55 protein-coding genes (1 of these 55 running past the window's edge) are annotated in these 57,671 nt (G+C 36.5%); 43 read left to right on the forward strand and 12 right to left on the reverse strand.

The window, feature by feature from the left end; genetic code table 11:
* Nucleotides 1-310: 310 nt before the first annotated feature.
* The 5 genes from Q0594_RS05400 to Q0594_RS05420 all read left to right on the forward strand — a co-directional run bounded on the left by Q0594_RS05400 (nt 311) and on the right by Q0594_RS05420 (nt 6,097).
* Nucleotides 311-2,089 carry a phosphotransferase gene (locus Q0594_RS05400; protein WP_298730292.1) on the forward strand — a complete coding sequence of 593 codons (1,779 nt, stop codon included), beginning with the start codon at nt 311-313 and terminating at the stop codon, nt 2,087-2,089.
* Nucleotides 2,090-2,275, forward strand: a complete 186-nt coding sequence (locus Q0594_RS05405) for a hypothetical protein (protein ID WP_298730294.1) — start codon at nt 2,090-2,092, stop codon at nt 2,273-2,275.
* Nucleotides 2,275-3,702 (forward strand): cytosine permease, encoded by a 1,428-nt coding sequence (locus Q0594_RS05410; RefSeq protein ID WP_298730296.1) that lies wholly within the window; start codon nt 2,275-2,277, stop codon nt 3,700-3,702. The genes Q0594_RS05405 and Q0594_RS05410 overlap by 1 nt, the downstream gene beginning before the upstream one ends.
* 129 nt (nt 3,703-3,831) lie before the next feature.
* Nucleotides 3,832-4,770 carry a glycosyltransferase family 2 protein gene (locus Q0594_RS05415; RefSeq protein WP_298730414.1) on the forward strand — a complete coding sequence of 313 codons (939 nt, stop codon included), beginning with the start codon at nt 3,832-3,834 and terminating at the stop codon, nt 4,768-4,770.
* Entirely contained in the window at nt 4,751-6,097 is a 1,347-nt protein-coding gene (locus Q0594_RS05420) for a DUF6056 family protein (RefSeq protein ID WP_298730297.1), read from the forward strand. Before Q0594_RS05415 ends, Q0594_RS05420 begins: the two co-directional genes overlap by 20 nt.
* Nucleotides 6,098-6,145: 48 nt before the next feature.
* Here the strand turns inward: Q0594_RS05420 and Q0594_RS05425 are convergent, their stop codons facing one another.
* Nucleotides 6,146-6,274 carry a DUF4044 domain-containing protein gene (locus tag Q0594_RS05425; protein ID WP_298730299.1) on the reverse strand — a complete coding sequence of 43 codons (129 nt, stop codon included), beginning with the start codon at nt 6,272-6,274 and terminating at the stop codon, nt 6,146-6,148.
* A gap of 209 nt (nt 6,275-6,483) precedes the next feature.
* Between Q0594_RS05425 and gndA the strand changes: the two genes are divergently transcribed.
* The 5 genes from gndA (at nt 6,484) to Q0594_RS05450 (ending at nt 12,878) form a co-directional block, all read left to right on the forward strand.
* Nucleotides 6,484-7,917 (forward strand): NADP-dependent phosphogluconate dehydrogenase, encoded by a 1,434-nt coding sequence (gene gndA / locus Q0594_RS05430; RefSeq protein WP_298730301.1) that lies wholly within the window; start codon nt 6,484-6,486, stop codon nt 7,915-7,917.
* Between the two features lie 189 nt (nt 7,918-8,106).
* A complete protein-coding gene (locus Q0594_RS05435; RefSeq protein WP_298730303.1) occupies nt 8,107-8,802 on the forward strand; it encodes a response regulator transcription factor in 696 nt (231 codons plus the stop codon).
* Nucleotides 8,803-8,812: 10 nt separating this feature from the next.
* On the forward strand, nt 8,813-10,261 hold the full coding sequence (locus Q0594_RS05440; RefSeq protein WP_298730305.1) for an ATP-binding protein: 1,449 nt from the start codon (nt 8,813-8,815) through the stop codon (nt 10,259-10,261).
* A 137-nt stretch (nt 10,262-10,398) separates the two neighbouring features.
* Nucleotides 10,399-11,856 (forward strand): glucose-6-phosphate dehydrogenase, encoded by a 1,458-nt coding sequence (gene zwf / locus Q0594_RS05445; protein WP_298730307.1) that lies wholly within the window; start codon nt 10,399-10,401, stop codon nt 11,854-11,856.
* A 227-nt stretch (nt 11,857-12,083) separates the two neighbouring features.
* On the forward strand, nt 12,084-12,878 hold the full coding sequence (locus tag Q0594_RS05450; protein WP_298730309.1) for a DUF1189 family protein: 795 nt from the start codon (nt 12,084-12,086) through the stop codon (nt 12,876-12,878).
* A gap of 303 nt (nt 12,879-13,181) precedes the next feature.
* Here the strand turns inward: Q0594_RS05450 and Q0594_RS05455 are convergent, their stop codons facing one another.
* On the reverse strand, nt 13,182-14,486 hold the full coding sequence (locus tag Q0594_RS05455) for a DEAD/DEAH box helicase (protein WP_298730311.1): 1,305 nt from the start codon (nt 14,484-14,486) through the stop codon (nt 13,182-13,184).
* 176 nt (nt 14,487-14,662) lie between these two features.
* On the opposite strand from Q0594_RS05455, the gene Q0594_RS05460 reads away from it, so the two are divergent.
* Nucleotides 14,663-15,271 (forward strand): superoxide dismutase, encoded by a 609-nt coding sequence (locus Q0594_RS05460; protein ID WP_298730313.1) that lies wholly within the window; start codon nt 14,663-14,665, stop codon nt 15,269-15,271.
* 27 nt (nt 15,272-15,298) lie between these two features.
* Here Q0594_RS05460 and Q0594_RS05465 read toward each other — a convergent pair whose 3' ends face one another.
* The gene (locus tag Q0594_RS05465) at nt 15,299-17,893 is read right to left on the reverse strand and encodes a YfhO family protein (protein WP_298730314.1); all 2,595 of its coding nucleotides are present in this window, start codon (nt 17,891-17,893) and stop codon (nt 15,299-15,301) included.
* A 175-nt stretch (nt 17,894-18,068) separates the two neighbouring features.
* Here Q0594_RS05465 and Q0594_RS05470 point away from each other — a divergent pair, with 175 nt between their 5' ends.
* From Q0594_RS05470 to pheT, 5 genes are all read left to right on the forward strand, one after another.
* Entirely contained in the window at nt 18,069-20,192 is a 2,124-nt protein-coding gene (locus tag Q0594_RS05470; RefSeq protein WP_298730315.1) for a penicillin-binding protein 2, read from the forward strand.
* Between the two features lie 112 nt (nt 20,193-20,304).
* Nucleotides 20,305-20,847 carry an NUDIX hydrolase gene (locus Q0594_RS05475; protein ID WP_298730317.1) on the forward strand — a complete coding sequence of 181 codons (543 nt, stop codon included), beginning with the start codon at nt 20,305-20,307 and terminating at the stop codon, nt 20,845-20,847.
* A gap of 3 nt (nt 20,848-20,850) precedes the next feature.
* Nucleotides 20,851-21,132, forward strand: a complete 282-nt coding sequence (locus tag Q0594_RS05480) for a hypothetical protein (RefSeq protein WP_298730319.1) — start codon at nt 20,851-20,853, stop codon at nt 21,130-21,132.
* Nucleotides 21,133-21,458: 326 nt separating this feature from the next.
* Nucleotides 21,459-22,514 (forward strand): phenylalanine--tRNA ligase subunit alpha, encoded by a 1,056-nt coding sequence (gene pheS / locus Q0594_RS05485; protein WP_259949085.1) that lies wholly within the window; start codon nt 21,459-21,461, stop codon nt 22,512-22,514.
* A gap of 13 nt (nt 22,515-22,527) precedes the next feature.
* Nucleotides 22,528-24,948, forward strand: a complete 2,421-nt coding sequence (gene pheT / locus Q0594_RS05490; RefSeq protein ID WP_298730325.1) for a phenylalanine--tRNA ligase subunit beta — start codon at nt 22,528-22,530, stop codon at nt 24,946-24,948.
* 649 nt (nt 24,949-25,597) lie between these two features.
* Here pheT and Q0594_RS05495 read toward each other — a convergent pair.
* The 4 genes from Q0594_RS05495 to Q0594_RS05510 all read right to left on the reverse strand — a co-directional run bounded on the left by Q0594_RS05495 (nt 25,598) and on the right by Q0594_RS05510 (nt 27,912).
* Nucleotides 25,598-26,143, reverse strand: a complete 546-nt coding sequence (locus Q0594_RS05495) for a DUF1307 domain-containing protein (RefSeq protein ID WP_298730327.1) — start codon at nt 26,141-26,143, stop codon at nt 25,598-25,600.
* A 36-nt stretch (nt 26,144-26,179) separates the two neighbouring features.
* A complete protein-coding gene (locus tag Q0594_RS05500) occupies nt 26,180-26,794 on the reverse strand; it encodes a DUF1307 domain-containing protein (protein WP_298730329.1) in 615 nt (204 codons plus the stop codon).
* A gap of 43 nt (nt 26,795-26,837) precedes the next feature.
* The gene (locus Q0594_RS05505) at nt 26,838-27,386 is read right to left on the reverse strand and encodes a DUF1307 domain-containing protein (protein ID WP_298730331.1); all 549 of its coding nucleotides are present in this window, start codon (nt 27,384-27,386) and stop codon (nt 26,838-26,840) included.
* Nucleotides 27,387-27,468: 82 nt separating this feature from the next.
* Nucleotides 27,469-27,912: a DUF1307 domain-containing protein gene (locus Q0594_RS05510; RefSeq protein WP_298730333.1), complete on the reverse strand. Its 444-nt coding sequence runs from the start codon at nt 27,910-27,912 to the stop codon at nt 27,469-27,471.
* 167 nt (nt 27,913-28,079) lie between these two features.
* Between Q0594_RS05510 and Q0594_RS05515 the strand changes: the two genes are divergently transcribed.
* From Q0594_RS05515 to Q0594_RS05525, 3 genes are all read left to right on the forward strand, one after another.
* Nucleotides 28,080-29,120, forward strand: a complete 1,041-nt coding sequence (locus Q0594_RS05515) for a M42 family metallopeptidase (protein ID WP_298730335.1) — start codon at nt 28,080-28,082, stop codon at nt 29,118-29,120.
* Between the two features lie 132 nt (nt 29,121-29,252).
* Nucleotides 29,253-31,379 (forward strand): pneumococcal-type histidine triad protein, encoded by a 2,127-nt coding sequence (locus tag Q0594_RS05520; protein WP_298730337.1) that lies wholly within the window; start codon nt 29,253-29,255, stop codon nt 31,377-31,379.
* A 169-nt stretch (nt 31,380-31,548) separates the two neighbouring features.
* Nucleotides 31,549-32,448 (forward strand): magnesium transporter CorA family protein, encoded by a 900-nt coding sequence (locus tag Q0594_RS05525; protein ID WP_005606761.1) that lies wholly within the window; start codon nt 31,549-31,551, stop codon nt 32,446-32,448.
* A 39-nt stretch (nt 32,449-32,487) separates the two neighbouring features.
* Here the strand turns inward: Q0594_RS05525 and rnhC are convergent, their stop codons facing one another.
* Nucleotides 32,488-33,402, reverse strand: coding sequence for a ribonuclease HIII (gene rnhC / locus Q0594_RS05530; protein WP_298730338.1), 915 nt, complete (start codon nt 33,400-33,402; stop codon nt 32,488-32,490).
* A 138-nt stretch (nt 33,403-33,540) separates the two neighbouring features.
* Here rnhC and Q0594_RS05535 point away from each other — a divergent pair, with 138 nt between their 5' ends.
* The 10 genes from Q0594_RS05535 to cbpB all read left to right on the forward strand — a co-directional run bounded on the left by Q0594_RS05535 (nt 33,541) and on the right by cbpB (nt 42,270).
* Nucleotides 33,541-33,897 (forward strand): cell division protein ZapA, encoded by a 357-nt coding sequence (locus tag Q0594_RS05535; RefSeq protein WP_298730340.1) that lies wholly within the window; start codon nt 33,541-33,543, stop codon nt 33,895-33,897.
* A gap of 5 nt (nt 33,898-33,902) precedes the next feature.
* Nucleotides 33,903-34,439, forward strand: coding sequence for a CvpA family protein (locus Q0594_RS05540; protein ID WP_298730342.1), 537 nt, complete (start codon nt 33,903-33,905; stop codon nt 34,437-34,439).
* Between the two features lie 54 nt (nt 34,440-34,493).
* On the forward strand, nt 34,494-36,851 hold the full coding sequence (locus Q0594_RS05545; protein WP_298730344.1) for an endonuclease MutS2: 2,358 nt from the start codon (nt 34,494-34,496) through the stop codon (nt 36,849-36,851).
* A 76-nt stretch (nt 36,852-36,927) separates the two neighbouring features.
* A complete protein-coding gene (trxA, locus tag Q0594_RS05550; RefSeq protein WP_039849092.1) occupies nt 36,928-37,239 on the forward strand; it encodes a thioredoxin in 312 nt (103 codons plus the stop codon).
* 167 nt (nt 37,240-37,406) lie between these two features.
* Nucleotides 37,407-37,772, forward strand: coding sequence for a GntR family transcriptional regulator (locus Q0594_RS05555; protein ID WP_298730346.1), 366 nt, complete (start codon nt 37,407-37,409; stop codon nt 37,770-37,772).
* The gene (locus Q0594_RS05560) at nt 37,772-38,623 is read left to right on the forward strand and encodes an ABC transporter ATP-binding protein (protein WP_298730348.1); all 852 of its coding nucleotides are present in this window, start codon (nt 37,772-37,774) and stop codon (nt 38,621-38,623) included. Before Q0594_RS05555 ends, Q0594_RS05560 begins: the two co-directional genes overlap by 1 nt.
* Nucleotide 38,624: 1 nt before the next feature.
* Nucleotides 38,625-39,350 (forward strand): hypothetical protein, encoded by a 726-nt coding sequence (locus tag Q0594_RS05565; protein ID WP_298730350.1) that lies wholly within the window; start codon nt 38,625-38,627, stop codon nt 39,348-39,350.
* Nucleotides 39,351-39,822: 472 nt separating this feature from the next.
* Nucleotides 39,823-41,271, forward strand: coding sequence for a glutamate racemase (racE, locus tag Q0594_RS05570; RefSeq protein WP_298730351.1), 1,449 nt, complete (start codon nt 39,823-39,825; stop codon nt 41,269-41,271).
* Nucleotides 41,268-41,816 (forward strand): metallophosphoesterase, encoded by a 549-nt coding sequence (locus Q0594_RS05575; RefSeq protein ID WP_298730353.1) that lies wholly within the window; start codon nt 41,268-41,270, stop codon nt 41,814-41,816. Before racE ends, Q0594_RS05575 begins: the two co-directional genes overlap by 4 nt.
* A complete protein-coding gene (cbpB, locus tag Q0594_RS05580; protein ID WP_049555246.1) occupies nt 41,806-42,270 on the forward strand; it encodes a cyclic-di-AMP-binding protein CbpB in 465 nt (154 codons plus the stop codon). Before Q0594_RS05575 ends, cbpB begins: the two co-directional genes overlap by 11 nt.
* A 29-nt stretch (nt 42,271-42,299) precedes the next feature.
* On the opposite strand, the gene Q0594_RS05585 is transcribed toward cbpB, so the two are convergent.
* Nucleotides 42,300-43,169: a mechanosensitive ion channel domain-containing protein gene (locus Q0594_RS05585; protein WP_298730355.1), complete on the reverse strand. Its 870-nt coding sequence runs from the start codon at nt 43,167-43,169 to the stop codon at nt 42,300-42,302.
* 147 nt (nt 43,170-43,316) lie between these two features.
* On the opposite strand from Q0594_RS05585, the gene Q0594_RS05590 reads away from it, so the two are divergent.
* Both Q0594_RS05590 and Q0594_RS05595 read left to right on the forward strand, forming a co-directional pair.
* Nucleotides 43,317-43,718, forward strand: a complete 402-nt coding sequence (locus Q0594_RS05590) for a DUF948 domain-containing protein (RefSeq protein WP_005606742.1) — start codon at nt 43,317-43,319, stop codon at nt 43,716-43,718.
* A gap of 22 nt (nt 43,719-43,740) precedes the next feature.
* A complete protein-coding gene (locus Q0594_RS05595; RefSeq protein ID WP_204703694.1) occupies nt 43,741-44,175 on the forward strand; it encodes a YtxH domain-containing protein in 435 nt (144 codons plus the stop codon).
* 45 nt (nt 44,176-44,220) lie between these two features.
* Here Q0594_RS05595 and Q0594_RS05600 read toward each other — a convergent pair whose 3' ends face one another.
* Nucleotides 44,221-45,324: an aminopeptidase P family protein gene (locus tag Q0594_RS05600; RefSeq protein ID WP_298730357.1), complete on the reverse strand. Its 1,104-nt coding sequence runs from the start codon at nt 45,322-45,324 to the stop codon at nt 44,221-44,223.
* Between the two features lie 157 nt (nt 45,325-45,481).
* Here Q0594_RS05600 and ccpA point away from each other — a divergent pair, with 157 nt between their 5' ends.
* Nucleotides 45,482-46,483, forward strand: coding sequence for a catabolite control protein A (gene ccpA / locus Q0594_RS05605; RefSeq protein ID WP_298730358.1), 1,002 nt, complete (start codon nt 45,482-45,484; stop codon nt 46,481-46,483).
* 59 nt (nt 46,484-46,542) lie between these two features.
* On the opposite strand, the gene Q0594_RS05610 is transcribed toward ccpA, so the two are convergent.
* Nucleotides 46,543-49,044: a transglycosylase domain-containing protein gene (locus Q0594_RS05610; RefSeq protein ID WP_298730360.1), complete on the reverse strand. Its 2,502-nt coding sequence runs from the start codon at nt 49,042-49,044 to the stop codon at nt 46,543-46,545.
* Between the two features lie 200 nt (nt 49,045-49,244).
* On the opposite strand from Q0594_RS05610, the gene rpsP reads away from it, so the two are divergent.
* The 9 genes from rpsP to Q0594_RS05655 all read left to right on the forward strand — a co-directional run bounded on the left by rpsP (nt 49,245) and on the right by Q0594_RS05655 (nt 56,253).
* Complete coding sequence (rpsP, locus tag Q0594_RS05615; protein ID WP_005606737.1) at nt 49,245-49,517, forward strand: 30S ribosomal protein S16; 273 nt, start codon at nt 49,245-49,247, stop codon at nt 49,515-49,517.
* A 39-nt stretch (nt 49,518-49,556) separates the two neighbouring features.
* Nucleotides 49,557-49,796, forward strand: a complete 240-nt coding sequence (locus tag Q0594_RS05620; protein ID WP_298650094.1) for a KH domain-containing protein — start codon at nt 49,557-49,559, stop codon at nt 49,794-49,796.
* 539 nt (nt 49,797-50,335) lie between these two features.
* The gene (locus Q0594_RS05625; RefSeq protein ID WP_298730362.1) at nt 50,336-51,628 is read left to right on the forward strand and encodes a DUF1576 domain-containing protein; all 1,293 of its coding nucleotides are present in this window, start codon (nt 50,336-50,338) and stop codon (nt 51,626-51,628) included.
* A complete protein-coding gene (locus Q0594_RS05630) occupies nt 51,628-51,969 on the forward strand; it encodes a hypothetical protein (protein ID WP_298730364.1) in 342 nt (113 codons plus the stop codon). The genes Q0594_RS05625 and Q0594_RS05630 overlap by 1 nt, the downstream gene beginning before the upstream one ends.
* 12 nt (nt 51,970-51,981) lie before the next feature.
* The gene (gene rimM / locus Q0594_RS05635; protein WP_298730366.1) at nt 51,982-52,497 is read left to right on the forward strand and encodes a ribosome maturation factor RimM; all 516 of its coding nucleotides are present in this window, start codon (nt 51,982-51,984) and stop codon (nt 52,495-52,497) included.
* 1 nt (nt 52,498) lies between these two features.
* Nucleotides 52,499-53,239, forward strand: coding sequence for a tRNA (guanosine(37)-N1)-methyltransferase TrmD (gene trmD, locus Q0594_RS05640; RefSeq protein ID WP_298730368.1), 741 nt, complete (start codon nt 52,499-52,501; stop codon nt 53,237-53,239).
* A complete protein-coding gene (locus tag Q0594_RS05645; RefSeq protein ID WP_298730371.1) occupies nt 53,240-53,584 on the forward strand; it encodes a metalloregulator ArsR/SmtB family transcription factor in 345 nt (114 codons plus the stop codon). It abuts the gene before it with no gap.
* Nucleotides 53,585-53,743: 159 nt separating this feature from the next.
* Nucleotides 53,744-54,091 (forward strand): 50S ribosomal protein L19, encoded by a 348-nt coding sequence (rplS, locus tag Q0594_RS05650; protein WP_005606730.1) that lies wholly within the window; start codon nt 53,744-53,746, stop codon nt 54,089-54,091.
* Between the two features lie 140 nt (nt 54,092-54,231).
* On the forward strand, nt 54,232-56,253 hold the full coding sequence (locus Q0594_RS05655) for a heavy metal translocating P-type ATPase (protein ID WP_298730373.1): 2,022 nt from the start codon (nt 54,232-54,234) through the stop codon (nt 56,251-56,253).
* A 66-nt stretch (nt 56,254-56,319) separates the two neighbouring features.
* On the opposite strand, the gene Q0594_RS05660 is transcribed toward Q0594_RS05655, so the two are convergent.
* Nucleotides 56,320-56,595 carry a hypothetical protein gene (locus Q0594_RS05660; protein ID WP_298730377.1) on the reverse strand — a complete coding sequence of 92 codons (276 nt, stop codon included), beginning with the start codon at nt 56,593-56,595 and terminating at the stop codon, nt 56,320-56,322.
* Between the two features lie 194 nt (nt 56,596-56,789).
* Here Q0594_RS05660 and Q0594_RS05665 point away from each other — a divergent pair, with 194 nt between their 5' ends.
* On the forward strand, nt 56,790-57,191 hold the full coding sequence (locus tag Q0594_RS05665) for a DUF2187 domain-containing protein (RefSeq protein ID WP_366518788.1): 402 nt from the start codon (nt 56,790-56,792) through the stop codon (nt 57,189-57,191).
* Between the two features lie 110 nt (nt 57,192-57,301).
* Nucleotides 57,302-57,671: the start of a hypothetical protein gene (locus Q0594_RS05670; protein WP_298730379.1), read on the forward strand. The gene runs 536 nt beyond the window's last position; the window shows 370 of its 906 coding nt (coding positions 1-370); the start codon lies at nt 57,302-57,304; its stop codon lies beyond the right edge, outside the window.

A 57,671-nucleotide genomic window follows, 5' to 3' on the forward strand; every position in this document is an offset into this window, starting at 1 on the left:
GACCTCTCGTATGGATACCAACCATGTTCGAAAGTGGTGAGTAGCAAAACCCTTATTTTCCTAGTTCGTAAAATTAAACTATATCCTCATAAATTAAATTAATAATAAAAGTATCAGCTGCACTATTTTTTGTTTAATTTTTGTATACCTTTTAATTATATTTAGGTGTTTTTAAAATATGGAATGCTGGCCTTTTTAATACATAAAATAGGGTTGATGATAAATTTTCATTAACTATAAAAATATAGAGAATTTTGTTCATTTTTTGTAAAAAAGGTGTATAATATTGAACATAGGGAGGCGAATTAGAATGATTTCAAATCATCAATTTAACTTATTAGTATTTTTAAAAAATAAAGAAGAAAAAGTAACACAGCGAGAAATCGCAAAAGGACTTGACCTGTCTCTTGGGAAAGTGAATCATTTAGTAACAGAAGCTGAAGGACTTGGTTGGATAACTTCGGATTATTCTCTAACAGACAAAGGACTCGCTGAATTAGAACCTTATCGTGTTCAAAATGCCATTATTATGGCTGCAGGAATGAGTACACGATTTGCTCCACTTTCATATGAATCACCTAAAGGCCTATTGAATGTTAAAGGTGAGCGTTTGATTGAACGACAAATAGGTCAATTGAGAGAAGCTGGAATTGATAAAATTACAGTTATTGTTGGCTATATGAAAGAAATGATGTTTTATCTTGCAGATAAATTTGGTGTAGATATCGTTGTTAACGAGGATTATTATCGTTATAATAATTGCTCATCATTAATGCTAGTTCGTGAGCAATTAGGAAATACTTATATTTGTTCCTCAGATAATTATTTTACGGAAAATCCTTTTGAGGAATATGTATATAGAGGCTATTATGCTACAGTTTTTGCTAATGGAGAAACTGATGAATATTGTGTAGAAAAAGAGACAAATGGTTTCATTTCAGAGGTAACTGTTGGAGGCAAAAATACATGGTGTATGCTTGGCCATGTATATTTTGATCGTGAATTCAGTGAAAAATTTGTTCGTATTTTAGAGAATGAATTCCAACATGCCGCATTTAAAGAACAGTTATGGGAAGAGTATTATTATCGACATTTAGATGTATTAAAGTTAGAAGCGCGTCATTATTCAGAAGACGTAATTAAAGAATTTGATTCTTTAGCGGATCTTCGTGCATTTGATGAACAATATTTGATGCATACAAATTCAAAAATATTGCTCAATATTTGTAAGATACTGTCAGTATCACCAGCAGAGATTACTAATATTAAACCGATAAAAGACGGATTGACTAATACTTCTTTCCGTTTCGAGTGTAAGGATGAATCTTATGTTTATCGTCACCCTGGAAAAGGAACAGAAGAATATATTAACCGACTTAGCGAAGCAGCTTCGATGAAGATTGCGGCTGAATTAGGGATAGATCAAACTTTTGTTGCAATGGACGAAAATGAGGGGTGGAAAATCTCAAAATTTATAGAAAATGCAAGATTATTAGATTATGAAAATGATGAAGATGTTGAAAAAGCGATTGACTTCATTAGTCGCCTCCATTGTTCTGGTAAGACAACACCTTACGAACTAAGCTTCGAAAAAGATTTAGAAAAATTTAAGGAAAAATTGCAAAAGTGCAATCGTTTTGAGTTTGAAGATAAGGAAATATTAGAAGAGCTTGTACATCAAGTCATTCAATATTTACACAAGGATCCTGTGGAATTTGTTCTTTGTCATGGTGACTGTTATAGTCCGAATTTCCTAGTTGATAAAAACGGGAATATGAGCTTGATTGACTGGGAGTATTCTGGGATGGGGGATGCTGCTAGCGACATTGGCTGTTTCCTATGCTGTACAGATTACAGTTTAGACGAAGCTAAAGGATTTATTAATAAGTACTTTGAAAAGAATCCTGGCGTAGGTAGTCAACAGCATTTCTTAGGTATGGTTGGATTAGTTTCATACTATTGGTTCTTATGGGCACTTTTCCAAGAAAGTAATGGGAAACGTGTTGGTGAATATCTTTATAAGTGGTATCGTCATACGAAAATGTATTGTACTGAAGCTATAAGAATGTATCAGGGGGAAGAGAACTAGATGAAAAATGAAGTTTCAATCGAAAAGCTAATTTCCGAAGAAACAAAACGCCGGCTCAAATTGATGGAAGAAAAAGATTATGTATTTCCAGAACGCTTTTCAAAAATGGATTACCTCTGGGTGGGAATCTGTGTAGGAGTTAACCTAATCCTTATTATTTTGGCAATGAGTGGGGTGATTCAATAATGGCTTCTATGAATGATTATATTCAACAAGAAACGATTACAGGTGTTGTTCCAATGACAAATGGTGATCGTCAGTATTCGTTCTGGGATTTATTCTTATCTACTAGTGGATTTGCGATTGCAACTTGGTGTTATACACAGGGGGCCTATGTAGCACAATATTTATCGTTCAATCAAATGCTTATTAATATTTTTAGCTTTAATATCATTTGGGTATTTATTGAATGTTTACCAGTACTATTTGCCGTTCGTTACGGAATTGACTTGTGGATTTGGCTTCGATCGGTTCTTGGGCAAAAAGGAGTAGCACTTTTGTCAACAGTAATAAGTTTAGCAAACTTTGGTTGGTATGCAGTTACTGCGAATCTTTTTGCGAATTCCATGATACATTTAGCAAGTAACTTTGGACTTATGTTGGATAAGGCGATATGGGCACCAATACTCGGTACCATGTGCGTCTTTTTAGGGACTTTAATTGCTCTTAGTGGACCTGAAACTATAAAAGGAATTAATAGATACATGGTTGTTGCTTTGTTATTTGTTGGTTTGATTATAGCTGGAATTTGTTTTTTTGCAGTTCCTATAACAGAAATTATGAATGTACAACCCGCCGTTCAAAGTGAATTAACACCACTTGAACGATTCATGATTTCAGGTGAAGGTAATGTTGCTGTAGCATTTTCCTGGTCAACTCAGGCCTTCATTTTACCGCGCTTAGCAAAATCAGAACGTAGTGGATTTTGGGCTACTTCCTTATCATATGGTGTTGTAGCACCATTTTTTGCGGTCACAGGTGGCGTCATGGCACTTGCTATGTTCGTAAAAACTGGTGTATATGAAAGCGATCCGACAACGATGTTAGCTACTTTAAGTACGCCTACCTTTTCACTTTTAAGCCTATTGTTAGTTGCTTTTGCTAATATTGGGACTCAAGGGACTGGTTCATACGTTAACTGTATGATCGTGAAGAGCGGAATGCCAAAAATTAGTTATAAGCTAATGGTATGGATAGCCTTTGTGTATGTGAGTGCTTTGACTATTTGGGGAGGAGTAGATGAATACTTTGGTTCATTTATTTCGCTGGCTGCATATCTTCAAGGACCGATTATTGGAATGATTGTCGTTGACTTCTTTCTACTCAGAAAGCAAAAATTATCTCTGCGCTCGGCATATTTTATAGAGGGACATAAGGCATATGAGTATACAAAAGGATTTAATATTGTAGGAATGAGTTGTGTGTTTATCTCATTGCTCGTGGCAGTATTGTTTATTTATAATCCTGTGAATAAACAAATCCAAAGTCCGTTGTTTCTCATCACAACCGGTAGCGGATTTACAGCATTACTTGGTGGAGGATTATACTGGCTTGCTAGCCTGACTCCGTTAAAAGCTTATATGGTTCGTGATCGAGAAGAAGTTACAATTTAAGCAATTTAAAAAAATTAGAGTTGGTAGAGTTTTCTATCAACTCTAATTTTTTAAATTGCTGTGGAGTATTAGGTTTTATGGTATGATAAAGTCAGTTAAATGAGAATAAATAAATTATTAGGAGAAGATATGATTATTTCGATTATTATCCCTTGCTTTAATGAAGAAGACACAATTCACTTGTACTATACTGCGATGGAATCTGTACGAACTCAGATGCAAGAAGATTTTGAGTATATTTTTATAAATGATGGTTCTTCGGACAATACATTAGAAGTTTTAAGAGAGCTAAGTACAGCTACTGAAAATGTGAGCTATTTATCCTTTACGAGAAATTTTGGAAAAGAAGCAGCTTTATATGCTGGTCTAAAAGAATCAACTGGAGAATATGTTACAGTCATGGATTGTGACTTGCAGGATCCTCCAGAAATGCTTATTCAGATGAAACAAATGCTAGACAATGATGCAGAGTTAGATTGTGTTGGAACTAGACGAGTATCTCGAGAAGGAGAACCTCCTATTCGTTCTTTTTTTGCAAGTATGTTTTATAAAATTGTAAATCGTATTAGCCAAGTGGAAATGGTAGATGGGGCGAGGGATTATCGGTTGATGAGACGTAAAATGGTAAATGCTGTTTTAGAAGTCTCAGAATATAACCGTTTTTCAAAAGGAATCTTTGCATGGGTAGGATTTCATACAGAGTATTTAGAGTATAAAAATGTTGAGCGAGTAGCAGGGAAAACATCTTGGGATTTTTGGTCTTTATTTAAATACTCTATAGAGGGTATTGTGAACTTTTCGGAGACACCATTGAATATAGCTCTAGTGGGTGGGATTTTCTCGTGCGTGTTAGCTTTTATAATGATGCTCTTTATTTTTGTAAGAACATTGCTATTTGGAAATCCGACGTCAGGATGGACCTCAATTATGACTGTTATTTTATTTTTAGGTGGATTTCAATTAATGACTATAGGGATTCTAGGAAAATATATTGGGAAAATTTTTATGGAAACTAAAAAACGTCCTATATATATTATAAAGGAGAAACATGTTAAACAAATTAAATAGAAAAAAGACGATATACATTGCTAGTTGTCTCAGTATATTTTTATTAATTTATGTATTAAATCACTTTACTCTGTATACCTCAGATGATTATGTATATCATTTTATTTATCAAGATTCTATGCCAACAGGAAATGAGCAACCTATTAAAAATCTCATGGATTTAATAACTTCTCAAGTGACTCATTGGCAGGTTTGGAATGGTCGCTTCACGGCTCATTCTATAGTACAAACATTTATGCAAGTTCATAAAGAATATTTTAATATTTTGAATTCTATCATATTTTTAATGCTGATAATTCTATCTGATAAACTGAGTTCACGAATGATGAAACAAGAGAGAAAACCATTTAACAGTATTTATATTGTATTTCTATTCTTGATGTTTTGGTGGTTTCTTCCGGAAATTGGCAAGACGGTTTTATGGGTATCAGGATCTGGAAATTATTTGTGGACAGGGGTTATTGATTTATTGTGGTTATACCTGTTTATTAACTTTAGTATTTCTAAAAAATGGTCCATTTTAACAGTTCCGTTAGCTTTCTTCATGGGAGCGGGCAATGAAAACACCTCCCCAGCCATGATATTACTTGGTGGACTTTTCTTGTTTTATTTTTTCGTTAAAGAAAAGAAAATACCTATCAATAAAGTATTAGAACTTATTAGTGCAGTATTTGGATTTGTTTTAATGTTATCTTCTCCGGGATCTCAAAAAAGAGGGGGAGGTTACCCAATTCTTCCAAATTTAAAAAATAATATCCTTAGTTTGATTCAACGTTCATGGGAAAGATATTCATTTCTTTATGTATTATTAATTGTACTATTCGTTATTGCGATATTAGCTAGATATCTAAAGAAAGAACCCTTCATTTCTTTAATATTCCTGATAACAGCACATTTTGCCTGTATCTTTAGTTTGGTTGCTTCAAGAGAATGGCCACCACGTATATTTTTTGGATCAAGTGTACTTCTTTGTATTGCTGTAATTGTGATTGCAAAAGTTGTCTTTGAAAATAATGAATGGATCAAGCAAATAGCAATACTTGCAATACTGGTGTTGAGTGTTAAATTTGGATTTTCATATAAAAATGTAGTGAAGGATAACTATGAGACGTATACCTATGTTGAGAAACAATATAGTGATATATATAAAGCAATTGAGGAGAATCAAACTAGTGTGACCTTGAAGAGATTCCCTACACCACAGCATCTTTATAATGCGTACCTTGGTACTGCTAATTTAAAGGATAAGAGTGATGCGTGGTTTAATCAGTGGATGGCGGTCTATTTTGGTATCGATAGAATAGAGAGTGTTTCATCTGAAGAATAGCTTAAAGAATTCAAAAAAGACCGATTGGTTTTCCAATCGGTCTTTCGATTATTTATAATTCAAGATAGTTAACGCTACTTGTAGAACAATAGCTCCAAGGGTTCCGATTAACATTAATACAGCAACCACACGTGTAATTTTTTCAACGGTTGAAAGATTACGTTTTTTATTTGCCAACACAATCGCTCCTTTTTTCTAGTTTCTGTAATAGTTTACCGTAAACTAGAGCGAATTACTAGTCTTAAATACTTAAACTACCTTTATAAAATTGAAAATGATTGAAATGAAAACAGAAGAGATGAAAGAAAAACGGCCAAAAACCTTTCAAATATTAACGATTTTTGTTAACATAGGAATGGAAAATAAAACAAATTGGAGGAAGTTTTATGTCAAAACAACAAATTGGTGTCGTGGGTATGGCTGTTATGGGACGTAACTTAGCTTTAAACATTGAAAGCCGTGGCTATAGCGTTTCGATTTACAACCGTACAACTTCAAAAACAGACGAAGTGGTTGCTCTACATCCAGATAAAAAATTAGTACCAACATACACAGTAGAAGAATTTGTACAATCTTTAGAAAAACCAAGAAGAATCTTATTAATGGTAAAAGCTGGGGAGGCTACTGATAAGACCATTCAAAGTTTACTTCCACATCTAGATAAAGGTGATATTTTAATCGATGGAGGAAATACATTCTTCAGAGATACAATGCGCCGTAATGAAGAACTTGCAAACTCAGGGATCAACTTCATCGGTACGGGTGTATCTGGTGGAGAAGAAGGAGCCTTAAAAGGACCTTCCATCATGCCTGGTGGACAAAAAGATGCATACGATTTAGTAGCTCCAATTTTAGAAGAAATCTCTGCTAAAGCAGACGATGGAGCTCCATGTGTGACTTACATTGGACCAAACGGAGCAGGTCACTACGTAAAAATGGTTCATAACGGAATCGAATATGGGGACATGCAATTAATCGCTGAAAGTTACGATATCTTACGTCGTGTTGGTGGATTATCTGTAGAAGAATGCGCTGAAGTGTTCAAAGAATGGAACCAAGGCGAATTAGACAGCTACTTAATCGAAATCACAGCAGACATTTTAACGAAGAAAGATCCTGAAACAGGTCGTCCAATGGTTGACGTGATTATGGATACTGCTGGAAACAAAGGTACTGGTAAATGGGCTTCACAAAGCGCATTAGACTTAGGGGTGCCACTTCCTTTAATTACGGAATCAGTATTTGCACGTTTCGTTTCAACATTGAAAGAAGAACGTGTTGCAGCAAGCAAAGAATTAGCAGTAACAAAAATTCCAGAATTAACAAATTCAGAACGTCAAGCCTTGATCGAACAAGTTCGTAAAGGATTATACTTCTCTAAAATTATGAGTTACGCACAAGGGGTTGCTCAAATGCGTGTAGCAAGTGAAGAGTTCAATTGGGACTTAAACTACGGCGAAATCGCGAAAATCTTCCGTGCAGGATGTATCATCCGTGCGCAATTCTTACAAAAGATTACAGATGCGTTCGAACGGGATCCTCAATTGAAAAACTTATTATTAGATAAGTACTTCTTATATGTAACAGAATCTTATCAAGATGCAGTTCGTGATGTTGTTGTAACGGCTGTTCGTGCTGGTATCCCAGTACCAACATTCTCAAGTGCATTAGCATACTATGATTCATATCGTTCAGAAACATTACCTGCAAACTTAATTCAAGCACAACGTGACTACTTCGGTGCACATACTTACAACCGTGTAGATAAACCAGGAACATTCCACTTCGAATGGGCTCAAGAAAAAGAGATTGAACAATAATTATAAATGACGAAGTCCTAGCCAACGTGGCTAGGGCTTTTTTGTTTGTTCAATCAAAATGAACCAATCAGTTCATTTTGAAAATTGGATTGAGTAAAATTGACAGAAAATTTCATTAAATTCTATTAAGAAACACATGAATATGGTATTATAAAACTGTTAGGGATAAAATATGAAGGGAGCTTAAATATGCAAAAAAATCAACGTATATTAATTATCGAAGACGAAAAAAATTTAAGCCGATTTGTAGAATTAGAGTTGCAACATGAAGGTTATGAAACAAAAGTATGCTCAGATGGAAGAACTGGTTTGCAAGCAGCTATTGATGAATCTTGGGATGCTATTTTATTAGATTTAATGTTACCAGAAATGAATGGATTAGAAGTTGTTCGCAGACTACGACAAGTCAAACAAACGCCGGTTATCATTATGACTGCGAGGGATTCTGTTATGGATCGAGTGGTTGGACTGGACCAAGGAGCAGATGACTATGTGGTGAAACCATTTGAAATCGAAGAAATATTAGCAAGATTACGTGCTTTATTTAGACGCTTGCAAATGGAAGAACAATCTCGTAATATAAAACAAACAAAAGTAGAATATCGTGACTTAGTGATTGAAGTTGAAAATCGTGTAGTACGAAGAGCTGGCGAAGTCATTGACTTAACTAAAAAAGAGTATGAACTCCTTCTTTTATTGATGGAAAATATTGATATTGTTTTATCTCGGGAAATCTTATTGAAAAAAGTCTGGGGATATAAAAATGAAGTTGAGACGAATGTTATTGACGTTTATGTGCGATATATTCGCAATAAAATTGATGTTCCTGGAAAGGAAAGTTATATTCAAACGGTTCGTGGTACAGGATATGTAATGAGAAGTTGAGGAAAAGATGATGAACTCAAATAGTCAACATAAATCAGTAGCAAAAAAATGGTGGTGGGTTATTTCAGCCACCATTTTTGCCTTGCTGGGGATATTAACTACGATTCTTATCCAAGGTCAAATTATGACTTTAAGAGAAAATGAAAAAAATCAAACAATCGTTTATGCTCAAGTAGTTTCCGACTTACTTTCAAGGAAGTCAGAAAATTTAACGGCTGCGGATATTGTTTCTATCTTAAATGAAGCGGAGCAGTATGAGCAAAGGCAAAACGGTATCTATAAAAAGAACAGTAGCTTTTATCCAATGAATGAGGAATTAAACATTCGCGTATTTGACACAAGTAGGGAACTAATCTTCCAAACGCAACAATGGCAAGATCCACTACAAGTATCTAGTACGCTAGAAACCAAATTCGTTCCTTTATCGACAGGAGAAGAAAGCATTCAAGTAACAATGCCGATTTTATCGAGAACGAATCGCTTGCTAATTGGTCATTTACAAATTATTAACCGGATGGCAAAATTAACAGAATTGAAAAAACAGTTGCAGAAATTATATATCCAATTGTTAATTATGGAAGCCGTGGTAGCTATTGGGTTGGCTTATTTCATCTCTAGACTTATTTCCAAACCTATTGAACAAATTCATGATATTATAGCGTCCATTAATGAAGATAATATTGATAGTAAGCGGCTAATTATTCCTAAGAAAAATGATGAATTCGCAGTAGTTTCACAACAATTTAATGAATTACTTGATAAAATTAGTTTTTATATTTCTCAGCAAAAACATTTCGTGGAGGATGTTTCTCATGAGTTACGAACGCCAGTAGCGATTGTCGAAGGGCATCTCAAACTGTTGAATCGATGGGGAAAGGATGATCCAGAGGTACTTGAAGAGTCCTTAGAAGCTTCATTAGCAGAAATTAAACGTATGAAAACTCTTGTCCAAGAAATGCTTGATTTGTCTAGAGCCCCTCAAGTAAGAGAGCAGTATAAAGATGCGACTACAGAAGTGGTGGATACTTTAACACAAATAGTGGCTAATTTTAAAGTATTGTATCCAGACTTTACGTTTGTTTTGGATATTGATTCAAAAGCTGACTTATTGTCGCCTATCTATAGAAATCATTTTGAACAAGTTATTATCATTTTGTTGGATAATGCGGTCAAATATTCAACGAATCGTAAAGAGATTATTGTTAGCTTATCAACGGTAGCGGATCAAGTGGAAATTGGAATCCAAGATTTTGGCATGGGGTTAAGTGAGGAAGATAAAAAGAAAGTGTTCTCTAGATTCTATCGAGTTGATAAAGCCCGTTCAAGAGAACGTGGGGGAAATGGATTAGGTCTCTCAATTGCAAAAGAACTGATAGAAGGATACAACGGAAGTATCAGCCTAACCTCCCATTTAGACCAGGGAACAGTTTTTAAAGTGAAGTTGCCGATTCTAAAATAACTAATGAATCGCTCTCTTTGTCATAAGGAAGGGCGTTTTATAGTTTACTTTTCTATTCTTATAACTTACACTAGAAAAGTAGTATTTTATCAATTGCAGGCTACTTGCTTGCGTATTCTATTCAAGGAGGACAACTCATGAGCGAACAACATGTACTTATTACATTGTTTGGAGCAACAGGTGATTTAGCTCATCGTAAACTTTATCCTGCAATTTTCCGTTTATTCCAAAAAGGATTCATTAAAAATCATTTTGCTGTCATTGGGACAGCACGTAGAGAGTGGACTGATGACTATTTTAGAGATGTCGTAAAACAGTCTGTACAATCTTTAGTAAAGAGTGAGGAAGAATTAAATCAATTCTTATCGCATTTTTACTATCAACCACATAATGTGAACGATACTCATCATTATGTCGTTTTAAAAGAGCTTTCTGAAAGATTAGACGAAACCTATCAAATCAATGGGAATCGTGTCTTTTATCTTGCGATGGCTCCAAATTTCTTTGGAACCATTACAGAGCATTTAAAAGCAGAGCAATTATTAACACCAAATGGTTATAATCGTTTGATTATTGAAAAACCATTCGGAAAAGATTTTGCATCGGCTCAGGAGTTAAATCATCAACTTCGTCAATCATTTGATGAAAATCAAATTTATCGAATTGATCATTATTTAGGAAAAGAAATGATTCAAAATATTTCAGCGGTTCGATTTGCAAATCGTGTTTTTGAGGCATTATGGAATAAAGAAAATATTGACCATGTCCAAATTTCATTGTTGGAGCAAGTCAGTGTAGAAGAGCGTGGTGGGTATTATGATACTAGTGGCGCACTTCGTGATATGGTCCAAAACCATATTTTACAAATTCTTGCTTTAGTGGCGATGGAACCACCTGTTTCATTTGGAGACATTCGTAAAAATAAAATAAAAGTGTTAGAGCAACTTCGCCCATATACTGCCGAAGAAGTGAAGGAAAACTTTGTCCGCGGACAATATGGACCTTCCGAAGATGGATTGAAACCGGGGTACCGAGAAGATGCAAATGTAGCAGATGATTCGAATATGGAAACCTATGTTGCTGGTAAAGTATTTATCGATAATGAACGTTGGGAAGGAGTTCCTTTCTATGTTCGAACAGGTAAGAGTCTGCATTCAAAAGAAACGATCATTGATGTTGTCTTTAAAGAAGCAGGCTCACCATTATTCTGTGGCATCGATGGTTGTCCATCCAACCGTATTTCTATTCATATTACACCTCGTGAAGGATTCTGCTTCGTGATTAATTCGAAAGCCGTTGGAAATACCATCGCGCTTCAAACAAGTCACTTGGAAAAAATCTTCGATGAGAACTTTGCGATGAGCAGTCCAGAAGCGTATGAACGTTTAATTCTTGACTGTATCGAAGGCGATATGACGAACTTCACGCATTGGGAAGAAGTAGCCGCTTCTTGGAAATATGTAGATATCATTCGACAAACTTGGGACAGCGAAATTGCTGAAGAGTTCCCAAATTATGCTGCTGGAAGCAAAGGACCACAATCAGGTTTCGATTTAATCGAACGTGATGGTCGCAAGTGGGTTGACCGCGACTAATGAAATAGTGCAAAGACTAGGTGAAAACCTAGTCTTTTTATTTTCTAAACAGTAAAGAGAGCAGCCCTTCTTCTTTAAAAGCGAAAAAAATGTTTAAAAGAAATCCGTAAGGATCTTTTAGGAATCATTATTTTACTGTTTTATATGAATCATTTCCTTCGCGCAACCTCGTTTTCTTGAAAAGGTCGCTCTTTTTCTGTAAACTGTTTTCTATATAGGAGGCGCGCATGACGATTAAAGAATTTATTCGACTTAGTTTATTAAAACCTAATAAAATTTGGACTATTTTACAAAATCCCTTGAAAAAGATAAAAGGAATTTTTTTCTTGTTGGTCCTTATCATTTCCATTCCGAATTTTCTTCGAGCCAATGAGTTTATTGGAAAAATTGCGGAGAATATAAAAGTAGTAGAACAAAAATTCCCTGAACTTTCAGTAAAGGATGGGAAATTAGTTGCTGATCAACAATCTGGTTTCTTGTATCGTTCGGACGCCTTTAATGTGTTGTTTGATCCAACTGGAAAATCTACAGATAATGATGTTAGTGCGGAATCTAACCAAGGCATTCCAACTATTGCATTCCTGCAAGATCATATGGCCTTAGATACAGTCTTAAATTCAGCAAAAATTTCTTATAGCGATATTGGTGAGTTAAACAAAAAAATGATTCATCAGTATATCGAAGAGTTTAATGCGAATCTATGGATGGTATTACTGGGTGTCATGTTATTCATGTTTGTATACAATAGCTTATTATTATACGTAATATTGATTATTGTAGGCTTTATTGTTCGATTGTTTGCAGCTCTATTTATGGGAGCATGGATTCAAATGCCAACTTCAGTTTCGAAACAATTAACAATGGCAGCAGCCTTTCTTCCAGCTGTTTTGTATAGTTTAATTGCCATTTTAGGAGTTGGAGGAGGAATCAGTATTTTCTATTATTTATTAGTAACAACGACCTTTAACTGGCTTCTCGGGATGAAAGAATTTATTGATATAGAAAGTAAAAAGAAACAGTAACTTAAAAACCACCTAGAAACTAATTTTAGTTTCTAGGTGGTTTTCTTTTGAGAAAATCTACAAAAATAAATAGCAGAGACTGAATTTCTAAAATGAGATTACGAAGAAATATACGGATTCTATAGTAATAGTGACGGGAAGTCGCATTAAAACGAATTAGGAGACGTAGGAATATAATTCCGTACGTCCCCTTTGAGGCTTTAAAGGCGAGAGACCTTAGGCTCGAGCCGATGCCTCGCCACTATTACTATGAAGATATCCGTAAGGCTTCTTCGTAATCGTCTAAATTAAAAAGATTCTCTACTATTTATTTTTTGTACGCTTCTGTTTGCGTTGTTTTTGACGGATTTCTTGCCCAAGTTTTTTCTTGTAGCCAGGTTTTACTTTTTTCTTCGCCTTCTTAATCATACCTTTGAGGCGTGGATCTAAGTCTTTGGATTGTGTGTTTTTACGTTTCTCGCGACGAGAGCGGTCATAACTTTCTACAAGCTCTCCATTTTTCAATTCAACCGTTTCAAAAGAAATGCCTTTTCCTTCTAATGTTTGAATGGCTTGTTCTTGGTCTGGTGTGTAGAAAGTGATGGCTGTTCCTTCTAAACCATTACGTCCCGTACGTCCAACGCGGTGAATGAAGAATTCTAATTCTCCAGGAATTTCTAAGTTAATCACATGAGAAACGCCTTCGATATCAATTCCACGTGCAGCAAGGTCAGTTGCGACAACGAATTGATAATCCATTTGTTGGATTTGTTTCATGACACGGCGACGTTCTCTTGAAGGGATATCTCCGTGAATCGTTGCTACTTTGAAGTTATGGCTGCGTAGGTCTTGAGTGACTTCGTCGGCTTTTTGTTTCGTATTTACGAAAATAAGCACGAGGTAAGGATGACCCATCACCAGTAACTGACGAAGAACGTCCATTGGATTTTGAGCCTTTGTGACAAGCAATTGATTTTTAATCGTTGGTGAAACGAGTTGCGTATTCTCGATTTGAATAACTTTTGGATTACCCAAGTATTTTTTCAAGAAAGGTTTAATCTTATCTGGAATCGTTGCAGAGAAAACAGACATTTGTAAGTTTTCTGGCATGCGAGATGCAATTTCATCCACTGTTTCTAAGAAACCTAAGTCAAACGTCATATCGGCTTCGTCAACAACCATCATTTGTACGGTTTGAACGAAGAGGGCATTTTCTTGCATTAAATCAAAAATACGACCCGGTGTTCCAATTACGATATGTGGTTGTGTTTGTGTGAGTTTAGCCACTTGACGTTTTTTATCGGTACCACCGATACATTTTTCTAATAGAATTTCTGTATCACTTAAGGTAATCAACTGGGCTGCTACAGCAGTTAATTGTTCTGCGAGTTCACGGCTTGGGACTGTAATCACTAATTGCAACTCTTGGCGACTAGGGTCAATTTTGTTGATGAGTGGTAATAGGAAACTATGGCTCTTTCCGCTTCCTGTTTGCGATTGACCAATCACAGATTCTCCTTTTAATAAAAGAGGAATGATGCGTTCTTGAATAGGAGTTGGTTGTGTAAATTTTAAGTCAGCTAAGGCTTTTTGCAAATAAGGCTGTAATGCGTATTCTGTAAATTTCATGTTTTCATCTCTTTTCTTTCTCTATGTAGCGGGATTATTATACCATAAATTGAAGATTAAAGGTGGAATTGGGAAAGTGGGCATAATTTTTGCCTATGGTGTTTAGTGGATGGTATGATAATTAAAGAAAGAAACAGTTTTCAAAACTGTATTTAAAATTTAGGAGGAATTTAGTAATGACTTATGAATTACCAAAATTAGAATACGCATTTGACGTATTAGAACCACATTTTGATGCACGTACAATGGAAATCCACCATGATAAACATCACAATGCATATGTTACAAACTTAAACGCAGCGGTAGAAAAACACCCTGAATTATTCGAAAAAACAGTTGAAGAATTAATTAGCGATTTAAACGCTGTTCCAGAAGATATCCGTGTAGCTGTTCGCAACAATGGTGGTGGACATGCAAACCATAGCTTATTCTGGACTCAATTATCTCTAGAAGGTGCAAAAGCTCCAGAAGGTGCTTTATTAGCAGCCATCAACGAAGCATTCGGAAGCTTCGACGAATTTAAAGCAGCATTCGCACAAGCAGCAGCAACACGCTTTGGTTCTGGTTGGGCTTGGTTAGTTCTTTCTAACGGAAAATTAGAAGTCGTTTCTACTCCAAACCAAGATAACCCTCTATCAGAAGGCAAAACTCCATTATTAGGATTAGATGTATGGGAACATGCATACTACTTAAACTACCAAAATCGTCGTCCAGATTACATTTCAGCATTCTGGAATGTTGTAAACTGGGATGAAGTAGCTCGTCGTTTTGAAGCTGCTAAATAATCTATAAAAAACGAAGACCGATGTCTCCTATGAGGCATCGGTCTTTTTTCGTTTATATAGAATGAGGCTAAGAAACAGAAGAGAAGCAATACTTACTAGACTTCCTTCCAGTAAGAATGGGGTTATATAACGATACTCGATTTGGTGAGCTCCTTTGGAAATTGTAAACCCAAGGAGGCTATCAAGAATCTTGAAAGTTTCCACTTCTTGCCCATCTACCCAAATTTTCCATCCAATGGAATATGGAATCGTCGTTAGAATCGTACTTTCTTCTTCTACCGTCATTTTTCCAGAAAAATGGGTAGAGGAGAAGGTGTCTAATTTTAATTCTTGAGCTTTCGTCTGTTGAATTCTATCCTGTAATACTTTTTCGTTTAAGGAATACAGACCTAACCTAGAAAAAGAAAATTGATCTTTTTGAATCGTGAACTCTATCGTTTGAGGGATTCCTTTTTGCTTGGCAGCAATACTTAAAAGAACTGGTTTATATTCAACAGGATAAAAGAAATACTCTTTTCCATTCAGTGTCATCGAAAAACTATCCTCATCCATATCTCCCGCAATTTCTAAATAGATAGGATCATCAGTTTCCGGAGTGAAGGTTAATATAATACTTCCTTTTTCTTCTTTATTTTCCAACTGAATATTTTGGTGTGCGGAAGGGCGCCCTTTAATATTATGGTAGTCTATTTGAGAAGAAACTCTTGTAAATATATCCTTTGGTGAATGAGTTCCAGCGAGTGCATTTGATAGTTGGTTTTGCATGATAACTGGATGATTAACGGGAACCTTCATAGCTTTTAATATGGGTTTCATTGGATAAGCAATAGAAAGAACATTGTCATTTTGAACAACAGTACCTTCTTCAAATTGCTGTATAACGTCCATCGTTTCTAAATCTTTTCTTTCCCAGCGATGATTATAAGAAGCCTGATTATTTGCGATAAAACTTGTTTTAATTCCAAGAAGGGCATCCGTTAGTAACGTTCCATTACTATAACTTACGTAGGCCACTCCTTGTCGAACACCGATAGCTTCAAAGAAACGTTCACTTTCTTTTTCAAAGGTAGATGAAAAATGAGAGATACCGTAAGAAGGAACTTGTAGACTATCGTTTTTTGAACGCGCAATCGTTTTTTCGCTTCTAGAGAACGTGTTTTCAGGTGCTGATAGAGATTTGCTCCAAAGTTCCAAAGAAGCTTGATAGTTTGTAAAATCTGAATTCATCACATATCCCAGTCTAGCTAAGTTAATTCCACTATTCAACACAAGTTCAATGAGGACTAAACTAATCCATAACCTACGAGAACGCTTCTGGAATCTGGTTTGAGCAATTAATCCATAGAGGATGCCCATTGAAATTCCAAACCCTAGAACGATTTGCCAGGATTGAAGGTAGGATTGAGGATAAAGGATGAAACCGATACTGATGGCAAGCATAAAAAAGAATAATGTAAAAGCTTCAAACATCGAAATCTTTGAGGATTTCAATGTTTGTTGATATCCGATGTAAACAATCCAGAAACTAAATAAGAATGAGAAACGGTAAGGATACCAATTCGGAAGTTGACCAGCATGCCAAATCCGATCTAAAAAATCGATATTAAAACTCACTAAAAAGAAGAGAGTAATGACAAAGGCAATGATTTTTTCAGCTAGTCTAATTTTTTTATGAGTAAAATAGGTAAAAAAGGAAAAGAGTGCCAAGCTTCCAACAAAAATATTTGGGTATCCTTTAGGCATCTGTTGAAAATCAAAACTACCGATAAATAATTTCGATAGTATCAATAAAGGATTGTATTCAGACTTCAGAGACCAGAGACTTTGCTTTGCTGCTCCTTTACTTCCAAGTAAACTATAAGCACTTGGAAGTAGAACAATCATAATGAGCCCAATCGCTAATATACTGTATAGAGCAAAACGAGCTCCCGTTTTAAGAAAATCCTTCCATTGAAAGCTTCCTTTTTCAAGCAAGTAGGCATAAGGAAAATAAAACACTAAAAAGAGGCAAATCATATATCCTGTGTAATAATTAGCTAGAACGGTGATTGCCAATGGAAGAATATACCGAATCGGATTTTCATTGTTAATGAGCGAGTCGGCCCCTAATAAAATGACTGGAAAACCAATCAAGGCATCTAGCCACATGATATTTAGTTGATTAACCGATAGATAACTTATAAACCCATAAGAAAGTGCAAATAGAAGTGCATTCAAATCTCTTTTTCCAAATTTCTTATCCAAAAAATAGGCAAAGCTGACCGTACAAAAAATGAGTTTTAATAGAATCAGAAGTGAGATTCCTATTGTAATGTGTGATTTTGGAATTATAAGAAAAATCAAGTTAAAGGGACTTAATAAATAATAAGACCATAAGCTTACCATCTCTCCACTGATGGATTTGGAAAAGCTATAAAAGAACTGTTCAGGATGATGCAATAGAGTATCCTGATAATAAGCAAAGAAATCGACGTATTGTTGCCCCAAATCGACGGTTAGCCAAGTGCGATTTCCAAATGGGGTTATTGAAAAAAGAATAAATATAAAAAGAAGGAGGAATAGTGGGATTAAAACACTAAGGCTGTAGTATTTTCTTTTATTCCAATTGCTTTTAGATTTCATAGGGACCTCCTTAGTTGTATTCAATGATAGCATAGCACGTTATTGGATTTGCTGCACGAAAATTTTGGTAGTGAAGTCCTAAAATCTTAGTATTTTATTAACCCCTTTTTATATAGTTCAAATAGGAATTTATGGTATACTGTTATGAGTTACTAGAATATGCATGGAGTTTATTATGTTGAATAAAAGAAAATCAAAAAATAAAAAGAAAAAATCACATATTCCATTTCGTTTAAATTTATTATTTTTAATTGTATTCTTTTCGTTTATTGCATTGATTAGCCGCTTGGCGTATGTCCAATTGGTTAAAGGAAATGAATTTGTTGCTCTCGTTCAACGAACTGAAACAACTACTTCCAAAAAAGCTGTTCCTAGAGGATCTATCTATGATAGCCAAGGTCGAGTGTTAGTAGGAAACAAGCCTAAATTATCGATTAATTATACAAGACCTGCAGATGCGAAGGCCTCAAAAATGTTAGAAATCGCCAAAAAATTAACCTCTTTGATTTCAGTCGATACTTCTGAATTAAAAGAGCGTGATTTGAAAGATTATTGGGTGGCGTTAAATCCAGATAAGTTAGATGGATTACTTACTGCAGAAGAAAAAAAACAAATTTCAAAAGAAAATCTCTCTGCAAGCCAAACGTATGAGATGCAATTAGCTCATATTTCTTCAGATGAGTTAAACTATAGTGAAGCTGAAAAACAAGTGATTGCTATTTTTACAAAGATGAATAGTGCTTATTCTCTTTCAACAGTTACGCTAAAAAATGAAGGAGTAACCGAGCAGGAAGTCGCAAAAATCAGTGAACGATTAGGCGAGCTTCGTGGAGTGGACATTGATTCCGATTGGGACCGGGAATATCCAATGGGAGATATGTTAAAAACTATCCTTGGAACAGTATCTTCTGAAAAAACAGGATTACCTTCTTCAAAAGTAAAATCATTACTAGCTCAAGGATATTCACTGAACGATCGTGTCGGAACGAGTTATTTAGAAGAACAATATGAGAATGTTCTAAGTGGCTCTAAGACTGTCGTTCAATCTCAAACGAATACAAAAGGACAAGTCATCAAAAATAACGAAACTTATCCAGGGAAAGCAGGGTCCAATTTAGTATTAACCATTGATACTGAATTCCAGAAAAAAATAGAAGAAATTGCCAAAACTTCTGTTGAAGAAATGACGGATCCCGCTGCTGATCGAGTGTACATCGTGGTAATGAATCCTAAGAATGGAGACGTTCTAGGAATTACGGGTAAGAAAAAGAAATTTGATGAGAATTTCCAATCCAATGGAGTGGAAGACGATGCCTTAGGAGCGATTAACAACTCATTTGGAATGGGGTCGGTAGTTAAACCAGCGACTGTTCTATCTGGTTATATGGATGGAGCATTGACTCTTGAAGACAATAAAATAGTCGATGAACCAATTGAATTTGAAGCTTCTAAACCGAAAAGCTCATGGTTTAATCGCAATGGGAAAATTGAATTAACAGACCTAGATGCATTGGAACGTTCTTCAAACGTATATATGATTAAATTAGCGATGAAAATGGGTGGACAAGCAGAATATGTCAAGGGCGGAAAATTGAATATCAATTTAAGCCTATTTGATAAATTACGTGAGTATTATGCTCAATTTGGTTTGGGTGTAAGAACCGGCATTGATCTTCCAAATGAAGGAAAAGGATATAATGGTGGAACAGCCGATGCCTTTTCTGCACTTGACTTTGCGTTCGGTCAGTTTGACTTATATACACCGCTTCAATTGGCTCAATATATGTCTACGATTGCAAATGGAGGAACACGTATTGCTCCTCGCTTAGTGAAAGAAATTCATGAAACGAGCCCTAAAGGTGGAATTGGAAATCTAGAAGATGTCATTCCAACCAAAATTATGAATACCCTTCAAGTCGATAAGAAAATCCTAGATCATATTAAAGAAGGGCTATACCGTGTTACTCATGGGGAGAACGGAACCTCTGCTTCTACTTTCAAAAATTACTCACCTGAAGTAGCTGGTAAAACAGGAACTGCAGAAGCGTTCTATTCTGGGCCTAATCCTTCTTATAAAAATGAGGCAGTTGAAAACTCAACATTCATATCATATGCACCATATGATAATCCTGAAATTGTTGTATCTGTAGTAGCACCATACTTTAAAGATGGATCACCATCAGATTATGCTGCTAAAATTGCTAAAAAAGTGTATGAAGCCTATTTTGGTAAAAAAAGTGATTCAGAAACCAATGCTTCAACAGTGAATACGCAAGTACAACAAAATAACAGACAATAATTGGAAAATGAGTGATAGTGTTATCACTCATTTTTTTGTCTTTAAAGTTTAGTAAAATCGATTGTTGAAATGCTTAAAACCAATTATAATAAAGCAAAATGGAGGCGAAATTATGGATTTTACAGAAAAAACAATTCAAAGAGATATTAAATATTCAGGACGTATTTTTACGGTGACACAAGATATTGTAGAACTACCGAATGGGAAAACTTCAACGAGGGACCTCGTATTCCATACAGGAGCAGTAGCAGTACTTGTCATTCGTGATGGGAAGATGTTACTCGTTAGACAATATCGAAAACCATTAGAAATGCATTTCTTAGAAATTCCAGCGGGTAAATTAGACTCGAAGGAAGAAGTGCCTTTAGAAGCCGCAAAACGTGAATTAGAAGAGGAAACAAATCTTGTTGCCGAAGAATGGGTGAAGATGATGGAAATGATCTCAACACCTGGATTCTGCGATGAGAAAATCACATTATTCCAAGCCAAAAATGTTAGTGTCAAAGAAGATGCAAAACCTGCAGACGAAGATGAATTTGTCGAAATTTTATGGATGCCGCTAGAAGAAGTGATGCAAAAAATCCAAGCAGGTGAAATTGCTGACGCGAAGACAATTATTGCAGCACAATATGCTTGGATGCATAAAGGAGAATAATCAATGCCAAATGAACCTTTATTAACGAGAAAATCGTATAAAGAGCAATTAGAAAAGCAGAATAGAGAATTAGAAGAATTAGAGGCTCGACAAAGTCGTAGAGACAGCCGATTATCGTCTTTTGAACGAGAAGAAGAGTTACATTCAGAGTATGCGGAAGAAGCTTCCCAAGTACACCGCACGCCAAAATCAGGACTAAGAAGATACAATCATTTTCTGAATGTATGGCTTGTTTCCGTCATTGTGATATTAATCATTGTGATTGCGATTCAAATGTTCTTTTAATCCAATTAAGATTAGTTTTTCTTTTCATTTTGAAGCCATTATGATAGGATAAAGCATATATAGAAAACACATTGATGGAAAAGGGTTTTTAACAAAGCTTTTCAGGGAGGAAGATCCTGACTGCAAGTCTTCCAAGTCACGTTTCAAACTTTTCATTTCCGGAGTGACCATTGGGATTCGCTGATGAATAATGGTTCGGGTCGCCCCCGTTAACAGCGTCCAAGTGTCTTGAGCGAGTCTCAAGGAACAAGGGTGGTACCGCGAAATTTCGTCCCTTATAGTCTATTGGCTATAAGGGATTTTTTATTTTTATAAGGAGGAATACAATGAATTTAGAAGAAATGAAAGTACAGTTTGATGCGATTCGTAAAGATGTGCTTGCTTCGCTAGAAGAAGTTACAAACTTAAAAGAGCTCGATCAAATTCGTGTACAACAATTAGGGAAAAAAGGACCAATCACTGAAGTTCTTAAAAACATTAAAAACTTAGCCAACGAAGAGAAACCAAAAGTGGGGGCTCTTGCTAATGAATTACGTTCTGTATTAGAAGAAAAAATCGCTTCTGTGAAAGAAGTGCTTGAAGCAAAAGCATTAGAAGAAGCGTTACAATCTGAAACCATCGACGTCACAATGCCAGGACGTCCAGTAGAACGTGGAACTGCGCACGTATTAGCGCATGTGCAAGACCAAGTGGAAGATTTCTTCATCGGCCTTGGTTACCAAGTGGTAGAAGGACCAGAAGTGGAATCAGACCACTATAACTTCGAGATGATGAACTTGCCAAAAGATCACCCAGCGCGTGATATGCAAGATACATTCTATATCACTCCTGAGTACTTACTTCGTACTCAAACTTCTCCAGTACAAGCCCGTACAATGGAAAAACATGACTTTACAAAAGGCCCATTGAAGATGTTAAGCCCAGGTCGTGTATTCCGTCGTGATAACGATGATGCGACACACTCACATCAGTTTTATCAAATCGAAGGTCTTGTGATCGATAAACACATTACAATGTCAGACTTAAAAGGAACGCTTGCGGCATTTGCCAAAGAAATGTTCGGGGAAGAGCGTGAAGTCCGTCTTCGTCCAAGTTACTTCCCATTCACTGAACCATCTCTAGAAGTGGATATTAGCTGCTTCAAATGTGGTGGTGAAGGCTGTTCTGTATGTAAAGGAACAGGTTGGATTGAAGTATTAGGTAGTGGGATGGTGCATCCAAACGTACTTGAAGCTGCAGGTGTGGATTCAAGCGTTTATGGTGGATTTGCCTTCGGGTTAGGTCAAGACCGTATTGCAATGTTGAAATATGGAATTGAGGATATTCGTTCATTATATACAAACGATGTACGTTTCTTAAGCCAATTTACGAAAGAATCATAAGAGGAGGAAGAACATGGAATTATCATACGAATGGTTAAATGAATATATTGATTTATCACAAATCACTCCTCAAGAATTAGGAGAAAAAATGTCTCGTACAGGGATCGAAGTGGATAGCGTAACGGTTCCAGGCGAAGGCTTAAAAGGACTAGTGGTTGGTTTAGCAACCAAAGTCGTTGACCATCCAGATTCAGACCACTTACACGTTGTCACTGTTGAAGTAGGGCAAGAAGAGCCTCTTCAAATTGTGTGCGGTGCTCCAAATATCCAAGCAGGCCAAAAGGTGATTGTGGCGACTCACGGTGCACGCATTGCTGGTGGTCATAAAATTAAACGTGGAAAATTACGTGGTGTAGAATCTCAAGGGATGATTTGTTCCTTACAAGAAATTGGGGTACCAAGTAACTTAGTACCAAAAGAATACGAAGATGGGATTTACGTCTTCACAGATGACAGCATTGAAGTAGGAAGCGACGCAGTTTCTGCATTAGCGCTTGATTCAGCGATTGTGGAACTCGATATCACTGCGAACCGTTCTGACGCTTTAAGCATGCGCGGTTCTGTTCACGAAATCGGTGCGATTTACAACTTGAAGAATCATTTAGAACCAGACGTTTTTGAAAAAGGAACGTCTTGCGAAATTCCAGGCGTTGTCAAAGTTTCTGTAGAAAACGAAGCAGATGCTCCTGCATACCACGCATTCTTAATCGAAGGTGTTAAAGTGGCTCCAAGTCCACAATGGATGCAAAATCGTTTAATCGCAGCAGGCGTTCGTCCAATCAACAATCTTGTGGATGTCACAAACTATATTTTAATGGAATACGGTCAACCGCTTCATGCATTCGACTACAATAAATTACCTGAAAAAGCCATTCATGTTCGTCGCGCAACAGAAGGCGAAACATTAGTGACTTTAGACGGTGAAGAACGTGCATTAGAAAACGAAATCGTGATTACTTCAGGCGGAAAACCAGTCGCATTAGCTGGGGTAATGGGTGGATTAGACACTGAAATCTCAGACGAGACAACTACAGTTTTATTAGAAGCAGCCCTGTTCGATCCTAAAGCGGTTCGTCTTGCTTCCCAAAAACATAACTTACGTAGTGAATCAAGTGCTCGTTTTGAAAAAGGCATTAACAAAGCGACGATTGTTCAAGCCGGAAAACGCGCTGCAGCATTGATTGCTGAACTTGGCGAAGGAACAGTGAAAGAGGAATATGCGTCAGCACAAAGCTATGACTTAGAATTACCAGTTGTGAGCATCACTCTAGAACGCTTAAATCACGTTTTAGGAACAAGCTTAACACTAGATGAAGTGAAACAAGTATTTGCACAATTAGAATATCCAACAACGGTAGAAGGAACTCGTTTCGACGTGACGATTCCTGCATGGAGATTTGATATTTCAATCGAAGCAGACTTAGTAGAAGAAGTGGGACGTATTTACGGATATGATAAGATTCCTGCAACATTACCAACAACAGAAAGTACAGTAGGTGGCTTAACAGATAAACAACGCTTCATCCGTTACACTCGTCAATTCATGCAAGGGGCTGGACTTTCACAAGCGTACACTTATGCGTTAACGACTCCAGAGAAATCTAAATGGTTTACAAAAAAAGACGCAACAAGTGTACGTTTAAGCTGGCCAATGAGTGAAGATCGTAGCGAATTACGTCAATCACTATTACCAAGTTTATTAGAAGCCGTTCAATACAATGTGGCTCGTTCACAAAACAACGTGAAATTATTCGAAGCAGGTCGTGTGTTCAAGTTAGGGACTGCAGGCAATGAAGATTTCATCGAGAACGAAGTCATTGCGGGTATTTTAACAGGAGACGTGACAAGTGCAAACTGGAACCATAAAGCAGAGAAAGTAGATTTCTATGTTGTAAAAGGGATTCTAGAAGCGTATTTCACACAACTAGACTGCTTAGATCGTGTTCGATTCGAGCCTTTAACAGACATTGAAGAATTACACCCAGGACAATCAGCACGCATTCTTTTAGATGGAGAAGTGATTGGGTTAGTCGGGAAAGTTCATCCATCGGTTCAAAAAGCTTTAGACTTACAAGACACATTCGTCTTCGAGTTAGATGTGGAAACATTACTTGCAGCGAACTTACAAGAAGCGGTTATTCAATCTGTTGCGAAATATCCAAGCATGACGCGCGATATCGCCATCTTAGCACCAACTTCATTAACACATGCAGAGTTAGTAGATGTGATTCGTGCAAATGCAGGTGAGTTCTTATCGAAAGTAACGTTATTCGACGTTTATAAAGGGGAACACGTGCCAGAAGGATTCCAATCATTAGCGTATTCATTATTGTTTGTGAACCGCAATGCGACGTTGGAGGAGGATGTTATTAAGTCCGCCATGACTCGCGTAGAAGAAGCATTAGTTGCTTTAGAAAACGTATCTATTCGATAAAGTAAAGTAGGTACGAAGATTATTTTATGGAGTACTTTAAAAACTTAGATTACCTTCGGTTATCTTCATAATAACAACAATAGCTGTACCGGATTGAGCCAAGGTCTCAATCTTATCGAGCCTCAAACGGATGCTAGGAAATAAATTTCTAGCATCCGTAATTCGCATCGATTACACTCGCTATTGTTGTTATTATAGAAACCGAGGTAATCTTTGTTTTTATACATAGAATAATTAATCTTCGTACTTTTTTTGTTGTGCTAGTTTATAAAGTGCTAATACTTCTTCTGCGCTCGTAAAACCAGAAGGGCAAGGGGCACCGGCTCGAGCCAGTGTCTCTCGCCTTTGAGGCTTCAATGCTACACCCACTATTCTTTCAATAAACTGATTCTTTTTGTAATCCTTGAACTTTGGTCAGCTAGCTTTTCTAAACTTACTAATGCGTCTTCTATGTTCGCTAGAGAAGTGAAGAGGATGAAATTATCAAATATGATAATTACCATATTTGGTAATTACGTATCATAAATGATATAAAAGAAGATGTAACAAATGTGACGTCACATTTTTGTTACATCGTAAATTTTAGATAAGAAAACAGCACCAAGGGCATTCAAGGAATACCTTTGGTGCTGTGTTTATTGGTTTGAGGTTATTTTTTTACATATCCATTTTTTTCTAATTTTTTAACGGCTTCACTGTAATATAGTGGAACATTTTTAGCTGGATATTTCTTTGGATCACGTTTGTTTAGTTCTACAAAGTCCATTGTATTGTAGTCAAACGTGTTTTTGCGGGTATATACCCCGTCCTTAAATTCAAGCGATCCTTCGATTCCTTTAACACCTTTTGTTTCGTCAAAGGCTTTTTGAAGGGTTACTTTAAATTGTTCTGGATCTTGACCCATTTCTTTTGGATTATAAACATAAGTACCTTCTTGTTTATAAACAACATCATCTTTGTAGTAGTACTTCAGTGTAACAGTAACACCAGGCTCTTTGTGTTCGTAAGTTGCTTCGCCTGTTTGATTGCTTTTAGCAGATTGAGTAGTTGTAGCTGTTGTAGTTGGTGCTTGTGTTGTTGCTTGGACAACAGTCGTTTGTGCGGAAGTTTCGTCAACTTTCTTTTCTCCACTTTGACATGCTGCAAGAGCAACAGTAGTCGATAATAATGCAATAAATTTATAAGTCTTTTTCATGAGTTTCTCCTTAAACATCTATTCCTGATGATTGTATTATTTTTGTTGGAAATCTGCTTCTAAAAGCACTTTTTTCATGGCTCTAAAGCTCGTAGAATATTTATTCAGTTTAAATTCAGGATCAATTTCTTTTAGTTTAGTAAAATCAATTTTTGTATAATCCATTTCAAAAGATTGAATTAGTTTTTCACCTTCACTTTCAAGCGTAACGATGAATCCTTCCATGTTTTTGGATCGTTCCTTCGCAATTTTATAAGTTGCTTCAACCGTTTCTTTTTGTGCTTTAGCAATGATTTCTTTGGTTTCCTCCGTTATGCCAGGCAATGATGTAAAGTCAAAGATATTCTTAGTGACCTGTCTAGTCACTTGGTCCCCTTTATGATAAATGATCATGGTTGTAAAACTTCCAGGAAGAGAAATTTCGAATACGGCTTGTTCTTCCTGTGCATTGGGATCATTTGTTTTTGCAACGGTTGTTGGAGCGGTAGTCGTAGGAGTAGCTGTTGTTGTTTGTGCGACAGTTGCTTGAACTTGTGTCGTTTGTGCTACCGTTGTTGGATTTTTTTCTTCGGAATCTTTATTTTGTCCACAAGCAACCAGAAAGAAACCACATGTGGCAAGAAGAGCCAGTTGTTTGGTACGTGTATTCATATTAATCTCCTTCAAAAAGTAAATCTTCGAGGATTAAGTAAGATTATTGAACTTCTTTGAATCCTTCTTTAACGAGGAAGTTTTTAGTAACTTCATAGCTTACTGTATTATCATCTTTTGGTTTAAAGCTTGGAACGATTTCTTTTAATTTAGCAAAGTCTGTTTTTGAATAGTCGACTGTGAAGTTTTGAATGACTTTACCATCTTTGATTTCAACTGATGAAGTGATTCCTTCTACTCCTTTATAAGCTGCAAAAGCTGCTTCGAGTTGTGTTTTGATTTGTTCTTCAGTAGCTTGAGTTTCCATTTCTTTCACATTGTAAATATTCTCAGTCGTTTGTTTCACAAGAACGTCACCTTTAGAGTACATGATAACACGAGAGGTTACGCCTTTAGCAGACTGTTCTAACACTGTTTTCTTTTCATCATCAGTTGCCGCAGTTGTTGTTGGGGCAGTTGTTGTAGCAGTAGTGGTTGTTTCTTTTGAGGTAGAGGATGTAGTAGTGGTTGTATTATTATCTTTTTGACCACAACCAGCTAATACTAAACCTGTAATAAATAAAATGGCTAATACTTTCGATTTTTTGTTCATGATGTTGTTCTTACTCTTCTTTTTTTAATTATAGGAAAACCGGACGAAGAATATTATCCTCCCCCGGTTTTATATGATCCTTTTATTTCTTTTCTTTGTATCCTGCTTTTAATAAAGATTCTTTAGAAGCTTTAAAGCTAATTTTATCTCCGTCACCAGTAAATTCTTGAGGGAAGGCTTTTCTTAATTCAGAAACCTTAGCTTTAGTGTAATCCACTGTTAGATTTTGAATAAGATTTCCATCTTTAGATTCAACACTAGCAGTAACGCCATCAACAGCAGTATATTTGTTATTTACTTCTTCGATTTGTTTTCTGGCTTCTTCTTCAGTAACCCCTAATTTTTTTAAATCATAAGTATTTGTAGCAGTTTGTTTTGTTACTAAATCGTTATTATAGTAGTAAGTTAAAACTGAATTTACTCCATTTTGATTTAATTCAAATGAAGAAGATTCTTCTTTACCGCATCCTAGTAATACGAATAGTGCTGCGAAAAATACAGCGATTAATTTCAAGGTTTTTTTCATGAAATTCATCCTTTCAATTTGTAATATACTTGTATTATAAATCTAAAGATTCTATTATGCAAGAATTTTTGTAAGATTCCTTCGAATAGGCTGTTAGAAGATAGTTCATTGGTTAGAATGAAATACGGTATGTTATACTACAATTATCGTGAAATGGAGGAAAGAAAATGAGTCAAACAATTGATTTCTTAAAAGAATTAGTAGCCATTCCATCCCCAACAGGGTACACAAAAGATGTTCAAGATTATTTAATAGAAGTGTTAACGGATATGGGATACCAGCCAAAACGTACAGCAAAAGGACTGGTCATTGTAACTGTAGAAGGAGCAAATGATAAAGAACATCGTGCAATTACGGCTCATATCGATACGCTTGGAGCGATTGTACGAGCGGTGAAACCAGACGGACGTTTGAAGTTGGATCGTATTGGTGGTTTTGCTTGGAATATGATTGAAGGAGAAAATTGTACTGTTCATATTGCCGCAAACGGAAATACAGTTTCAGGAACAATTTTATTACATCAAACGAGTGTTCATGTATACAAAGAAGCAGGCACGATTGAACGCAGTCAAAATAATATGGAAGTACGATTAGATGAGAAAGTCACTAATGAAAAAGAGACGAGAGCTTTAGGAATTGAAGTGGGAGATTTTGTTTCTTTTGATCCACGATTTGTTGTCACACCAACAGGATTTGTTAAGAGTCGTTTCTTAGACGATAAGGTCAGCGCTGCGATTTTACTTACCTTATTGAAAAAATATAAAAAAGAGGGAATCACCTTACCAGTAACGACTCACTTTATGTTTAGCTGTATTGAAGAAACTGGAACTGGAGCCAATAGTAGTATTCCTTCAGAAGTGGTTGAGTTTCTTGCAGTGGATATGGGAGCGATGGGGGATGACCAACAAACCGATGAATATACAGTTTCGATTTGTGTAAAAGATGGGTCAGGACCTTATAACTATGATTTCCGTCAACAGTTAGTCAGTCTTTGTAAGGAAAAAGGGATTCCGTTTAAACTGGATATTTATCCTTATTATGGAAGTGATGCTTCTGCGGCGATGAGAGCTGGGGCAGAAGTAAAACACGCACTCCTAGGAGCAGGAATTGAATCAAGTCACTCTTATGAAAGAACGCATATCGATTCTATTGAAGCGACTCAATCTTTAGTAGATGCTTATTTATTAAGTGATTTAATTGAAGAATAACCGTAACCCTTCCCATAAATTTGTGGGAAGGGCTTTTTTGCTTCAAAATTTAGAATATCTTTGTTGACAGCACTCCCATCAAATAGTATACTCTAAAACGTAAAACTTACGATTTAAGAAAGTGGGAGATGAATGAATAAAAAAGAGAAGGTACTTCTAGGAGGGACAGTTGCCTTAGGGCTTGTCTTTACTTCAGGAATGATTTTATCTAATCAACAAAATCAAGTGAATCAAGTAGCAGAAAGTACGGTTGAACAAACGACGATTTCTCCTGAGCAGATGGCGAAGTATGAACAAGCTGCAAAGGAAATTAAAGATAATAAACCTAAAACAATTGTGGGAGAAGTTTTTGAAAATGGGTATCTAAAGAAACATGGAGACCATTACCATTTTGTATTTGGGACTCCACCTTCTGATGCGATTTATGAGCAGAAGAAACAAATTAGCCAAAGCAACCATTCAGATGATGATTATGTTTTTAATCCAAAAGATATTGTGAGTGAAAATGAATTAGGGTTTGTGGTGAGACACGGTGATCACTATCACTTTATTTATCGTTCACAACTGGCAAATGCTCAAACTGTTACTAGAGAAGATGAAACGGGGAAAAAACGGACTTGTAAATTACTCCGAATTCCTCATGGGGATCATTTCCATGATGTACTAGACTGCGGGGATGGAACTGCTCATTATAGTTTTGATGATGAACCTACCTCTCATCCTGGAGGCGGAACGAGTGGAACCGTTGCTGCAGCCTCTACTCCTTCAAGACAACATCAAAATAGTACGACTACAACACCTACTGTTCAAACGTCTACTTCAGATATGACGACACCAGGGGACAAAGAATTAACTTTACAATCTCCTGAAATTCAAAAATATTTGGATTATATTACGTATGCATATGGCGTAGAAAGAGATAGTATCAAATTTGAATCAGTCACTAATGATCAAGGTGAATATATTGGAAAAGTATTTGCCTTTCAAAATATGGAACAAGGGCAAGATAAAAATCATATCCATCCTTGGGTTATTCCATTGAAACGATTTGAAGTACCAAATTCTGATCCGTCGATTCCTGCTGAAGTGAGACTTTCACAGGAAATTGATTTGATTGCACGTCGTATGGGAATCTCTCGTACAGCGATTCGTATTGTCAATGGACGTTTTGATATTCCACATGGTGACCATAGTCATTCAATGAATATCGTGAATAAAGATGGGATTGAAGCCTACGAAAAAAATAAATTACCAGGAATCGTACCACCATTTGTGGCAGGGGATTTGAATCAAGAAGAAGTGTTTCAAAAAATTGACGAGGTGAAAACTCGCGCCCAAGAGAAATACAAAGAAGATCCAGTTACTTTAAATCGAATCTTAGTGGCTTTAAATGAATATAAAGAGCAAGTACAACAAAAAGGAAATTCAACGGAAGGCTTTATGAAAGGACTAGAAAACTTTGAAAAGAAAGTCGTGAATAAAGAACAAGATGTTGAAATTTCGATAACACCACAAGAGCAGAAAATGAATGCAACTCATGAAGATACAATTCGTAAGATTAGTGAGTTATCATTGAAAGACTACGGAGTTACGGCTGATGAGCTAAAAGATTTGGCTACAAAAGCAAGAGAAAGTGGAAAAGAAGCGCAAGTGAATGCAATTGCTTCGTTAATTCAAGCATTACGGGATGCCAATGACCGCATTAGTATTGAAGGCATGCGCTATTTATACTTCTTTACGCAACATGTATTAGACAAAGAATTGCCAGCAGCTTTAAGAGAAGAGGTAGCTAGTCTCATCAAACGATATATGGGATCTCGTTTGAACTTTGGAACAACGGCTGTTGAAGCGCTTATTATTGAATCTTATCGTACTAAATTAGCTATTAAAGAAGCGCATGCGAACTTTAATGGCAAAGTAGACGGTGCAATCGGTAAGAATCTAAAAGACATTATGACACCGGCTTCTGCGGATGAACTAAGTGTCTTAGAGGAAGCCAAAGACTTCTCTGAAGGGACTTTAGATGATGCGGATAAAGATAATAGTATTCCAAAGAGCTCTATTTTAGATCAAAAAGAAGAAGAAAAATCTACTGAAGCAACAACAGTGTCATTAAGCACTTCAGAGACAACATCTACTTCTACGGAGGAGAGTACTGAGGAAAAGAGCACTAGTGCTCCTGAAACAGAAGCTTCAACCTCTCAAGAAGTTACAACAGAAGCTCGTAGTGATACGACGAGTGAGTCCACGCAAAAATAGTGGGAAAGAATAAGGAAATTGGGAATCAATCTCCTAAATTAAAAGGAAGAAAATATGAATGAAAAGCATGTCAAATGGTCTATTTTGGAACTTTGACATGCTTTCCTTTTAGTCGAGAATAGAAATTATGTTATACTAATACAGCATTCTATACGAAGGAGGGGTTTAAATGAGCGTAATGCACTTTGGAGATAATACTTGGATTAATATCAATTCAGATTTGATTAGTGAATACTCATCCATTTATGATACGTATGAAATCGATGATGAAATGATTGAATATGCACTGGATAAAAATGAGCGAGCACATATGGAATACAACCGTCGAACGAAAACGCTGGTTGTTATTTATAATGTATTAAACTTGTCTAAAGAAGAGAACCACTATGAAACGATTCCATTAACATTCATTGTTCGTCAAAATCAAATTGTCACGATTTCAAATAGTCAAAATGAATACATTATCGATGCGATTGTAGAAGAGTTGGAAGAGAATCTTCATTGGAATGTGTTTAATCTTTTATTGCATAGCCTTTTTGTCATTTCGGAGCATTACTTCCCAGTAATTGAAAAATTAAATAAAGAACAGCAAAATATTAGCAAACTCCTTCGAAAGAAAACGACTAAGAATAATTTATTTGCACTTTCTGATTTGGAAATTGGTGGAATGTATTTAGTATCTGCCACTAAGCAAAATGCAGTTGTATTAGAGCAATTGAAAACGCAACAAGCCTTTAAAGAATTCGATGATTTTGAAAGAGAGCAATTGGAAGACAATATTATCGAAGCAAAACAATTAGTTGAGATGACAGATTTACATCTTCAAATTTTAAGACAAATTTCTGGAACGTATAATAATGTTTTGAATAATAATTTGAATGATACGATGAAATTTTTAACAGTCATCTCGATTTTGATGACCATTCCAGATATTGTGACAGGATTTTTTGGAATGAACGTTCAAATTCCTTTGACGGAACTACGATATGGATGGGCCATTATTCTCTTCATCATTGCACTCGGTTGGATGGGTGCACTCAAAGTGATTCAAAAGCTAATGAAAGATTAAAAAAGAGCAACTTCCCTTATTGAGGAAGTTGCTCTTTTGCTATTTCATCCGTTTTGCTTTTTCAGTATTGGCAAAGTGAATTTTTGCGACTTTACGTAAAGTATCCATTCCGTTGTGTTTAAGAATTTTTGCTGCTATTTGATCCACATTGCTTCCTGCACCACTTGGTAGTTTATACCCGAATTCTGCACTCAATGAGTCTAAACCATCCAGGAAAGCGCATCTAGCAATCATTGATGCCGCTGCTACTGCGATATGATGGCTTTCGCCTTTTGTAATAAAGTACGTTTTATTTTTATCGACTAAAGGCTGCCCTTTTAAATAACGATAATATAATTCTGGCTTACAAAATTGATCGATTAAATACCCTTCAGGAGATTCCGGCATGATGTTTTCACTTAAGAGACGTAGGGCTTGATTGTGAAGAAGAGCCTTCATTTCATTTAAGTTTTTGACTTGTTGAACCTCATTGTATTTTTGGGGCCAAAGCGTCAATAATTTATAAGGAATGACCTCTTTAATTTTAGGAACGAGAGCTCGGATTTGTTCATCCGTTAAATCTTTAGAGTCTTTAACCCCCATTTTTTTAAGAAGTGGGATATGTTCTTTTGAAACGTAAGCACTGGCAACGGTTAAAGGACCAAAGTAAGCTCCGTTTCCAACTTCATCGCTACCCATGACGCTCCAAGAAGAAAAATTCTTTGGAAGAGAAGGCTCGTCTTTTGATTTTCCTTCAAATGTTTCCATCAAAGGTTCCAGCTGATTATTTTGAATAAACTCTTCAATGCCTTTTCCTTGGAATAGCACTTTACCAGATTGATAGGCAGTAATGGTTAACCCATCAATCTTCAACCTTAAAACAGCGTGTGGAGGAGGGGACTGTACATATGAAGGATATTTTGCTTCTAATGCGGAAACCTGTTTGGCTGAAAGTGTTAATGTTAATGAATTCATAGTAATCCTCCTTGTTCTTTCTAAGAATACCATGAGAACATTTATTCGTCTACTCCTTCAAAAAGAGGATTATTCGTGTTTTTTTGCTCAAAAAATGGTAGAATAAGATGATATTATGAGGAATGGAGATGATCTATTGTGAAACAACCGAAATCAAGAGTTAAAGCAGTCATTGCCGGCAAATCCTATACGATTATTGGGAAAAAGTCTCAACAAGAAATGCAAAGTATTGTGAGAGTCTTACAAGAGCAATTAGATCAAATCACCCGAGTATCAGACAAATTATCGAATGAAGAAGTGGCACTCCTAGCAGCGATCAATGCTATTTCAAATCAATTCGAAAAACAAGAAGAAGTCGTCGCATTGAAAAAGCGAGTAGAGCAGTTAGAAAAAGAAGTGCAAAATGCGCATCATAAGCGACCTTCCATTGACTCAAAAAGAAAAAAAGAATTAGAAAAACAATTTGAATTGCAACAAGATTTGTTGAGAAGGTAGGGTTTATGATTACACTAATCATTTTATTTTATTTAATCGTTGGAATCTATACGGGCGCTCGTAGAGGATTAACATTACAATTAGTTTATATTGCAGGTTACTTTATTACGTTTTTAGTGGCAGTATTTACTCATGAAAAGCTAGCTAAATTTTTATCAGTATTTATTCCGTATCCGTCCTATGTTCCAGGAAATCATTTAGCAATTTTTTCTCAAGAACAAGCAATGAATTTAGACCAATCATTTTATAGATTGATTTCATTTTTAGTGATTATGATTTTAGGATGGTTAGTGGTTCGTTTCCTAGGATATATTGCTAGCGAATTAACATTTTTACCGTTATTAAAACAATTTAATACGATTAGCGGTGCGGCATTAGGATTCGTTATGAACTATTTATTTATTTATTTCGTGCTTTACGCGATTGCGATGATTCCACTGGCTCCAGCACAAAAAATGATTGAAGGCGGATTGCCAAACTTTATTATTACCAAAACTCCAATTGTGACACAAATTGTTTCAAGTTGGTTATTACCTAAATAAAAACGAGAGCGTGGAACAGATTTGTTCCACGTTTTTTCAGAAAGAAGGACTGTTATGAATTCGAAAATCGAAAAGGTTTTAGAATTTGATAAAATTAGAGCCCAATTAGCAGAATATGCCACCTCCGAAAAAGGAAAGCAAATGATTAAAGAACTTCCAATAGAAGTGGAAGAAAAGGCGATTCAAAATAAAATCGAAGAAACTTCAGATGGAGTGGAACTCCTTCGTTTAAAACAAGGAATTCCGATTCCACGGTTGAAAGATATTAGTGTTGCCTTGAAACGATTGGAATTAGAAGCGGGACTGAATGGGCGCGAATTAAGTGACATTTTACGTGTGTTAACAACAACGCATGAGGTAGAACGTTTCTTTGAAAAAGTTGAAGAAGAGGAAATTTCTTTAAAGCGCATCCCTCGACTAGTTGAAAAATTAGAAAGTATTCCTGAAGTGACGAAGGAACTAGAAGCATCGATTCGAGAAGATGGATATGTATTAGATAGTGCGTCTCCTACCTTGCATGGTATTCGAGTAGGCATTCAGAAAACGGAACAAGAGATTCGTCGCCAAATGGATCAATACCTCACAGGAAAGAATGCCCAGTATTTAAGTGATACGATTATTACGATTCGTAATGACCGCTATGTACTTCCGGTAAAAGCAGAGTATAAATCTGTTTTTGGAGGTACTGTACATGACCAAAGTGCAACAGGTCAGACTCTCTTCATGGAGCCTCAAGCAGTTGTTAATTTGAATAATAAATTACGAGAATATCAAGTCCAAGAAAAGCGTGAAGTCGAACGCATTTTATGGGAACTTTCTCAAAAACTCATGCCATACACGAATTCATTGCATCAAAATCATCATGTATTAGCACGATTAGACGTAGTGAATGCAAAGGCTCAATATGCTAATAAAATAAAGGCAACAGAACCTAGTATTGACCGTCAGAATCATGTCGCGCTTTGGAAAGCATGGCATCCACTATTAGACCGGGAGAAGGCTGTGGCAAACGATATTATTCTTGGAGAAGAGTATCAAGCCATTGTTATTACAGGGCCGAATACGGGTGGGAAAACCATTCTCTTGAAGACGGTCGGTGTCATTCAACTGATGGCACAGATGGGACTGTATATTCCTGCTGGTGAAAATAGCCGAGTAAGAATCTTTACCGAGATTTTTGCAGATATTGGGGATGAACAATCGATTGAACAAAACCTATCAACGTTCTCTTCTCATATGTCGAATATCGTGTCTATTTTGAAACAAATCAACGACAAGACCTTGATTTTAATCGACGAAATTGGTTCAGGAACAGATCCACAAGAAGGCTCGTCTCTTGCAATTGCGATTCTCGATTATATTGCAAGTAAACAAAGTTATGTGATTGCCTCAACGCACTATCCTGAGTTGAAAGCATACGGTTATGACCGTCCTAAAACCATTAATGCGAGTATGGAATTTGATGGGGATACCCTTCAACCAACTTATCAACTCTTACTAGGAGTACCAGGGCGTAGTAATGCCTTTGATATTTCAAAACGTCTTGGGCTACCACCTGTCATTATCGACCAAGCGCGCGGACTTCTATCTGAAGAAGACCAAGACTTGAATGCGATGATTAGTGACTTGGAACAAAAACGTCGCCGTGCACAGCGTGATGCCGATAAGATGCGTCATCAATTAGAGTTAAGCACACAGTTATTAGAAGATTTGCAAAAGGAAACGGAACAGTTTAAAGCCAATAAAGCAAGACTTCTAGAAGAAGCCAAAGAGCGTGCTAATACTTTAATTGAACAAAGTAAGGATGATGCGGATAAAATCTTGTCTGAAATCCGCGAATTACAACTGAGAAGCAAGCAAAGTACGGTTAAAGAACACGAAATGATTGAGAAGAAGACTGCTTTGACAGACTTGAAACATGAGCAAGCCTTGAAGAAGAATAAAGTCCTTCGTAAAGAAAAAGCGAAGAAGGCGCTGCAAGTCGGACAAAGTGTCGAAGTTCTTTCATTTGGACAACGCGGAACTCTTGTTGAAAAAGTCAGTGACGAGGAATGGGTTGTTCAAATGGGGATTATCAAGATGAAGATTGCTATAGAAGACTTAGCCCCAATTGCCGAAACGCAAGAAGCCAAACAACAAGTGATTGTGAAAAGTGCTAGAAGTAGTCATGTCTCTTCAGAATTAGACTTACGTGGAAAACGATACGAAGAAGCGATGAAGGATTTAGAGTTATATCTGGATGCAGCCATTCTTGCGAACTATCCACGTGTCACGATTATTCATGGACGTGGAACAGGAGCCATCCAGCAAGGCGTTCATAAGGTGCTACGTAGCCACCGTTCTGTTGCAAGTTTTGAATTTGCGCCGATGAATACGGGTGGAAATGGAGCGACCATCGTGACCTTTAAGTAAACCGTGAGCAGAATAGTTGGTCACCTTCCGGGGTGTTGCTATACTAGGTTTATAGAAAAAGGAAAGGATGATTCGAATGGTAAAATCATTAACAGATAAAAACTTTGTAGAAGAAACTAAAGATGGAGTTGTTTTAGTAGATTTTTGGGCTACATGGTGTGGACCATGTCGTATGCAAGGACCAGTTATTGACCAATTAGACGAGGAAATGGGAGACAAAGTAACTTTCACTAAAGTGGATGTGGACGAAAACCCTGAAACCGCTCGTGCTTTTGGGATTATGAGCATTCCAACTTTATTAATCAAAAAAGATGGAGAAGTGGTTAATAAAGTAGTTGGCTACCATGCTAAAGAACAATTAGAAGAATTGTTAGCACAATATTTATAAAATCATATTTTTGAAGGAGTGATGAAGCAAGGAGAACCCTTGTTTTATCACTCCTTTTTTTATTTTCAAAATAATTAAAAAAAAGTGTTGACAAAATAGTTTTTTAGTTTTATAGTTAATTACACAAGTAACTAACCAACAAACATAAAACTTAAAGGAGGTGCGTTATGAAATTTGATTTTCAAAGTGATATCCCGTTATTTCAACAAGTAGCCAATCAACTAGAAGAAGAAATCTTCCATGAAGTCTACAAAGAAGGAGATCAAGTACCGTCGACAACTGAGATTTCCACAGGGTATCAAATCAATCCAGCAACAGTATTGAAAGGAATGAACTTACTCGTGAGCGAACAAGTATTAGAAAAAAGAAGAGGCCTTGGAACGTTTGTAGCAGAAGGGGCAAGAAAAATTATTCTAAGCAAAAAGCAAAATGAATTTGCGAATCAGATGGTCCCAAATTTTTTAAAAGAAGCGCAAGCACTAGGAATTACAAAAGAAGAATTAGTTAAAATTATCGAAGGAGGGTTCCAATAATGAGTATTGAAGTCAAAGATTTAAAGAAGAAGTATTTCAAAAAAGAAGCGGTGAAAGGAGCAACGTTCACGATTGAACCAGAAAGTATTATCGGGTTACTTGGACGAAATGGTGCCGGAAAGAGTACAGTGCTGAATATGATTGCTCGCCGTATCGAAAAGACAAGCGGGGACATCACTCTTGATGGGGTTGACCTTCATAAGAATCCAAATGCGATGCATGAAGTGTACTTATCCAGTTCGGATAACTGGTTCCCTCAAGAATATAAATTCAAAGATCTCCTTGCTATCTATCAAGGGACTTACCCAGAATTTGATATGGAATTTGCCCAAGACCTCATCAAAGTGTTCGATGTGAAGGTGAAAGAAAAATACTCAAAAGCTTCAACAGGGTATAAAAGTATCATGAAAATTATCCTAGCGCTTGCCAACCCTAGCGAATACATCTTCTTAGATGAACCAGTACTTGGACTGGATGCGAACCACCGCCAACTTTTCAATAAGAAGTTGCTTGAAGCGTATGCGCGCCGTCCTCGTACATTTGTGATTGCAACCCATTTAATCGAAGAAGTAGCCTCAATTTTAGAAAAAGTCATTGTGATTAAAGACGGAGTAGTGACAGAAGAAGTACTGGTCGAAGATGTTCTTCGTAAAGGATACGTCGTTAGTGGAGCGTCTCCATTAGTACAAGAATATGTGGCCGGTAAAAAGATTCTTGAAACAGATCAAATCGGAAACCATACAAGAAGCGTAGTGATTGGGCCTAAGGAAGAAGCACAACCTGGATTAGAGTTTTCTCCATTAACCTTACAAGATTACTTTATCTCAATCACTCGAAAGGAGAATGAATAAGATGAACCGTTTATTATCAGTTGTCAGCATGGGATTAGCAAGAAGATGGAAAACAATTTTAATGTTCTTAGGAATTTGGTGGATTATTACAAGTTTCTTAATGAAGATTTTTGCAAATGGGGACTTTAGCACATTCGGTACTTATTTCCCAATTTACTTTGATAATGAAATTGCATTGATTATCTTAATCATTGGGATTGGCTATATCGTTGAACAATTCCGTCTAGAAAGTCAATTAGGATTAACAAGAAAAGAACAAATCGAAAGCTTATTCATCCAAACGCTTGTCGATTCTGGAATCATCACTTTGATTTACGCCTTATTACTTTCATTAAGAAGTGGAGTTTCATTGGGCTCAGTAACCATTCAATCGCACTTAGGAGACCTATCTAATCCAGAAAATATTGTGATTAGCATCGCAGTCTTTTTCGTGAAAGTCGTTCTAATTCACCTAATCGCAAATGTTCTTGGAATTGTGCTTAATAAATTTAATCAAAAAACAGGAATCTATGGACTAGGCCTAGTGTTCTTGATTACTGCATTAATTGGAGGAAGTTTTACTCGCCAAATTAGTGATGGCCAAATGCCAGGTTTTGTAACAGCTTTTCTAGAATTTCTTAATATCATTACAACACATAAAGTGGAATCCATTTCTATCGCATTAGTGATTCTAGTGGCACTTCAAATCCTCGTTACAAGAAAACACCAAAGCATCACTCCAGAATAAAATCTATCCCAGAACTCCTGCACTCAGGAGTTCTTTTTGTTTTGGGCGGAGGTTTTTCCCCTTTCTTTTTTTGGTCTATTAATCGTACTTCAAAAAAGTTGAATGCACCAATGTTTGAATGAAAAGGCTAGAGGAGTCAAACGGAGTGCCTACCGGATTCTATAGTGTGAGTAATAGCGAGTATAACTGATGCGAATTAGCAGTAGTTAGGAATTTATTCCTTACTACTGCTTTGAGGCTCAGTAGGTGAGAGACCACGGCTCGAACCGCTACAGCTATTACAAACACTATGAAGATATCCGATAAAAGCACGCAGTGCAGACTCTCCAAAGCCTTTTCATTCAAACATTGAAGGTGTTTAAAAGGTATTTATTGGTTGGTTAACTTTTTCATAAACAAAACCACATTTGAATCAGCGTCACGCGAACTATGGTATACTATAGAAGACAAAAGATAGAGAGGTTGGCAAAATATGAAAAGACCAATTGGATTTATTGATTCTGGTGTTGGAGGCTTAACGGTTCTCAAAGAAGCCTTAAAACAATTACCAAACGAATCAATGATCTTCTTAGGAGATTCTGCTCGTTGCCCATATGGGACAAGACCGAAAGAAGAGATTCGCCAATATACGTTGGAAATGGTGCAATTTTTACTACAAAAGAATATAAAAATGCTGGTCATTGCCTGTAATACGGCTACAGCAGTCGTCTTAGAGGAATTACAACAAACTTTAGAGATTCCGGTGGTGGGAGTGATTCAACCAGGAAGCTTGGCGGCTATCAAGCAAACATCTAATGACCGAATCGGAGTATTGGGGACGAATGCTACCATTTCAAGTAAAGTGTATCCAAAAACAATGCATGACAAGAATAAGAACATTCAAGTATTTGATATTGCTTGTCCAAACTTTGTTCCACTTGTCGAAAATAATCAATCGGACACCCCAGAAGCTTGGGAAATTGTAAATGAAACCCTCAAACCATTAGAAGGAACCAATGTAGATACAGTAATTTTGGGTTGTACACATTATCCGCTTTTAAGAAAAACGATTCAAAAAGTTGTTGGAAATCAAGTTTCCTTGATTGATTCAGGTGCAGAAACGGTTTCTAGTGTGAGTGCTCTTTTAGATTATTGTAAGCTCAGTGAAACTCCTGAAACCAATCCAAATCCTACTTTAGAAATTTATACAACGGGAGATGCAACACTTTTTGAAGAGATTGCTGAAAATTGGCTCCATAGAAAAAGATTAGAGGTGAAGAGGGTGACTTTAGAGGAAAAATTAACGCCTATTCAACTTGACAAAGAAATTGTTATTGCAACGAATAATGTTGGAAAAGCAAAAGAATTTGCCAAAATTTTTGAACCAAAGGGCTATAAGGTTAAAACCTTAAAAGATTTCCCAGAATTAGATGAAGTAGAAGAAACAGGAACGACTTTTGAGGAAAATGCGAGACTGAAAGCAGAAACGATTGCGAATGCTTTACAAACAATTGTTTTAGCAGATGATTCAGGACTTTGTGTAGATGCCCTAGAAGGACTTCCAGGAGTTTATTCAGCCAGATTTGCGGGAGAAGCGAAGAATGATGCGGCTAATAATGCAAAACTGTTATCAGAACTAGGTGGACTTAAAGGAAAGGAAAGGGCAGCTCATTTCACGTGTTGTTTAGTATTGGCAGCGCCTTTTCAGGAATCACTTGTAGTACAGGCAGAATGTCACGGAGAAATTGCTACTTTACCGTCAGGAGACAGTGGATTTGGTTATGATCCATTATTTTTAGTGCCAGAGTACCAAAAAACATTTGCAGAACTAGGAATGGATATCAAAAATAAAATTAGCCACCGCGCAAAAGCGATTGAATTATTGGTTGGAAAATGGGAACAATGGACAAACTCTTTAGGAGATGTGGAGGAAACCGAATGAAAATAGTCATTGTCAGTGATAATCATGGTCAAGAGTTGACGCTCAAGAAAATTTTTGATCATTTTTCTGGAGAAAAAGTAACTTTTGTTCATACAGGGGATTCTGAGTTTCCTTATAAGGATGGATTATTATCTCATTGTGTGAGAGTTACAGGAAATTGTGATTATGATATCGAGTATCCTGAGTTTGAGGTGTTTGAAGTAGAAGGCATTACGTTCTTTGTCACTCATGGGCATCATCAATATGTAAATGCTGGAAGAGAGTATTTAGCAAATATGGCTAAAGAAAAAGGGGCTAGTATAGCTTTGTACGGGCACACTCATAAGCTTAATGCAGAGACTGTTGATGGAGTTTTATGTATTAATTCAGGATCAACGAATTTTCCAAGAGGGACTTATGCAGGAACAGCGAGCTATGCTGTATTAGAGATTTTATCAAAAGAACGAATTCGTTTAACGTATTATACGACGAAGCATGAAGTATTAGATGATTTAGTTTTAAACTATACTTGGAGCCCTGAAGGAGGTTATACGCTTGATTCATAAGAGAATACAAGAATTATTATTGGAAAACCGAGAGCAGCTCTTTATTGATGCTGAGAATGTAGCGATTCTACAAGAAGACCATACATTAGAGCATGCCATGTTAGTTCTTACGAATGTACGATATTCTTTAATTCCTGTTTTGAATAAAGAAAATCAAATTGTCGGCTTAGTGTCTTTAGCGATGATTTTGCAGAAGATTACTGGAGTCGAGCAAATTCATATGAATCAACTCAGTAAGTATAAAGTTCGTGATGTCATGAAGACGGAGTTTCCAACGATTTTCGTTGATACGGATATGGAAGATGTATTGAGGGATTTAGTGGATCAAAGTTTTATTTGTATTACAAATGAAAACCAAGAATTTTTAGGAATTGTGACTAGAAAAGAAGTATTGAAACGCATTAATTTCATGGTTCATGAATTAACTAGAGAATTTGATTTAGTTGAAAAATAAAAAAGAAGGCGAAAATTTTTCGCCTTCTTTTATTTTGTCAGATAGGGAATTGTTGGAGTCGAAAGGTCAATTCCTTTTTTTAATAATGCTTCTTGATATAAAGTTAAGTATTTTTGATAAGTTGCATGTTGCAATCCATTCTTCGTCATGATAGAAATCGTGAAGACAAATTGTCCAGTTGGTTTTGTTTGAGGGCCTACAATATTTGGGGCAGAAGCTAGAGCCTCATCCGATTTAGCATATCGAGTATTAACGGCTTCGATGGTTTCATAGACCGTTTTTAAATCAACATTACTATTGAGTGGAAGTTCGATTAAAGCTCTCATATTTCCTCTAGACTGGTTACTAACGATGGTAATGTTGCGATTGGGAATGTAATGCAGGGTTCCATCATATCCTCGAACTTGGGTTGTACGAACGCCAACGCTCGCAATCGTTCCAGAGATGGTATTAATTAAAACAGCATCCCCGACTTCAAATTGACGTTCCATTAAGATAAACAATCCATTGATGACATCTGATAAGAAACCTTGTGCTCCTAGTCCTAAAGCAACCCCAGCAATTCCGGCACCTGCTAGTAAACTAGAAATTGGGACTCCGATAATCGAAAGAATCCAATAAATCAAAATGAAATATAAGAAATAATCCAACATATTCTCTAATAATTTAAGAATGGTTTTCTTGCGACTTTCCGATTGAGTAGAGACTCTCATAGAAGAGAGAATGGTTTTCTTAAAAAGAAAATGAGCTAGTTTTTTTCCTAAATAAAATAGTAAGAATAAAATAATGAGTGAGAGTAGTTTAGTAAAGAGAGTAGATAAAATAGATTCCCATTCAATCCCATTCCAATAATTGATAAAGAAATTAGAGATGGAATCGAACCATAAAAATACACGCATAATCAGTCTTCCTTTAAAATTGAATACAATTAGTGTAGCATACAAAAAAAACGAATGAAAGAGATTCATTTTACAAAGAATTTGATGGTAATTTTAAAGGGATAGTGTTATGATTGAATCATACTAGAAGATTGGAGGAATGGCTCAATGACAGGTATTGAGATTGCTGCATTAATAGCTGCATGTGCTTTATTAGCCTTAGTAGTTTTTGTGATTGTCAAAGTATCACCGATTTTATCAAAATTAAATAAAACCGTTGAGAACATGAATCATTCATTAGAGATTATTACTAAAGATGTAGACAGCCTCTCAATTGAAGTAGAGGGGTTATTAAGTAAAGCCAATGTATTGGTGGATGATATCAATGGTAAATTAAAAGCCACTGATCCATTGTTTACTGCAGCTGGAGATTTAGGTGTGACAATTTCAGATGTAAATGCATCTTCACGAAATCTAGCAACAAAAGCAGTAAAACTTTCTAAAACGAGTCGTGTAGCCACGGCAGTTAACTTCGGAAGAGCATTTTTTTCCAAAAAGAAAAAAATATAATTAATGAAATGGAGTGTTGAACATGAGTAAAAAATGCGGATTTTTATTAGGGGCATTAATCGGGGGAACAGCAGCAGCAGTAACTGCATTGCTATTTGCACCAAAATCAGGAAAAGAATTACGTGAAGATTTAGCAAAAGAAGCTGGTCGTTATAAAGAACAACTGTCAGAATATGGTGAAATTGCTTTAGCAAAAGGAGCAGAATTCACTGAAGTTGCCAAAGCTTCAACTCAAGATATTCGTATTAACTTACAAGAACAAGCTTCTCATCTAAAAGAACAAGTTTCTAAACATACTGAAAACTTAAAAGACCAATTCAACGAAACAGTTGATAAAGTAAAAGAAAACTTCTCAAAACAAAAAGAAGAGTCAGCTGAAGTGGTTGCTGAATTAGCAGAAGATGTAAAAGAAAAAGCTCAAGATGTGAAAGAAGAAGCTAAAAAAGAAGCAAAATAATGCACACTTAAAAAGACTGGGAAATTTCCCAGTCTTTTTGCTTGTCTAAAAGTCATATTTTACTTTAGTGAAGAGTTTTGAACCATTTTCGGTAACAGCTAAACAGTCTTCGATACGAACACCGAAGTCAGCTGAAATATAAACACCCGGTTCTACAGAGAAACACATACCTTCAACGAGTTCCATATCATTTCCTTCCATGATTGAAGGAAATTCATGTACGCTTTGGCCAATCCCGTGTCCAAGGCGGTGGATGAAGTACTCACCGTATCCAGCTTCTGTAATAATATCACGAGCGATTTTATCAATTTGGCTTGCTTTCATCCCTGGTTTTACAGCTGCGATGGCTGTATCATGCGCTTTTTGAACGATATCATAGATTTTTTGATGGCGTGGATTTTTTTCCTGGCTATTTCCAAAGAAGACGGTACGTGTAATGTCACTTGCGTACCCATCTACCATTGTACCAAGGTCAAATAGAACCCATTCATTTTCTTTAAGGGTGCGGTCTCCAGGTTCACCGTGAGGATCTGCCGCGTGATCTCCAAAGAGCACCATGGTATCAAAGCTCATCTGAGAGACGCCGAGTTTTTTCATTTCAAATTCGATGATGGCTACCACTTCACGTTCGCTGATGCCTACTTTTAAGGCGTTCTTTCCGATTTCAATCGCTTTGTCAGCAAAGGTTCCAGAGTAGACGAGTTTTTCAACGGCTTCTTGATCTTTTACAAGACGAAGTTGTTGAACGATTGGCGTTAAATCTACAGAAAAATGAACATCTTTAAAATGCTTTTGAACTTGTTCTGCTGCAAAAAGAGAGAAGTCCACTTTTTCTACAGCGAAATTTGGCTCTGCAGGGAAGTGTTCTTTAATCGCATCTGATAGGAGCTTCCATCCATCTTCATGATCGTGATAACTTTTCACGATAAAATCTGGTTCCGCTTTTTGAGCGACTTGATGCTCTAATGCTGGAACAAATAATAGTGGGGTAGAGCTGGGTGAGTAGACAAGAGCCACAATCCGCTCATGAGGATCTGTTGAAAAATTCGTTAAAAGACGAATGGTTTCAGGATTTTGGATTAGAGCAATCGGATTGTTTTGTTTTGATAATTCAGTTTCTAGTTGTTTGAAAGTAGGGTTTAAATTCATATTGATCATCTCCTTAAAACTATTGTAGCATACTTATCGTATCAAGAATGTAAATAGTTTCAAAAAGTTTTTGAAAATTTTCGTTAAACGCTTGCATTAATTTTATGAAAGTGCTACCCTAATGATAGATGAAAAGATGCACAAAGGAGATTTGTAGATGGAAAAGCAAACAATTACGATTTATGATGTTGCGCGTGAAGCGAATGTATCCATGGCTACAGTATCGCGTGTTGTTAATGGAAATCCAAACGTTAAACCAGCAACTCGTAAGAGAGTTTTAGATGTAATTGACGAATTGGATTATCGTCCAAATGCCGTTGCGCGTGGGTTAGCGAGTAAAAAAACAACGACTGTGGGAGTTATTATTCCTGATGTTACAAACCTTTATTTTGCTAGTTTAGCTCGTGGGATTGATGACATTGCTACAATGTATAAATATAACATCATTTTAGCAAACTCAGACCAAAATAATCATAAAGAAATTCAAGTGTTAAATACTTTATTCTCTAAACAAGTAGATGGGATTTTATATATGGGAAACCATCTAACCCCTGAATTACGTACTGAAATTGTTCGTTCAAAAACACCGATTGTGTTAGCAGGAACGATGGATGCAGAACACGAAATTGCTTCAGTAAATATTGATTTCAATGAAGCAACAAAAGAAGTAGTGGAAACATTAATTGAGAATGGACATAAGAAAATTGCTTTTGTCACTGCTGCAATGAAAAATGTGGCTTCAGTTGATTTCCGTTTAGAAGGATATAAAGCAGCTTTAGAAAGAGCAGGAATTAAATTCGATGAAAAATTGGTTTATGAAGTTCCATTAACGTATCATGCAGGGGAGTCTGTAGCTGAACGTATCCATAAAGCAGGTGCGACTGCTGCGGTGGTAACTGATGACGAAACTTCAGTAGGATTATTAAATGGATTAATCGATTTAGGCGTTAAAGTTCCTGAAAAATTTGAATTGGTTTCAAGCAACAATTCTAAATTAACGAAAATGACTCGTCCAATTCTTTCAACGATTGCACCTCCTTTATATGATATTGGTGCCGTTGCGATGCGTCTTTTAACAAAGATTATGAATAAAGAAGAAATCGTAGAGTCTGAAATTACATTACCATACAAGATTGAATGGAGAAATACCACTAAATAAGTAGTGTTAAATTTACAAATTCCACAATAAAAAGGCTGGACAATGTCCAGCCTTTTTTATTAGTTTGATCTAGTCGTTTGACTTGAAGGGGATTGAGTTGTTTCCTCTTTCTTCTCATTTCTCTTCTCATCTTTCTTGTTATCTTTTTTCTCATCTTTCTTAGGAGTGGCTTTATTCCAGAAGTTATTCATTTCTTCAGGAGTAGCACCAATAGCGAAGTTGTAGAAAGGATTCATCGGAGGGAAATCCTTCTTGAACCAGTCGGTTGTCATTCCGCCACTAATCGAGTAGGTTCTGCCGTTTTCAGCTTTGAACGTTCCAGCTTTCGTACCTGTTGTGGATACGACAGAATCACGATAAACAGAATCCGGTTGTTTAAAGGTTGTTTCCTTACCAATTAATTCAGGATTTGCTTCATAAGCTGCCTTCATTAAGTAAGTCCATTGACGTTGACTTCTAGTAGTTGGTTCTCCGTATCCATCACCAGCAGTAATAGAATATCGGGCATTATAGAAGTTATCGTATCCAATCCAAGAACCTAACGTTACTGTTGGCGTATAAGCGACGAACCAGTTATCAATTTCATTTTCAGAAGTACCAGTTTTACCTGCTAAGTCTGAACTGAAGCCCATATTTCCCTTCATATTGTAAAATTGAGCCGAATTTGCGATATCTTGAAGCATATTTGTTGTTAAATAAGACGTCGCTTCAGAGAAGACACGTTCTTTTTTGTCTTCGTGTTGATAGACAACATTTCCTCTGGAATCTTCAATTTTCTCGATTAAGTAGGCATCGTGGTGTTCCCCACCGTTTGCTAAGGTAGAGAAGGCACTTGTTTGTTCTAAAACAGTCGGGCCCGTTCGAGTCCCCCCAATTGAGAGGGCGATATTTTGATACTCATCATCAGTAATCCCTTTGATGCCCATCTTCTTCAAGTATTCACCTGCGTTAATGCCTTTTTGAAGCATTGTTTGGTAAATCTTGATAACAGGATTGTTAAACGAACGGAATAGTGCATAACGAACTGTTAGGAATTGGTTCGTTATTGTGTTTCCGTAGTTTGTTGGTTGCCAGTAAGTACCATTTCCTTGAGGAATACTTACTTTAGTATCTGGAACAATACTTGCAGGATAAATCAGATTATTTTCAATAGCAGGAGCATAAACCAAGATTGGTTTAATAGTTGATCCTGGTGAACGGTGCGTAGTAAACGCGTGGTCTACTTGGTTTGATTCGAAATCTCGACCAGCAACAAATCCAAGAATACGACCTGTTTTATTTTCAATCATAACCGCTCCATTTTGAGCAGCTTCTGTTTGTGTTTTTGTTTCTCCGGTATTTTGATCAACATATTGTGTATTATACGTTGGACCAATTTGGTTTCCATAATCTGCAATGGCTTTTTGCATTGCGTCATAGACTTTTTGATCAATGGTTGAGGTGACCTTGTACCCGGAGGAACTTAGCTTACGACTAGCTTCATCGTAATATTTGCTGTAAAGCTCTGAGTCATTACGAACTTCATCATACGTTAATTTATTCTTTTGAGCTGCTTTAGTAATGAGGACTTTAATCGCTTCACGGTTTACAGCTTGATATAGATAAGATTGTCTATCTGAAGAAATTTCTTTTGGCGGAAGGAAGTCCTTTGTAATGTCATACGCAAGAGCTTCTTCGTATTGTTGTTTTGTAATCTTATTTTCACGATACATACTAAAGAGAACAAATTTCATACGTTCAATACCCGCAGAAGTATCTTCTTTTAACGTAGCTTGGTTTGTATAAGGAGTATACACAATCGGATTTTGTGGCATCCCGACAAGATAAGCAGCTTGTGGTAGGGTTAAATCTTTTGCGGCCACTCCGAAAACACCTTGAGCAGCTTCTTCGATTCCGGCAATATTTAATCCATTATGATTTCGACCAAAGGAAGAAACGTTTAAGTAAGCTTCTAAAATTTGATCTTTCGTAAAGTGTTTTTCAAGACGTAATGCGTATAAAATTTCATTGGCTTTCCGTTTGAAAGTGACTTCACTCGTCAAAATTTGTTGCTTAATTAATTGTTGCGTAAGGGTGGAACCACCTGTTGCGCCTGATCCAGAAGAAACAGCTTCTTGGAGAATAGCACGAAGTAAAGCTTTTGGTACGATTCCATTGTGTTCGTAGAATGAACTATCTTCTGTTGCGATAATTCCATCAATCACGTATTGAGAAATTTCTGATAGAGGTTTTACAATTCGTAGTTCATCAGAATTCACATCTGAAATTTTTGTACCGTCACTATAATGGAAACTAGAGATCAAATTAAGATTTCCAATTGCGTCACTCATTTGTTCTTGGGTAAGGGGCTCTTCATTGGAAGTCAAACTTGCAAAATATCCTAATCCAATTCCACCACCAAATATTCCTAATAGCATTAAGAATAAAATCGCAATTACAAAAATATTTTTTAGAACTGAATAAGCAATGTTAAAAATAAATCGAATATTTTTCAATATAGGTTTATTCCAAAAAGTTAGTAGAGCCTCGCGCCAATCTGGAGTTTGGTTCTGAACTGACATAATTTCAACTCTTTTCGTTTATACATATTTTTATCTAGTATATCAAAAATAAGCATTAAATTCTATTTATTACTTGTTTTAATAGGGTTTAGAGCATTTTTAGAGCAATTTTTTTGCGGTGTAAAGATAAAATACTTTACAAGCATTCTTCTTTCTGCTAAACTATGTAACTGTGAGATTAATACATGGAGGTGTAAATAATGGCAGTTAAAATTCGTTTAAAACGTATGGGTTCTAAGAAAAATCCTTTCTACCGTGTAGTTGTAGCTGATTCACGTTCACCACGTGATGGTCGTTTCATCGAAACAGTTGGAACATACAACCCAGTAGCAAACCCAGCAGAAGTTTCAATCAATGAAGAATTAGCATTAAAATGGTTAGCTAACGGTGCTCAACCTTCTGATACAGTTCGTAATTTGTTGTCACAACAAGGTATCATGAAGAAATTCCACGAATCAAAGTTTTCTAAGTAATTTCTATAAAGTCGACAATTCGATGGAGAGGTGAAAAGAATGCCTGATATTAGTGAATTAGTATTGTCAATGGTTAAACCATTAGTAGAATTCCCTGACGATGTTCGTATTGATATCTCTGAATCAGATGAATTCATGGAATATACTTTACACGTAAATCCTGAAGATATCGGTCGTGTGATCGGTAAACAAGGACGAGTGGCTCGCGCGATTCGTACGATTACTTATAGTGTTCGTACTCGTGGACCAAAACGTGTTCGTTTAAGTATTGAAGCCTAAATAGAACGATGAAGCCTTGGAGAAATCCAGGGCTTTTTTGTTCTATAAGAGAATAAATATGATGATGACGGAGAATGCTTACGGATTTCTTTATACTCACTGTAAAAGGGCAATGGCTCGAGTCTGGCGTCTCTCGACTTTAAAGCCTCAAAGAAGGAGTAAGGAATTCTTCCTAACTCCCTCTAATTCGCATTTAATGCGATTCCTCATTACAGTGAGTATAAAATCCGTAGGATTCTCCGTCATCATTTTGTAATTATAGAAAAGTTTGGATTTCTACAAGACTTCACCAGGGAAGTGACAGAAGAGGGTATGTGCTTTTAACGAGGTGCTTAAAATGGTTAGTGCTACACTGGTTAGATTTATGCATTGAGTTATAGGAAAAGAAGAATACGAGTGATATCTTATAAGGTAACACTCATTATAACGTATATATTATAATGAGTGTTCTTTTATTGTTGTTAGTACTGCCGTTTTTGATTGTTTTCCGTGAGTTTGTTATGATAAATAAGTAATATTATAGTTGAAGGGAAGACCGTATGAAGAAAAAGCCGATATTAAAAAAACAGATGAATCGACAATATTATTATTTATTCGGCCTGTCTGTAATGTTAATGATACTAGCATTTGTCATCGAATCACCAAAGTTCTTAGTGAGTGGGATGATGACGATACTAGTATCGCCAAGTCAGTTGTTTACGGATTATATGGAAATTGCGTCTGTTGGAAGTACCTTGTTAAATGTCGCGATTATGCTCGGTATCAGTATTTATAGTTATAAAAAACTGGAAATTCCTTTAAACGGAACAGTGATTGGAAGTTTGGGCATGCTTGCTGGATTCTCATTTTTCGGGAAAAATATCTTCAATAGTATCCCATTTATGATAGGGGTATGGATTTATACGAAGGTAACGAAACAAAATTATCGAAATTATGTCATTGTTGGATTATTTGGATCTGCTTTAGGCCCATTGATCTCTTTCTTAGCATTTAGCGGAGTTCTACCACAAGGATGGAGCGTTCTAATCGCGTATGCTTTAGGAATTTTTATTGGTTTCATCTTACCTCAACTATCCACACAATTTCTTGGGTTCCATCAAGGGTTTAGCTTGTATAATGTCGGGTTTACAGCTGGAATTATTGGAATGGTTGTTCTAGGATTTATGAATGCATTTGGAATTGAAGTAGAGACTAGAACACTAACAAGTACACAGAGTCCATTGATTTTGTATCAACTGCTAATCGGATTTTGTGTGATTCTGATAGTGACAAGTTTCTATTTACATTTCAAAAAGAAAGAAAAATATCATTTTAAGTTACTCTTAAAGCTTTCAGGACGTTTGCCAAGTGATTTTGTTGAAATGACGAATCTGGCAACAGTGACACTGAACATGAGTATTATAGGATTTATATTATTAGGATATGTTCTTATGAATGGGGGACAGTTAAATGGTCCGATTGTCGGAAGTATTATTGGTGTTATGAGCTTTGGGGCGTTTGGGAACCAAGTGAAAAATACGGTTCCAGTTTTAGTGGGGATTATGATTGGTTCTTACTTGACGGGAGTAGAACCTACAAGTACGAGCGCCCTTATTGCAGCGATTTTCGGAACGACACTTGCTCCGGTTAGTGGTTATTATGGGCCGTTTGCGGGGATGATAGCAGGATTTGTTCATATTACACTAGTAAGCCATGTGGTTGTAATGCATGGTGGACTAAATCTGTATAATAATGGGTTTGCAGGAGGATTCGTTGCAGCGCTTCTCGTACCAATTTTTGAAATTTTTGAAGGCATTCGTCAAGAGATGAAAGAAAGAAAGGCAGAGGGATAATGGCAACAGAAAAGGATTTTGTAAAACGTATCGTAAAGGAAATGGTGGATTATTTCCTATATCATGAATTGTATGACGTGACTACACATGTATCTTATGTACCGCATGAAAAAGCAACGATTACGTGCACTGCGCCTTATACAAAATTACCTGAAGACTTAGATTTACTAGAAGCTGGGCTTTCGGTTGAGAAACATTTAGAATTAGATTCGATGTATAGTTCGTTAATGGGAACGCATAATCGTGATAAAAATTATTGCATGCTCGGACAATGTGTCGATGACTATGATGTGGAAGTCTCAGAGAGCACATTGAAAATTATTGTGGAACGACTCTTTTAAGGAGGAAATAGAATGACAACTTTTTATAAAGTAGGAAAAATCGTAAATACACAAGGACTTCGTGGGGAAGTTCGAGTGATTTCGACGACCGATTTTGCTGAAGAACGTTATAAAAAAGGAACAGAATTAGCCATTTTTAAAGAAGGAGAGTTTCTTACATTTGTGACAGTGGCAAGTCATCGTCGTCATAAAAACTTTGATTTATTAACCTTCGAAGGAATGAACCGTATCGAAGATGTTGAAAAATACAAAGAATGTCTTCTTAAGGTGGCCGAAGAACAATTAACGGAATTAGAAGATGATGAGTTTTATTACCATGAAATTATCGGACTCGAAATCGTAACGGATGAAGGTGAATTACTTGGAAAAGTGACTGAAATTCTTTCACCTGGTTCGAACGATGTCTGGGTTGTAAAACAAAGAGGGAAGAAAGAACTCTTGATTCCATTTATTGAGCCTGTTGTTTATAAAGTCGATAAAGAAGAAAAGAAAGCTTATATCCATTTATTGGAAGGGTTGATCGATTAAGATGAAAATTGATGTATTAACATTATTCCCTGAAATGGTGCAAGGTCCGATGACGCAATCGATTATCGGAAAGGCCATTGATGCTGGGAAAATTGAGTTTGAAACAACGGACTTCCGTCAGTTTTCAAATAATAAACATAATCATGTGGACGATTATCCTTTTGGTGGTGGAGCTGGGATGCTTCTAAAAGTGGAACCAATCGATTTAGCACTCGCATCGATTCGAGAGCGTTCACCAAAAACGACGCCACGTGTCATTTTAATGGATCCAGCGGGGAAAACCTTTACGCAAAAGGATGCTGAAGAATTATCGAAGGAAGAGCATTTGGTGTTTATTTGTGGTCACTATGAAGGATATGATGAACGGATTCGTACACTTGTGACCGATGAATACTCGATTGGAGATTTCGTACTAACCGGTGGAGAATTAGCCGCAACGGTAATGATTGATGCGACCGTGCGACTCTTGCCAGATGTATTAGGAAATGATGCTTCCGCAGTAGGAGATTCTCATTCCACAGGATTGTTGGAACATCCGCAATATACGCGCCCAAGAGTCTATAAAGAGATGGAAGTACCTAAAGTATTGCTCAGTGGAAATCATGCAAAAATTGCGGAGTGGCAAATGAAAGAATCCCTTCGTAAAACTTATTTAAGAAGACCGGATTTACTGGAAAAGTATGAACTTTCAAAAGAAGAAGAGAAGTTACTGGAGCAAATTAAGGAAGAAGAGGGATGTTAAATGAGAGAACATTTAAGTCCAGAAGAAATAAAAGTTTTTCAAAAGGTGATAGAAAACGATTCGGGTAGATTAGAAATGGTGCAACTCTTTAAACTTTTAGGAGATAATACTCGATTGAATATCATTACGCTTTTAACCCGAAAAGAACCTTTATGTGTGGAAGACTTGATGAAATGTACAGGGATGGAGCAATCTGCAATTTCTCATCAGTTAAAAAAACTAAGAGCCCACCATATCGTGAAGGCAGAAAAAGTTGGAAAACATGTCTGGTACTCCTTAGAAGATCATCATGTATTACAACTTTATAATTTAGCAGATGAACACTGCTGTGAAGAGCATTCGTAAGTCTTATTTTTACGAAGAAAATCTCTGTAATTTGCTTGCAATTGAAATGCAAGTATGCTAATATATTTCGAGTGAGTGAGACTTCACTCAGAGATAACGATATTCCGCTGATTGGACATACAGCCAAGTCATGAGTGTTTGTTGGAAGGAGAAAAAAATATGAGCAAATTAATCGAAGAATTAACTCAAGAACAATTACGTTCTGATATTCCTGCATTCCGCCCTGGTGACACTGTACGTGTTCACGCTAAGGTTGTTGAAGGAACTCGCGAACGTATCCAAATCTTCGAAGGCGTTGTTATCAAACGTCGTGGTGCTGGCATCAGCGAAACTTATACAGTTCGTAAAGTTTCTAACGGTGTTGGTGTGGAACGTACATTCCCATTACACACTCCACGTGTAGCACAAATCGAAGTAGTTCGTTACGGTAAAGTTCGTCGTGCTAAATTATATTACCTACGTAACCTACGTGGGAAGGCAGCACGTATCCAAGAACGTCGTCGTTAATAGAAACTTCAAAATAGATTGGACATTGTCCAATCTATTTTTTTGTCTAAATTTATTTAGAATTATTCTAAGTTATTGCTTGACATATGAATGAATGTTCATGTATTATAAAGTTAACAAGAAATCGGAGGGGAGATATCATGGATTTCAAAGAATTAACTCATAACTTGAAACATAAATTTGAACACCTATTAAATAAAGAAGAAACTCATGAAGGAGAAACATGTCAAGATCATTACTTACATCATGATGATCAAGAATATGAGCACCATCATGACCATGGGCATCATCACGGACACGACCATGATGATAGTAAAGCAGTCATATTCTATATTGCAGGACTAGTCCTTTATATTATTGGAATGGTTCTTCATTTTATGGGGAACGGGGTTGCGAATATTTTATTCATCCTAACGTTATTCTTATCGGGCTACCATGTAACGATGGAAGGTATTGAAGATACGATTGAACGTAGTAAAAAGAAAGGGAAGTTTCAACCGAATGTGCATATCTTAATGACGCTTGCGGCTTTGGGAGCTGTGCTCATTGGGAATGCGGAAGAAGGAGCTTTACTGATTTTGATTTTTGCAGGAGCTCACTTCCTTGAAGAGTATGTAGAAGAGAAAAGCCGTAAGTCGCTAACGGCATTATTACAAATGAATCCAACGCAAGCTCGCCTGATTCAAGAAAATGGGGAAGTCGTTGTCGTTGAAGTAGCAGACATAAAAATTGGGGATACATTAGAAGTATTACATGGGGACCAAGTACCAATCGATGGCGTCATTACAAAAGGTTTAACTTCGATTGATGAAGCAACCATTACAGGTGAAAGCATGCCTCGTTCAAAAGGAGAAGGCGATTCAGTATTTGCAAGTACTGTCAATATTTCTAGTCGCTTCGAAATGAAAGTAACTGCAGAAAGTACGGATACTGTTTTTGCGAAGATTATGAAGGTTGTTGAAAATGCCCAACATTCAATGAACAAGCAAGCAACCTTTATTCAAAAGATTGAACCCATTTACGTCAATATCGTATTGATTATTTGGCCAATATTCCTATTATTTGGATATTTCTTAATGGGATGGGATTTAAACACAACACTCTACCGTGGAATGGTATACCTTATTGGGGTGTCTCCATGTGCGCTAGCAGCGAGTGCGGTTCCTGCAACTTTAGCAGCGATGTCTCGTTTATCCAAAATGGGGATTTTAGCTAAAGGTGGAGCAGCCATCTCTCAATTGCAAGACTTACGTGTCATTTCATTTGATAAAACAGGTACTTTAACAAAAGGGACTCCAGAGTTAACGGATTACTGGTTTGAAGATGAAACAATGATTCCAGCTGTTGTAGCAATGGAAAAACAATCCACACATCCGCTTGCACAAGCAGTCGTTCAAAAATTTAGCGAATGGACAGTATTAGACGAGGAAATCGAAGTGGAAGTACTTGTAGGACAAGGTGTACGTTCTGTTGTTAGCGGTGAGGAAATCCATATTATTAAACCAATGGATACAGTGGACCGCTCTATGGAAGTCGATACTCGCATGCAAGAATGGGCAAGCGAAGGAAAAACAGTTGTAACTGTGGTGAAAAACAATACGATTGTTGGTTTGATGGCCTTCATGGACTTACCAAATGAAGCCTCAAAAGCAGTACTAGATTACTTCAAGAGCGAACTCGTGCATACAACAATGATTACAGGGGATTCAAGAGAAACTGCTGAAATGATTGGAATGAAGCTTGGTGTACAAGAAGTTGTCGCAAATGTATTGCCGGAAGAAAAATTAGAAAAGATTCAGTCTCAAAAAGAACGTTATGGATTAACAGCGATGGTAGGAGACGGTGTGAATGATGCGCCAGCTCTTGCGACAGCTGACATCGGTATTGCGATGGGAAATGGGACAGACATTGCGATTGAAACTAGTGATATTGTCATTATGAAAAACGACTTACAAAAGCTTGTTTCAGCGCATAAGATTAGTAAGAAATTACATCGTGTGATTTTAGAAAATATGATTTTTGCGATGTCAGTCGTTGTGATGCTTTTAATCCTTAACTTCTTTGGATTAACGAATATCGGCTGGGGAGTTGTCTTACATGAAGGAAGTACGATTTTAGTACTCTTAAACGGACTACGATTACTTACACCAATAGAAGAATAAAAGAAAAAGCAGAACAAGGACGCAGAGAAATTAGATTGTCCAAGTTCTGCTTTTTTGCAATAGGAATTACGCCTGGTCAAAACAGACGCGGTAAGTATCACTTTCATGAATGAGTTCTAATGGGAAATTCGTTCTATAAATACTATAATCAGGGAATTGCTCTAAAAACATGACGAAGTTATTAGGATAAATACTTAACATCTTTGTAAAGACATTATCTTGATCTATAATCACAGTTTTTATTTCACTGATATCTTTTACCCATGGGGTTTCTACATGGAAATAACTCCCAGGAGCAATATGATATTCATACTTTAAAATAGTTATCGCTTGTTCTAACATAAAATCCCTCCATTCATTACAATTTAAGTATAGTGTAAATGTATGCGTTTTACAAATAGATGTTCATTTTTGAGCAAAATATCCCAAAATTTTCTACATAATGACTATTTTTGTTTCGGATTCATTAATAAAAAAGATTAGAAAGAATGATAATTTAGAAATTAAGCCGTTTTTACATACAAAGGGGCTACTTTGTGATACAATGGATAAAGAAGGTGTTGGAAATTGGCGAGACATGGAAAGAGGCGGGAGCAATGGTAAAACGTGTCACGAAAGAAATCAAGATTACAGTAGAAACCGAACTCAGAAAAGGAACAAGCAAATCGAGAATTGCCCATTTGCTTGGTGTTCCGTATGATGAAGGAGTTCAGATTATTACACAAATCAAAGAATCGATAAGACCAGAAGTTGGCAATCGGATTCGATTTACTTTTAGAGAGCAAGAGATGATTGGGATTATCTGGAAACTACTAGCCAATAGTGCCGTTGTTATCATTGATTGGAATTCCTCAAACCAATGTATGAAGGATATTTGTGAAGCTAGAACGGTTGTTAATTTTAAGGATATAGTGGAATTTTTACCGATTGAAAAATAGATGAAGGTCCAAGGTGGTATGAGCTACCTTTGGGCTTTTTTTCTTTGATGAACTTTCTAAATTAGGCCCTTTAAAGTATAATAAAAATGAAATAACTGGGGAGGAAATCAATGACTGAAAAATATACAATCACAAATGCTCTTCAATCTGATGCGTTTGAAGATAAGTTGGAAAGTGCAATCGAAGAATTTGAAAACAAGATAAGCGCAAAGGACTATCAAGTAGACTTGATTCCATTTTTACAATTGTTAGAAAAAGGAAAACGTTGGGACGATTTAACTTACTATGTAGAAGAAGCAGCACTTGAGTTTGACACCAAAGCGAATCAGTGGGAGTGGAAGATAAAAGTTGCGATTCATAACCATCAATTCCTTCAAGTGGAAGAGTGGATGCAAAAAGAAGAACTTATATCGGTTTTAGGAATGGATCGCATTTTAGAGTTAACGTTATTATGTGAAAAAGAAAAAAGTGAATTTACCA

Origin of the sequence: uncultured Granulicatella sp., assembly GCF_938030755.1 — a bacterium.
In the GTDB taxonomy this organism is placed as follows: domain Bacteria; phylum Bacillota; class Bacilli; order Lactobacillales; family Aerococcaceae; genus Granulicatella.

What these genes read in the sequence shown, in the direction of transcription:
- pheS (WP_259949085.1), top strand. Translation starts at nt 21,459, where the DNA reads ATGAATTTAGAAGAAATGAAAGTACAGTTTGATGCGATTCGTAAAGAT.
- Q0594_RS05600 (WP_298730357.1), bottom strand. Translation starts at nt 45,324, where the DNA reads ATGAATTTAAACCCTACTTTCAAACAACTAGAAACTGAATTATCAAAA.
- Q0594_RS05460 (WP_298730313.1), top strand. Translation starts at nt 14,663, where the DNA reads ATGACTTATGAATTACCAAAATTAGAATACGCATTTGACGTATTAGAA.
- gndA (WP_298730301.1), top strand. Translation starts at nt 6,484, where the DNA reads ATGTCAAAACAACAAATTGGTGTCGTGGGTATGGCTGTTATGGGACGT.
- rnhC (WP_298730338.1), bottom strand. Translation starts at nt 33,402, where the DNA reads ATGAATTCATTAACATTAACACTTTCAGCCAAACAGGTTTCCGCATTA.
- Q0594_RS05660 (WP_298730377.1), bottom strand. Translation starts at nt 56,595, where the DNA reads ATGTTAGAACAAGCGATAACTATTTTAAAGTATGAATATCATATTGCT.
- Q0594_RS05540 (WP_298730342.1), top strand. Translation starts at nt 33,903, where the DNA reads ATGATTACACTAATCATTTTATTTTATTTAATCGTTGGAATCTATACG.
- Q0594_RS05590 (WP_005606742.1), top strand. Translation starts at nt 43,317, where the DNA reads ATGACAGGTATTGAGATTGCTGCATTAATAGCTGCATGTGCTTTATTA.
- Q0594_RS05655 (WP_298730373.1), top strand. Translation starts at nt 54,232, where the DNA reads ATGGATTTCAAAGAATTAACTCATAACTTGAAACATAAATTTGAACAC.
- Q0594_RS05625 (WP_298730362.1), top strand. Translation starts at nt 50,336, where the DNA reads ATGAAGAAAAAGCCGATATTAAAAAAACAGATGAATCGACAATATTAT.
- Q0594_RS05585 (WP_298730355.1), bottom strand. Translation starts at nt 43,169, where the DNA reads ATGCGTGTATTTTTATGGTTCGATTCCATCTCTAATTTCTTTATCAAT.
- Q0594_RS05560 (WP_298730348.1), top strand. Translation starts at nt 37,772, where the DNA reads ATGAGTATTGAAGTCAAAGATTTAAAGAAGAAGTATTTCAAAAAAGAA.
- zwf (WP_298730307.1), top strand. Translation starts at nt 10,399, where the DNA reads ATGAGCGAACAACATGTACTTATTACATTGTTTGGAGCAACAGGTGAT.
- Q0594_RS05400 (WP_298730292.1), top strand. Translation starts at nt 311, where the DNA reads ATGATTTCAAATCATCAATTTAACTTATTAGTATTTTTAAAAAATAAA.
- ccpA (WP_298730358.1), top strand. Translation starts at nt 45,482, where the DNA reads ATGGAAAAGCAAACAATTACGATTTATGATGTTGCGCGTGAAGCGAAT.
- racE (WP_298730351.1), top strand. Translation starts at nt 39,823, where the DNA reads ATGAAAAGACCAATTGGATTTATTGATTCTGGTGTTGGAGGCTTAACG.
- rpsP (WP_005606737.1), top strand. Translation starts at nt 49,245, where the DNA reads ATGGCAGTTAAAATTCGTTTAAAACGTATGGGTTCTAAGAAAAATCCT.
- Q0594_RS05555 (WP_298730346.1), top strand. Translation starts at nt 37,407, where the DNA reads ATGAAATTTGATTTTCAAAGTGATATCCCGTTATTTCAACAAGTAGCC.
- trmD (WP_298730368.1), top strand. Translation starts at nt 52,499, where the DNA reads ATGAAAATTGATGTATTAACATTATTCCCTGAAATGGTGCAAGGTCCG.
- Q0594_RS05500 (WP_298730329.1), bottom strand. Translation starts at nt 26,794, where the DNA reads ATGAATACACGTACCAAACAACTGGCTCTTCTTGCCACATGTGGTTTC.
- Q0594_RS05455 (WP_298730311.1), bottom strand. Translation starts at nt 14,486, where the DNA reads ATGAAATTTACAGAATACGCATTACAGCCTTATTTGCAAAAAGCCTTA.
- Q0594_RS05505 (WP_298730331.1), bottom strand. Translation starts at nt 27,386, where the DNA reads ATGAACAAAAAATCGAAAGTATTAGCCATTTTATTTATTACAGGTTTA.
- Q0594_RS05595 (WP_204703694.1), top strand. Translation starts at nt 43,741, where the DNA reads ATGAGTAAAAAATGCGGATTTTTATTAGGGGCATTAATCGGGGGAACA.
- Q0594_RS05545 (WP_298730344.1), top strand. Translation starts at nt 34,494, where the DNA reads ATGAATTCGAAAATCGAAAAGGTTTTAGAATTTGATAAAATTAGAGCC.
- Q0594_RS05565 (WP_298730350.1), top strand. Translation starts at nt 38,625, where the DNA reads ATGAACCGTTTATTATCAGTTGTCAGCATGGGATTAGCAAGAAGATGG.
- Q0594_RS05525 (WP_005606761.1), top strand. Translation starts at nt 31,549, where the DNA reads ATGAGCGTAATGCACTTTGGAGATAATACTTGGATTAATATCAATTCA.
- Q0594_RS05435 (WP_298730303.1), top strand. Translation starts at nt 8,107, where the DNA reads ATGCAAAAAAATCAACGTATATTAATTATCGAAGACGAAAAAAATTTA.
- Q0594_RS05515 (WP_298730335.1), top strand. Translation starts at nt 28,080, where the DNA reads ATGAGTCAAACAATTGATTTCTTAAAAGAATTAGTAGCCATTCCATCC.
- Q0594_RS05470 (WP_298730315.1), top strand. Translation starts at nt 18,069, where the DNA reads ATGTTGAATAAAAGAAAATCAAAAAATAAAAAGAAAAAATCACATATT.
- Q0594_RS05465 (WP_298730314.1), bottom strand. Translation starts at nt 17,893, where the DNA reads ATGAAATCTAAAAGCAATTGGAATAAAAGAAAATACTACAGCCTTAGT.
- Q0594_RS05475 (WP_298730317.1), top strand. Translation starts at nt 20,305, where the DNA reads ATGGATTTTACAGAAAAAACAATTCAAAGAGATATTAAATATTCAGGA.
- Q0594_RS05450 (WP_298730309.1), top strand. Translation starts at nt 12,084, where the DNA reads ATGACGATTAAAGAATTTATTCGACTTAGTTTATTAAAACCTAATAAA.
- Q0594_RS05415 (WP_298730414.1), top strand. Translation starts at nt 3,832, where the DNA reads ATGATTATTTCGATTATTATCCCTTGCTTTAATGAAGAAGACACAATT.
- Q0594_RS05510 (WP_298730333.1), bottom strand. Translation starts at nt 27,912, where the DNA reads ATGAAAAAAACCTTGAAATTAATCGCTGTATTTTTCGCAGCACTATTC.
- Q0594_RS05610 (WP_298730360.1), bottom strand. Translation starts at nt 49,044, where the DNA reads ATGTCAGTTCAGAACCAAACTCCAGATTGGCGCGAGGCTCTACTAACT.
- Q0594_RS05405 (WP_298730294.1), top strand. Translation starts at nt 2,090, where the DNA reads ATGAAAAATGAAGTTTCAATCGAAAAGCTAATTTCCGAAGAAACAAAA.
- Q0594_RS05420 (WP_298730297.1), top strand. Translation starts at nt 4,751, where the DNA reads ATGTTAAACAAATTAAATAGAAAAAAGACGATATACATTGCTAGTTGT.
- Q0594_RS05480 (WP_298730319.1), top strand. Translation starts at nt 20,851, where the DNA reads ATGCCAAATGAACCTTTATTAACGAGAAAATCGTATAAAGAGCAATTA.
- trxA (WP_039849092.1), top strand. Translation starts at nt 36,928, where the DNA reads ATGGTAAAATCATTAACAGATAAAAACTTTGTAGAAGAAACTAAAGAT.
- Q0594_RS05495 (WP_298730327.1), bottom strand. Translation starts at nt 26,143, where the DNA reads ATGAAAAAGACTTATAAATTTATTGCATTATTATCGACTACTGTTGCT.
- Q0594_RS05575 (WP_298730353.1), top strand. Translation starts at nt 41,268, where the DNA reads ATGAAAATAGTCATTGTCAGTGATAATCATGGTCAAGAGTTGACGCTC.
- Q0594_RS05630 (WP_298730364.1), top strand. Translation starts at nt 51,628, where the DNA reads ATGGCAACAGAAAAGGATTTTGTAAAACGTATCGTAAAGGAAATGGTG.
- pheT (WP_298730325.1), top strand. Translation starts at nt 22,528, where the DNA reads ATGGAATTATCATACGAATGGTTAAATGAATATATTGATTTATCACAA.
- Q0594_RS05440 (WP_298730305.1), top strand. Translation starts at nt 8,813, where the DNA reads ATGAACTCAAATAGTCAACATAAATCAGTAGCAAAAAAATGGTGGTGG.
- Q0594_RS05645 (WP_298730371.1), top strand. Translation starts at nt 53,240, where the DNA reads ATGAGAGAACATTTAAGTCCAGAAGAAATAAAAGTTTTTCAAAAGGTG.
- Q0594_RS05410 (WP_298730296.1), top strand. Translation starts at nt 2,275, where the DNA reads ATGGCTTCTATGAATGATTATATTCAACAAGAAACGATTACAGGTGTT.
- Q0594_RS05520 (WP_298730337.1), top strand. Translation starts at nt 29,253, where the DNA reads ATGAATAAAAAAGAGAAGGTACTTCTAGGAGGGACAGTTGCCTTAGGG.
- rimM (WP_298730366.1), top strand. Translation starts at nt 51,982, where the DNA reads ATGACAACTTTTTATAAAGTAGGAAAAATCGTAAATACACAAGGACTT.
- Q0594_RS05620 (WP_298650094.1), top strand. Translation starts at nt 49,557, where the DNA reads ATGCCTGATATTAGTGAATTAGTATTGTCAATGGTTAAACCATTAGTA.
- rplS (WP_005606730.1), top strand. Translation starts at nt 53,744, where the DNA reads ATGAGCAAATTAATCGAAGAATTAACTCAAGAACAATTACGTTCTGAT.